General features: G+C 65.3%; 57 protein-coding genes (1 of these 57 running past the window's edge). 30 read left to right on the top strand and 27 right to left on the bottom strand.

Annotation, left to right across the window (positions count from 1 at the left end; all coding sequences use genetic code 11):
* Together AC3WOB_RS28100 and ppsA are read right to left on the bottom strand one after the other, a co-directional pair.
* On the bottom strand, positions 1 to 952 hold the 5' portion of the coding sequence (locus AC3WOB_RS28100; RefSeq protein ID WP_492276860.1) for a hypothetical protein. The gene continues 152 nt to the left of window position 1, outside the view; the window shows 952 of its 1,104 coding nt (coding positions 1-952); its start codon is at positions 950 to 952; its stop codon lies beyond the left edge, outside the window.
* Positions 953 to 1,101: 149 nt separating this feature from the next.
* Entirely contained in the window at positions 1,102 to 3,468 is a 2,367-nt protein-coding gene (gene ppsA / locus AC3WOB_RS28095; RefSeq protein WP_013393456.1) for a phosphoenolpyruvate synthase, read from the bottom strand.
* Positions 3,469 to 3,649: 181 nt separating this feature from the next.
* Between ppsA and ppsR the strand changes: the two genes are divergently transcribed.
* Positions 3,650 to 4,477: a posphoenolpyruvate synthetase regulatory kinase/phosphorylase PpsR gene (gene ppsR, locus AC3WOB_RS28090; protein ID WP_013393455.1), complete on the top strand. Its 828-nt coding sequence runs from the start codon at positions 3,650 to 3,652 to the stop codon at positions 4,475 to 4,477.
* Between the two features lie 51 nt (positions 4,478 to 4,528).
* On the opposite strand, the gene AC3WOB_RS28085 is transcribed toward ppsR, so the two are convergent.
* The 18 genes from AC3WOB_RS28085 to rpsB form a co-directional block, all read right to left on the bottom strand.
* Positions 4,529 to 5,008 carry a DUF2846 domain-containing protein gene (locus AC3WOB_RS28085; protein ID WP_013393454.1) on the bottom strand — a complete coding sequence of 160 codons (480 nt, stop codon included), beginning with the start codon at positions 5,006 to 5,008 and terminating at the stop codon, positions 4,529 to 4,531.
* Between the two features lie 96 nt (positions 5,009 to 5,104).
* Complete coding sequence (locus AC3WOB_RS28080) at positions 5,105 to 5,575, bottom strand: DUF2846 domain-containing protein (protein WP_013393453.1); 471 nt, start codon at positions 5,573 to 5,575, stop codon at positions 5,105 to 5,107.
* Between the two features lie 132 nt (positions 5,576 to 5,707).
* Positions 5,708 to 6,496 carry a TrmH family RNA methyltransferase gene (locus AC3WOB_RS28075; RefSeq protein WP_013393452.1) on the bottom strand — a complete coding sequence of 263 codons (789 nt, stop codon included), beginning with the start codon at positions 6,494 to 6,496 and terminating at the stop codon, positions 5,708 to 5,710.
* Complete coding sequence (rnhB, locus tag AC3WOB_RS28070) at positions 6,493 to 7,101, bottom strand: ribonuclease HII (protein ID WP_013393451.1); 609 nt, start codon at positions 7,099 to 7,101, stop codon at positions 6,493 to 6,495. Before rnhB ends, AC3WOB_RS28075 begins: the two co-directional genes overlap by 4 nt.
* Entirely contained in the window at positions 7,088 to 8,284 is a 1,197-nt protein-coding gene (gene lpxB, locus AC3WOB_RS28065; RefSeq protein WP_013393450.1) for a lipid-A-disaccharide synthase, read from the bottom strand. Before lpxB ends, rnhB begins: the two co-directional genes overlap by 14 nt.
* On the bottom strand, positions 8,281 to 9,075 hold the full coding sequence (gene lpxA / locus AC3WOB_RS28060; protein ID WP_013393449.1) for an acyl-ACP--UDP-N-acetylglucosamine O-acyltransferase: 795 nt from the start codon (positions 9,073 to 9,075) through the stop codon (positions 8,281 to 8,283). The genes lpxB and lpxA overlap by 4 nt, the downstream gene beginning before the upstream one ends.
* On the bottom strand, positions 9,076 to 9,531 hold the full coding sequence (gene fabZ / locus AC3WOB_RS28055) for a 3-hydroxyacyl-ACP dehydratase FabZ (RefSeq protein ID WP_008167730.1): 456 nt from the start codon (positions 9,529 to 9,531) through the stop codon (positions 9,076 to 9,078).
* Positions 9,532 to 9,598: 67 nt separating this feature from the next.
* Positions 9,599 to 10,696: a UDP-3-O-(3-hydroxymyristoyl)glucosamine N-acyltransferase gene (lpxD, locus tag AC3WOB_RS28050; RefSeq protein ID WP_013393448.1), complete on the bottom strand. Its 1,098-nt coding sequence runs from the start codon at positions 10,694 to 10,696 to the stop codon at positions 9,599 to 9,601.
* 17 nt (positions 10,697 to 10,713) lie between these two features.
* A complete protein-coding gene (locus tag AC3WOB_RS28045) occupies positions 10,714 to 11,274 on the bottom strand; it encodes an OmpH/Skp family outer membrane protein (protein ID WP_013393447.1) in 561 nt (186 codons plus the stop codon).
* 109 nt (positions 11,275 to 11,383) lie between these two features.
* A complete protein-coding gene (bamA, locus tag AC3WOB_RS28040; protein ID WP_013393446.1) occupies positions 11,384 to 13,717 on the bottom strand; it encodes an outer membrane protein assembly factor BamA in 2,334 nt (777 codons plus the stop codon).
* Positions 13,718 to 13,770: 53 nt separating this feature from the next.
* The gene (gene rseP, locus AC3WOB_RS28035; protein WP_013393445.1) at positions 13,771 to 15,102 is read right to left on the bottom strand and encodes an RIP metalloprotease RseP; all 1,332 of its coding nucleotides are present in this window, start codon (positions 15,100 to 15,102) and stop codon (positions 13,771 to 13,773) included.
* Between the two features lie 56 nt (positions 15,103 to 15,158).
* The gene (locus tag AC3WOB_RS28030) at positions 15,159 to 16,358 is read right to left on the bottom strand and encodes a 1-deoxy-D-xylulose-5-phosphate reductoisomerase (RefSeq protein ID WP_492276859.1); all 1,200 of its coding nucleotides are present in this window, start codon (positions 16,356 to 16,358) and stop codon (positions 15,159 to 15,161) included.
* Positions 16,355 to 17,212, bottom strand: a complete 858-nt coding sequence (locus tag AC3WOB_RS28025; protein ID WP_013393443.1) for a phosphatidate cytidylyltransferase — start codon at positions 17,210 to 17,212, stop codon at positions 16,355 to 16,357. The genes AC3WOB_RS28030 and AC3WOB_RS28025 overlap by 4 nt, the downstream gene beginning before the upstream one ends.
* Positions 17,213 to 17,261: 49 nt before the next feature.
* A complete protein-coding gene (gene uppS, locus AC3WOB_RS28020) occupies positions 17,262 to 18,026 on the bottom strand; it encodes a polyprenyl diphosphate synthase (protein WP_013393442.1) in 765 nt (254 codons plus the stop codon).
* A gap of 179 nt (positions 18,027 to 18,205) precedes the next feature.
* On the bottom strand, positions 18,206 to 18,766 hold the full coding sequence (frr, locus tag AC3WOB_RS28015; RefSeq protein ID WP_013393441.1) for a ribosome recycling factor: 561 nt from the start codon (positions 18,764 to 18,766) through the stop codon (positions 18,206 to 18,208).
* A 15-nt stretch (positions 18,767 to 18,781) separates the two neighbouring features.
* Positions 18,782 to 19,498, bottom strand: coding sequence for a UMP kinase (gene pyrH, locus AC3WOB_RS28010; protein ID WP_013393440.1), 717 nt, complete (start codon positions 19,496 to 19,498; stop codon positions 18,782 to 18,784).
* 98 nt (positions 19,499 to 19,596) lie between these two features.
* A complete protein-coding gene (gene tsf / locus AC3WOB_RS28005) occupies positions 19,597 to 20,475 on the bottom strand; it encodes a translation elongation factor Ts (RefSeq protein ID WP_013393439.1) in 879 nt (292 codons plus the stop codon).
* 179 nt (positions 20,476 to 20,654) lie between these two features.
* Positions 20,655 to 21,404, bottom strand: a complete 750-nt coding sequence (rpsB, locus tag AC3WOB_RS28000) for a 30S ribosomal protein S2 (protein ID WP_013393438.1) — start codon at positions 21,402 to 21,404, stop codon at positions 20,655 to 20,657.
* A gap of 845 nt (positions 21,405 to 22,249) precedes the next feature.
* Between rpsB and map the strand changes: the two genes are divergently transcribed.
* From map to AC3WOB_RS27975, 5 genes are all read left to right on the top strand, one after another.
* Positions 22,250 to 23,071 (top strand): type I methionyl aminopeptidase, encoded by an 822-nt coding sequence (map, locus tag AC3WOB_RS27995; RefSeq protein WP_013393437.1) that lies wholly within the window; start codon positions 22,250 to 22,252, stop codon positions 23,069 to 23,071.
* 19 nt (positions 23,072 to 23,090) lie between these two features.
* The gene (locus AC3WOB_RS27990; protein ID WP_492276858.1) at positions 23,091 to 25,697 is read left to right on the top strand and encodes a [protein-PII] uridylyltransferase; all 2,607 of its coding nucleotides are present in this window, start codon (positions 23,091 to 23,093) and stop codon (positions 25,695 to 25,697) included.
* A gap of 78 nt (positions 25,698 to 25,775) precedes the next feature.
* Positions 25,776 to 26,489 (top strand): MarC family protein, encoded by a 714-nt coding sequence (locus tag AC3WOB_RS27985; RefSeq protein WP_013393435.1) that lies wholly within the window; start codon positions 25,776 to 25,778, stop codon positions 26,487 to 26,489.
* Positions 26,490 to 26,540: 51 nt separating this feature from the next.
* Positions 26,541 to 27,026, top strand: a complete 486-nt coding sequence (locus tag AC3WOB_RS27980) for a disulfide bond formation protein B (protein WP_013393434.1) — start codon at positions 26,541 to 26,543, stop codon at positions 27,024 to 27,026.
* A 92-nt stretch (positions 27,027 to 27,118) separates the two neighbouring features.
* Positions 27,119 to 27,640 carry a M48 metallopeptidase family protein gene (locus AC3WOB_RS27975; protein ID WP_492276857.1) on the top strand — a complete coding sequence of 174 codons (522 nt, stop codon included), beginning with the start codon at positions 27,119 to 27,121 and terminating at the stop codon, positions 27,638 to 27,640.
* A 76-nt stretch (positions 27,641 to 27,716) separates the two neighbouring features.
* Here the strand turns inward: AC3WOB_RS27975 and purF are convergent, their stop codons facing one another.
* From purF to folC, 4 genes are all read right to left on the bottom strand, one after another.
* On the bottom strand, positions 27,717 to 29,237 hold the full coding sequence (purF, locus tag AC3WOB_RS27970) for an amidophosphoribosyltransferase (RefSeq protein WP_013393432.1): 1,521 nt from the start codon (positions 29,235 to 29,237) through the stop codon (positions 27,717 to 27,719).
* 30 nt (positions 29,238 to 29,267) lie between these two features.
* Positions 29,268 to 29,756 (bottom strand): CvpA family protein, encoded by a 489-nt coding sequence (locus tag AC3WOB_RS27965; RefSeq protein ID WP_013393431.1) that lies wholly within the window; start codon positions 29,754 to 29,756, stop codon positions 29,268 to 29,270.
* Positions 29,756 to 30,574: an SPOR domain-containing protein gene (locus AC3WOB_RS27960; RefSeq protein WP_492276856.1), complete on the bottom strand. Its 819-nt coding sequence runs from the start codon at positions 30,572 to 30,574 to the stop codon at positions 29,756 to 29,758. The genes AC3WOB_RS27965 and AC3WOB_RS27960 overlap by 1 nt, the downstream gene beginning before the upstream one ends.
* 63 nt (positions 30,575 to 30,637) lie before the next feature.
* The gene (gene folC, locus AC3WOB_RS27955; RefSeq protein WP_492276855.1) at positions 30,638 to 31,948 is read right to left on the bottom strand and encodes a bifunctional tetrahydrofolate synthase/dihydrofolate synthase; all 1,311 of its coding nucleotides are present in this window, start codon (positions 31,946 to 31,948) and stop codon (positions 30,638 to 30,640) included.
* A 164-nt stretch (positions 31,949 to 32,112) separates the two neighbouring features.
* On the opposite strand from folC, the gene AC3WOB_RS27950 reads away from it, so the two are divergent.
* The 4 genes from AC3WOB_RS27950 to AC3WOB_RS27935 all read left to right on the top strand — a co-directional run bounded on the left by AC3WOB_RS27950 (position 32,113) and on the right by AC3WOB_RS27935 (position 35,964).
* Positions 32,113 to 32,529 (top strand): cupin domain-containing protein, encoded by a 417-nt coding sequence (locus AC3WOB_RS27950; protein ID WP_013393428.1) that lies wholly within the window; start codon positions 32,113 to 32,115, stop codon positions 32,527 to 32,529.
* Positions 32,530 to 32,597: 68 nt separating this feature from the next.
* Positions 32,598 to 33,569, top strand: a complete 972-nt coding sequence (locus AC3WOB_RS27945) for a Bug family tripartite tricarboxylate transporter substrate binding protein (RefSeq protein ID WP_013393427.1) — start codon at positions 32,598 to 32,600, stop codon at positions 33,567 to 33,569.
* Positions 33,566 to 34,798: a CaiB/BaiF CoA transferase family protein gene (locus tag AC3WOB_RS27940; protein ID WP_492276854.1), complete on the top strand. Its 1,233-nt coding sequence runs from the start codon at positions 33,566 to 33,568 to the stop codon at positions 34,796 to 34,798. Before AC3WOB_RS27945 ends, AC3WOB_RS27940 begins: the two co-directional genes overlap by 4 nt.
* On the top strand, positions 34,798 to 35,964 hold the full coding sequence (locus tag AC3WOB_RS27935; protein WP_492276853.1) for an acyl-CoA dehydrogenase family protein: 1,167 nt from the start codon (positions 34,798 to 34,800) through the stop codon (positions 35,962 to 35,964). Before AC3WOB_RS27940 ends, AC3WOB_RS27935 begins: the two co-directional genes overlap by 1 nt.
* 34 nt (positions 35,965 to 35,998) lie before the next feature.
* On the opposite strand, the gene AC3WOB_RS27930 is transcribed toward AC3WOB_RS27935, so the two are convergent.
* Positions 35,999 to 36,736: an IclR family transcriptional regulator gene (locus AC3WOB_RS27930; RefSeq protein WP_492276852.1), complete on the bottom strand. Its 738-nt coding sequence runs from the start codon at positions 36,734 to 36,736 to the stop codon at positions 35,999 to 36,001.
* Positions 36,737 to 36,878: 142 nt separating this feature from the next.
* Between AC3WOB_RS27930 and AC3WOB_RS27925 the strand changes: the two genes are divergently transcribed.
* The 7 genes from AC3WOB_RS27925 to AC3WOB_RS27895 all read left to right on the top strand — a co-directional run bounded on the left by AC3WOB_RS27925 (position 36,879) and on the right by AC3WOB_RS27895 (position 42,124).
* Positions 36,879 to 37,256 carry a flagellar protein FlaG gene (locus AC3WOB_RS27925; protein ID WP_492276851.1) on the top strand — a complete coding sequence of 126 codons (378 nt, stop codon included), beginning with the start codon at positions 36,879 to 36,881 and terminating at the stop codon, positions 37,254 to 37,256.
* Between the two features lie 144 nt (positions 37,257 to 37,400).
* Positions 37,401 to 38,774 (top strand): flagellar filament capping protein FliD, encoded by a 1,374-nt coding sequence (gene fliD, locus AC3WOB_RS27920; RefSeq protein WP_492276850.1) that lies wholly within the window; start codon positions 37,401 to 37,403, stop codon positions 38,772 to 38,774.
* A gap of 18 nt (positions 38,775 to 38,792) precedes the next feature.
* On the top strand, positions 38,793 to 39,221 hold the full coding sequence (fliS, locus tag AC3WOB_RS27915; protein ID WP_492276849.1) for a flagellar export chaperone FliS: 429 nt from the start codon (positions 38,793 to 38,795) through the stop codon (positions 39,219 to 39,221).
* Positions 39,222 to 39,267: 46 nt separating this feature from the next.
* Positions 39,268 to 39,621 (top strand): flagellar protein FliT, encoded by a 354-nt coding sequence (locus AC3WOB_RS27910; RefSeq protein ID WP_492276848.1) that lies wholly within the window; start codon positions 39,268 to 39,270, stop codon positions 39,619 to 39,621.
* On the top strand, positions 39,618 to 40,979 hold the full coding sequence (fliK, locus tag AC3WOB_RS27905; protein ID WP_492276847.1) for a flagellar hook-length control protein FliK: 1,362 nt from the start codon (positions 39,618 to 39,620) through the stop codon (positions 40,977 to 40,979). Before AC3WOB_RS27910 ends, fliK begins: the two co-directional genes overlap by 4 nt.
* A complete protein-coding gene (locus AC3WOB_RS27900; protein ID WP_492276846.1) occupies positions 40,979 to 41,296 on the top strand; it encodes an EscU/YscU/HrcU family type III secretion system export apparatus switch protein in 318 nt (105 codons plus the stop codon). The genes fliK and AC3WOB_RS27900 overlap by 1 nt, the downstream gene beginning before the upstream one ends.
* A 24-nt stretch (positions 41,297 to 41,320) precedes the next feature.
* A complete protein-coding gene (locus tag AC3WOB_RS27895; protein WP_492276845.1) occupies positions 41,321 to 42,124 on the top strand; it encodes a flagellar brake protein in 804 nt (267 codons plus the stop codon).
* Positions 42,125 to 42,215: 91 nt separating this feature from the next.
* Here the strand turns inward: AC3WOB_RS27895 and fliE are convergent, their stop codons facing one another.
* Complete coding sequence (gene fliE / locus AC3WOB_RS27890; protein ID WP_013393416.1) at positions 42,216 to 42,548, bottom strand: flagellar hook-basal body complex protein FliE; 333 nt, start codon at positions 42,546 to 42,548, stop codon at positions 42,216 to 42,218.
* 330 nt (positions 42,549 to 42,878) lie between these two features.
* Between fliE and fliF the strand changes: the two genes are divergently transcribed.
* The 13 genes from fliF (at position 42,879) to fliR (ending at position 54,205) form a co-directional block, all read left to right on the top strand.
* Positions 42,879 to 44,540, top strand: coding sequence for a flagellar basal-body MS-ring/collar protein FliF (gene fliF / locus AC3WOB_RS27885; protein WP_492276844.1), 1,662 nt, complete (start codon positions 42,879 to 42,881; stop codon positions 44,538 to 44,540).
* Entirely contained in the window at positions 44,530 to 45,540 is a 1,011-nt protein-coding gene (gene fliG / locus AC3WOB_RS27880) for a flagellar motor switch protein FliG (protein WP_013393414.1), read from the top strand. Before fliF ends, fliG begins: the two co-directional genes overlap by 11 nt.
* Positions 45,533 to 46,276, top strand: a complete 744-nt coding sequence (gene fliH / locus AC3WOB_RS27875) for a flagellar assembly protein FliH (RefSeq protein WP_013393413.1) — start codon at positions 45,533 to 45,535, stop codon at positions 46,274 to 46,276. Before fliG ends, fliH begins: the two co-directional genes overlap by 8 nt.
* Positions 46,273 to 47,757: a flagellar protein export ATPase FliI gene (gene fliI, locus AC3WOB_RS27870; protein ID WP_492276843.1), complete on the top strand. Its 1,485-nt coding sequence runs from the start codon at positions 46,273 to 46,275 to the stop codon at positions 47,755 to 47,757. The genes fliH and fliI overlap by 4 nt, the downstream gene beginning before the upstream one ends.
* Entirely contained in the window at positions 47,750 to 48,199 is a 450-nt protein-coding gene (gene fliJ / locus AC3WOB_RS27865) for a flagellar export protein FliJ (protein WP_013393411.1), read from the top strand. Before fliI ends, fliJ begins: the two co-directional genes overlap by 8 nt.
* A gap of 24 nt (positions 48,200 to 48,223) precedes the next feature.
* Entirely contained in the window at positions 48,224 to 49,603 is a 1,380-nt protein-coding gene (locus tag AC3WOB_RS27860; protein ID WP_492276842.1) for a flagellar hook-length control protein FliK, read from the top strand.
* A gap of 173 nt (positions 49,604 to 49,776) precedes the next feature.
* Entirely contained in the window at positions 49,777 to 50,403 is a 627-nt protein-coding gene (gene fliL, locus AC3WOB_RS27855) for a flagellar basal body-associated protein FliL (RefSeq protein ID WP_041653456.1), read from the top strand.
* A gap of 2 nt (positions 50,404 to 50,405) precedes the next feature.
* On the top strand, positions 50,406 to 51,413 hold the full coding sequence (gene fliM, locus AC3WOB_RS27850; protein WP_013393408.1) for a flagellar motor switch protein FliM: 1,008 nt from the start codon (positions 50,406 to 50,408) through the stop codon (positions 51,411 to 51,413).
* Positions 51,406 to 51,942, top strand: coding sequence for a flagellar motor switch protein FliN (gene fliN / locus AC3WOB_RS27845; RefSeq protein WP_492276841.1), 537 nt, complete (start codon positions 51,406 to 51,408; stop codon positions 51,940 to 51,942). The genes fliM and fliN overlap by 8 nt, the downstream gene beginning before the upstream one ends.
* Before the next feature lie 10 nt (positions 51,943 to 51,952).
* Entirely contained in the window at positions 51,953 to 52,276 is a 324-nt protein-coding gene (gene fliO, locus AC3WOB_RS27840; protein WP_013393406.1) for a flagellar biosynthetic protein FliO, read from the top strand.
* A 27-nt stretch (positions 52,277 to 52,303) separates the two neighbouring features.
* Entirely contained in the window at positions 52,304 to 53,095 is a 792-nt protein-coding gene (gene fliP / locus AC3WOB_RS27835; protein ID WP_013393405.1) for a flagellar type III secretion system pore protein FliP, read from the top strand.
* 17 nt (positions 53,096 to 53,112) lie between these two features.
* Positions 53,113 to 53,382: a flagellar biosynthesis protein FliQ gene (fliQ, locus tag AC3WOB_RS27830; RefSeq protein ID WP_008163193.1), complete on the top strand. Its 270-nt coding sequence runs from the start codon at positions 53,113 to 53,115 to the stop codon at positions 53,380 to 53,382.
* A gap of 34 nt (positions 53,383 to 53,416) precedes the next feature.
* Complete coding sequence (gene fliR, locus AC3WOB_RS27825; protein ID WP_492276840.1) at positions 53,417 to 54,205, top strand: flagellar biosynthetic protein FliR; 789 nt, start codon at positions 53,417 to 53,419, stop codon at positions 54,203 to 54,205.
* A 53-nt stretch (positions 54,206 to 54,258) separates the two neighbouring features.
* On the opposite strand, the gene AC3WOB_RS27820 is transcribed toward fliR, so the two are convergent.
* Positions 54,259 to 55,854 carry a methyl-accepting chemotaxis protein gene (locus tag AC3WOB_RS27820; RefSeq protein WP_013393403.1) on the bottom strand — a complete coding sequence of 532 codons (1,596 nt, stop codon included), beginning with the start codon at positions 55,852 to 55,854 and terminating at the stop codon, positions 54,259 to 54,261.
* Positions 55,855 to 56,168: the final 314 nt, after the last annotated feature.

Raw genomic sequence — 56,168 nt, 5'->3', positions numbered from 1 at the left:
CTTTCGAAAAATCGAGCGCGCCTTTGCCTTCGGCATACAGCCGTTCCAATGTGTCTTTGGAAGACGCCAGGGATTTCCAGGGGTCGGTGCTGGCCGTGACCCTGACGATGATGTGATTGTTCTTGACCCGATTTCCTGCGTAGGACAATCCGGCGATCTCGTCGTAAGCCAGGCTCTTGCCGTCGAGTTTTTCCAGCGGCAGCACCCCCGGCTCCTGCGCCTTGCCCGCAATCACGATGGCATGAATACCCGGCTTTTCAGTATAGGCAGCGGATGTGCTTCCCTGCAGAAAGCGCAACCCGAAACTCGCGAACGGCACCGTATCCGCTCCCTCCTGAATTGCGCGCTCGACGACTTGACTGAATGAATCGCCGAAGACAGATGCGTACTCCGCGTACGGATTGACAGGAATGGGGATTCTCTTGCTGACCTCAATAACGGTTTCCAGCGTCTTGGTGAAATCGGTCTTTTCCTTTTTCTTGCTGAGAAAGAGATCCATCACGATACTGGTCACCAGATAATCTTCCCCGCTCAAGTTGAAAGTATCCAACAGAGGGAGACTCTTGATCGGGATTTCGACCCGTCCATCGTCATAGGTCTTAACGTCGAATTTGTAGACGCGGCTAATGGTCAGCGTCGTGGATGAACTATTCCGTTTCCTGGAATTTATGCTCATCTTCGCCGTAATGGCCACCTCTTTGTCCTTGGTGAACCATCCGTTTTCCTTGAACAGGACGGCACGCTCCAGGAAGATTGACGCCGCATCGGTCTTGATATCGAAAGATCCCGTCGGCAGGCCGCCAGCAATGGGCACGATGGTCGCGCCCCCTGAAACATCGGCTGCCAAGGCAGAGTCCCCCAGCAGCGACGCTCCCAGGCAAAGCGCAGCAACTACAGATGCCGTTTTCATGCTTTCCCCTTTTCGTGGCATTGCCACGGCCAAATTCAGCATTTACGGATCCGGCGGACTGCGCAAGCCGGTAATGGCAAAGATTGTCCTACCCGGACTCGGGCTTGCCAAGCCCCATATGAGCCAGCAAAAACCCGAATAAAAAAACCCCGCGTCCTCTCGAACGCGGGGTTTTCACATCAGCAAGCCGATCAGTTCTTGGCGAGGCGCTGCCAGGTATCGACAACGGTATCCGGGTTGAGCGACATCGACAGGATGCCCTCGTCCTTCAGCCATTGCGCGAAGTCCGGGTGGTCGCTGGGGCCTTGGCCGCAGATGCCCACGTACTTGTTGGCGGCCAGGCAAGCCTTGATCGCGCGGCGCAGCATGAATTTCACGGCCTCGTCGCGTTCGTCGAAGTCGGCAGCCAGCAACTCCATGCCGGAATCGCGGTCCAGGCCCAGCGTCAGCTGGGTCATGTCGTTCGAGCCGATCGAGAAGCCGTCGAAGTACTGCAGGAACTCGTCGGCCAGGATGGCGTTGGACGGCACTTCGCACATCATAATGAGCTTCAGGCCGTTCTCGCCGCGCGCCAGGCCGTGCTTGGCGAGCAGGTCCACCACCTTGGACGCCTGGCCCAGGGTGCGCACGAAAGGCACCATGATTTCGACGTTGGTCAGGCCCATTTCATCGCGCACCTTCTTCAGCGCTTCGCATTCCATGCGGAAGCACTCGGCGAAGTCCTCGGCGATGTAGCGCGACGCGCCGCGGAAGCCCAGCATGGGGTTCTCTTCCTCGGGCTCGTAGCGCGAACCGCCGACCAGCTTGCGGTACTCGTTGGACTTGAAGTCCGACATGCGCACGATGACGGGCTTGGGGTAGAAAGCGGCCGCGATGGTCGCCACGCCTTCGGCCATCTTCTCGACGAAGAAGGCGCGCGGGCTGGCATGGCCGCGGGCGGCCGATTCCACGGCCTTCTTCAGTTCGCCGTCGACGTTCGGGTAGTCAAGCACCGCCTTGGGGTGGATGCCGATGTTGTTATTGATGATGAATTCCAGGCGCGCCAGGCCCACGCCGCCGTTCGGGATCTGGGCGAAGTCGAAGGCCAGTTGCGGGTTGCCCACGTTCATCATGATCTTCAGATCGATGGGGGGCATGTCGCCGCGGCGCACTTCTTCCACTTCGGTTTCGATCAGGCCGTCATAGATGCGGCCTTCGTCGCCCTCGGCGCAAGACACGGTCACGGCCTGGCCTTCCTTCAGCAGGTCGGTCGCGTTGCCGCAGCCCACGACCGCCGGAATGCCCAGCTCGCGCGCGATGATCGCCGCGTGGCAGGTGCGGCCGCCGCGGTTGGTGACGATGGCGGAGGCGCGCTTCATCACGGGTTCCCAGTTGGGATCCGTCATGTCGGTGACCAGCACGTCGCCCGGCTGGACCTTGTCCATGTCGGAGATGTCGCCGACCACGCGCACCGGACCCGCGCCGATCTTCTGGCCGATCGCGCGGCCGGTGATCAGGACCTGGCCGGTGGCCTTCAGGCGATAGCGCTGCTGCACGTCGTTGACGCCCTGCTGCGACTTCACCGTTTCCGGGCGCGCCTGCAGGATGTAGATCTTGCCGTCGATGCCGTCACGGCCCCACTCGATGTCCATCGGGCGCTGGTAGTGCTTCTCGATGATGACGGCGTAGCGGGCCAGTTCGTTGACCTCGTCGTCGGTCAGCGAGTAGCGGTTGCGCTCGGACACCGGCACGTCGACCGTGCGCACGGCGCGGCCTTCGGGGCGCTCGGGGTCGAACTCCATCTTGATCAGCTTGGAGCCGATGCGGCGGCCCACGATCGGATAGTGGCCCTGGGCCAGCGTCGGCTTGAAGACGTAGAACTCGTCGGGATTGACCGCGCCCTGCACCACGGTTTCGCCCAAGCCATAGGACGAGGTGATGAACACCACGTCCTGGAAGCCGGATTCCGTGTCGATGGTGAACATGACGCCGGCGCTGCCCTTGTCGGAGCGCACCATGCGTTGGATGCCGGCCGACAGCGCGACGTCGGCGTGAGCGTAGCCCTTGTGCACGCGATAGGAAATGGCACGGTCGTTGTACAGCGACGCGAACACGTGGCGGATCTTGTCCAGCACGTCATCGATGCCGACGACGTTGAGGAAGGTTTCCTGCTGGCCGGCGAACGAGGCGTCGGGCAGGTCTTCGGCGGTGGCGGAGGAGCGCACGGCGAACGAGCCCTTGCCGTCAGCGTCGAGCTTGGCAAAGGCGGTACGGATCTGCGATTCGAATTCGGACGAGAACGGCGCGTCGATGATCCATTGGCGGATCTGCGAGCCGGCGTTGGCCAGTTCGCGCACGTCTTCGGGGTTCAGCGTGGTCAGGCGTTCGGCGATGCGCTTGTCCAGGCCGGAGGCCTTGAGGAAGTCGCGAAAGGCGTCAGCGGTCGTGGCAAAGCCGCCCGGTACGCGGACGCCCGCGCCAGACAGCTGGCTGATCATTTCGCCTAGTGATGCGTTCTTGCCTCCTACCGAGTCCACATCCGTCATGCGGAGCTGCTCGAACAAAACAACATACGACATTGAAGTCACCTTTTACAATGGAATGAAAGCGAGTTTGGTCAATGCATCAGGAAGCTGGATCGCAGCTCCAATTTACGCGCTGACCAAACTGGCCTTGGACCGCCCTTGGGGTGACTTATAGGGGCCTGATTGTACTCGGTGGAGTGCATCCGGCTATCTGCCTGGTTGGAATTTTTTACACATGACATCTACCCCGATCGTACGCACGGTATACATCGTTTCCGACAGTACCGGCATCACCGCAGAAACCTTCAGCCAGTCAGTGCTTTCGCAGTTTGAAGAGGTCAATTTCAAGCCTGTCCGCCTGCCTTTTGTCGACACGCTGGAAAAGGCTGCGGAAGTGGCCATGCGGATCGACCGCAGCGCCCTGGAGGCCGGCGTTCCTCCGATCGTCTTCAGCACCCTGGTCAATCCCGACATCCTGGCGCGCGTTCGCCAGGCGAACGGCGTTTTCCTGGATCTGTTCGGCACCTTCGTCAGCCATATCGAGCAGGCCCTGGGCCTCAAATCCAGCCACTCCATCGGCCGCTCGCACATGCAGGCCAATTCGGAAAAGTACCGCAACCGCATCGACGCCATCAATTTCAGCCTGGCGCACGACGACGGCCAGTTCGTGAACCAGCTGGACCAGGCGGACGTGATCCTGGTCGGCGTGTCCCGCTGCGGCAAGACGCCCACCAGCCTGTACCTGGCCATGCAGTACGCCATCAAGGCGGCCAACTTCCCACTCACGCCGGACGATTTCGAGCGCGGCACCCTGCCCTCGACCATCGCCCCGCACCGTGGCAAGCTGTTCGGCCTGTCGATCCAGCCCGAACGCCTGGCCGAAGTCCGCAACGAGCGCCGCCCCAACAGCCGCTATGCGCAGTTGGAACAGTGCCGCTACGAAGTGGCCGAGGCCGAGCGCATGATGCGCCGGGAGGGCATTTCCTGGCTGTCCAGCACCACCAAATCGATCGAGGAAATCGCCACGACGGTGTTGCAGGAAGTGGGTCTGGACCGGGGCTGAAAATGGCAAGGGCGCGCCGATGGCGCGCCCTCCTTTAAAACATGGCCCAGATCAGGGGCGCAGCTTGACGCGCTCGCGCGACCCGGCGCCCCAATATTGCAGCGGCCCCATTTCCCGCTGGGCGGTTGCCTCCGACTCTTCCAGGCGCATGTCCTGGCGGCCCATGTTGGACGAATTGCCACTTACGCCTTCGATGCTCAAGCGCACGTAGCGGGTCTGGCCCGGGGCCAGCGTGAACGACAGTTTCTCGTCGTCGCGCAAAGTGTCGACCACGTACTGGCCAGCAGGCCGGTTCACATAGAAGAAGCTACCCGGCTTGGAGCGGCCGACCTTCAGGCCGTTCACGCGCAGGTACGGCTGGGCCGACACCACGCCAACCGGCGCCGGCGGCTGGTAAAAGTAGATGCGGCCCGTTTCCGGCACCATCATGGGAATGGAACTGGCAACCTCCTTGTACCGAGGACCGCTGCAACCCGCCAACAGGGCCGCGCCCAGCACGGCGGCAGCCACCAACTTGAACCTGCGCTTCATTCCGTCTTCTCCGGTTTGCCTGCCTCGCAGGCCATCAACGCTACGGCCCGGTGCGAACAGGTATATATATAAATCTAAAACATACATATTGTAATTTTACTCGTAGCGCAGCGGCTCGCGCTCGCGCCGGCCTGCGCCCCAATAACGCAGGTCCTTCATGGCCTGCAGGGCTTCGTCAGCGGAGGCCTCCAGCCGCAGGACCTGCCGCCCGCCCGCGATATCCACCCGCAGGTACTGGGTCTGCCCCGCGGCCAAGGGGACCTTGAGTGCATCCTTGCGCTCCTTGCGGTCGGTGGCGGTAATGACTTCCAACTCGCCTGGCGCGCGGTCCACGAAGAAAAAGCGGCCGGATTTGGAACGCCCGACCTTGCGGCCATCGACCAGGATTGCGGGCTGCGCGACTTTGTCGCCGTTGGGCGTCGCGGGCTGGTAGAAGTAGATCCGGCCTTCGGCAGCTTCCAGCGCCGGAATGCGGTCCGCCACGTCGCCATACCGGGGGCCGGCGCAAGCGGCTAGCAACAGCGCCACGCCCAGCGCGGCAAGACTCGATTTGATCCAGCTTTTCATGTCCCGTCCTTGATCCGGTCGCGCCCGGCCGAGCGGCTCAAGGCCACCTCGTTCAGGCAAACGCGGCAGTATAAAGAGGGGACGGTGCCTTCAATCGGCGGAAAAACGGCGAAACGCCGGGTTGCTCGGCCTTCAGCCCGGAGTGCCGCGCAAGGCTTGGCGCCGCTGCTCGAAGAGGCAGATCGCGGCTGCGGCGCCTACATTGAGCGATTCCACCGCCGCCATGTCGTGCGGTATGCGCACCTTGAGGCGCGCGGCGGCAAGCAGTTCCGCGGCCACGCCCTGGCCCTCATGGCCGAACACCCAGGCGCAGCGTTGCGGCAGCACGCCTTCGTACAGGTCGCGCGCCCCGTCCAGCGCGGTCGCCACCAGCGGTATCTGCAGCCGGGGCAGCAAGGCGGCCAGATCGACATGCTCGTGGATAGCCAGCGCGAAATGGGCGCCCTGGCCGCTGCGCAGCACCTTGGGAGACCAGGCGGCGGCGGTGCCCGTCGCCAGGAAGACGCGCTTCACGCCCGCCGCCGCGCAGGTGCGCAGCAGCGTGCCGACGTTGCCGGGATCCTGGATGCGGTCGAACAGCACGCAGTTCTCATCCACGGCATCGGGCAGGTCCAGGACCGGCGGCGTCACCTGAAAAGCCACGCCCTGCCCGCTTTCGACGGCTGCCAGGGACTGCATCAGGCGCGCGTCCAGGGCCAGGCAGTCGCGGTCCGGCACGGCGGCCGCCAGCGCCGCGATATCGGGCTGGGACAAGCGTTCCACGTCGAAGATCGCCTGATCGGGCGCGCCGTGATGCTGCAGCCAGGCCTGGCACAGGTGCACGCCCTCCAGCAGCACCGGCGCGCCGCGCTTGCCCGCCGTGACGGCGAGCTTGGCCAGCGCCTTGACCGCGGGATTGTCGCGGGAACTGATGTGCTTCATAAGCTCAGGCTAAAGGCCTTGATGGGAGCGAAGCTGCGCCGGTGTTCGGCGCAGGGGCCGTGCTCGCGCAGCATCTCCAGATGCAGCGCGGTGCCATAGCCCTTGTGCTGGTCGAAGGCGTACTGGGGATACAGGGCATGCAGACGCAGCAGGTCCGCGTCGCGCGCCGTCTTGGCGAGGATCGAGGCCGCGGAAATCGCGGGCACTAGGGCATCGCCTTTGATGACGGTCTGCACCGTGCAGCCCAGCTTGGGAGCCTGGTTGCCGTCCACCAGCGCCAGTTGCGGCATCGTGGACAAGCCCTGCACGGCACGCTGCATCGCGAGCATCGTGGCGCGCAGGATGTTCATGCTGTCGATCTCGGCGACGCTGGCGCTGGCGATGCACCAGGCCAGCGAGAATTCCTGGATTTCAAGCGCCAGCGCCTCGCGCGTGGCCGCCTTGAGCACCTTGGAATCCGCCAGGCCGGCGATGGGCCGCGCCGGATTCAAGATGACGGCAGCCGCGTAGACGGCGCCCGCCAGCGGGCCGCGGCCCGCCTCGTCGACGCCCGCCGTGACCATGGCTGGCTGCTCTGGCGCCGCGAACAGCTCAGGCTGCTCCACCTGCCACCTCCAGGATCGCCTGGGCGGCCAGCGCGGGCGTGTCGCGCAGCAGCTCCTGATGCAGAGCCGTAAAGCGCGCCTCGATGCGCGTCCGGCCCGCGTCGTCGGTCAGGGACGTCCAGGTCGCTTCCGCGAGCTTTTCGGGGGTTGCGTCGTCCTGCAGCAGTTCCGGCACGGCGAAATCGCGCAGCAGCACGTTCGGCAAGCCGACCCAGGGCAGGTAGGGCCGCTGCTGGCCGGACTTCCAGGCCATGATGCGGCGCATCCAGGGCGACAGCACGTAGGAAATCACCATGGGACGCTTATACAGAGCCGTTTCCAGCGTGGCGGTGCCGCTGGCCACCAGCACCGCCGTGGCGGCCTCCATGACGGTCCACGCCACCGGCGCCTGGCGCTCTCCGCCCTCGCCGTGCAGATCGTTCGCGGTGACGCAGCGCAGCCCTGGCACGGGGTACTGGGCCAGGATGGCCTGGAACTCCGCGCGCCGCTGGTCATTGACCATGGGCACCACGCATTGCAGCGCCGGATCTTTCTTCAGCAGGATCTGGGCAGCCTGCAGGAAACGCGGCGCCAACAGACGGATCTCGGACGAACGGCTACCCGGCAGGATCGCCAGCACGCGGGCGTTCTGATCGATGCCCAGACGCTCGCGCGCCGCGGCGCGGTCCGGCTGCATGGGCACGGCCCCGGCCAGCGGGTGACCCACGTAAGTGACCGGAATGCCTTCCTTGCGGTAGATCTCTTCCTCGAACGGGAACAGCACCAGCATGTGCGACACCGACTCGCGGATCTTGTGGATGCGCTCGTAGCGCCAGGCCCAGATCGACGGTCCGACGAAATGCACCGTGGGCGTGCCTGCCTGGCGCAATTGGTGCTCCAGGCGCAGGTTGAAGTCCGGCGCGTCGATGCCGACGAATACGGCGGGCGGCTCCGCCAGCCAGCGCTGCTTGACGTTCCGATAGGTGCCAAGCAGGCTGGGCAGGCGCTTGAGCGCGTCGACATAGCCGAACACGGTCAAGGCGTGCATGGGATGCCAGGCATCGAAGCCGCGCGCCTGCATCTGCGGCCCGCCTATGCCCTCGCAGCGGATGCCGGCGTCGCGCGCTTGCAGACCGGCAATGATGCGACCGGCCAGCAAGTCGCCCGAAGGCTCGCCGGCCACCATGCCGATCCGCGTGCTCATGGACGGATGATGCCGCGGCTCGCGACGTCCAGGAAGTCCAGCAGGGTTTGCAGATGCGGGGCGACCTCGGGCTCCGCCTGCTGGCGGGCACGCATTTCGGCGCGCGCCGCGTCCAGCGACAGGCCTCGGCGGTAAATGAGCTTGTAGGCGTCGCGCAGGGCCGAAATGGCGGCGGGCGTGAAGCCGCGGCGCTTGAGGCCTTCGACGTTGACGCCCACCGGGCGGCAAGGATTGCCCGCGGCCAGCACGAAAGGCGGCGTGTCCTGCATGAGGGAGCTGTTGCCGCCCGTCATGCTGTGCGCGCCAATGCGCGCAAACTGGTGCACACCGGTCAGGCCGCCCACGATGGCCCAATCGCCGACGTGGACGTGGCCGCCCAGCTGCACCGAATTGGCCAGAATGGTGTTGCTGCCAATGTGGCAGTCGTGCGCCACGTGCACGTACGCCATGACCCAGTTGTCGTCGGCTATCGTCGTGACCCCGCCGTCCTGCACGGTACCCGTGTTGAGCGTGACGAATTCCCGGAAGGTGTTGCGGTCGCCGATTTCCAGGCGCGTAGGCTCGCCCTGGTACTTCTTGTCCTGCGGCATGCCGCCGACCGAGCAATAGCGGTAGAAGCGGTTGTCGCGGCCGATGGTCGTCACCCCGTCCACCATGCAGTACGGGCCGATCTCGGTGCCCGCGCCGATGGTCACATTGGGACCGATGGTCGCGAACGCACCCACGACGACGGTCGGGTCGAGCTTGGCCGCCGGATCAACGACGGCGGTGGGGTGAATGTTTCCTGCCATTTACTCTTCCAGGCTGCGAATCGCGCACATCAGCTTGGCCGAGGCGACTTCCTGGCCGTCCACCGTCGCGCGCGCTTGGTACTTACAGATGCTGCGGCTCAGGCGTTCGGCTTCCACCTCGATGCGCAACTGGTCGCCCGGCACCACGGGACGGCGGAAACGCGCGCCGTCGATGCCGACCAGGTAATACGCGGTCTTGGAACCTTCGCACTTCAGGCCGCCGTTCTCGTCCGTAAACGAGAACAGGGCGGAGGCCTGAGCCATGGCTTCCACGATGAGCACGCCCGGCATCACCGGGTGGTGCGGGAAATGGCCGTTGAAAAACGGTTCATTGATCGAGACGTTCTTGATGGCCACGATGGACTTGCCGGGCACCATTTCGACGACGCGGTCAATCAGCAGCATCGGATAACGATGCGGCAGTCTCTCCATGATCCCCTTGATGTCGAGTTCCATTTTTCTATGCTTTCCTGCGAAGTAAAGTAATCGTGCGGCGCGGACGCGCCAGGGGCGGCAATGCGCCCTAGTCTTTTTCCAGCGTCCGCACGCGCCGGCGCAACTGCGCCAACTGTTGTATCACGGCGGCGTTGCGCTGCCATTCGCCATGTTCCGCATACGGGAAGACCCCGGTATAGCGGCCAGGCTTCGAAATGCTGGAGGTCACCGCTGTGCCTCCGGAAATATGCACATCGTCGCCCAGCGTCAGGTGTCCCGACAGCATGGCCGCACCGCCGATGGTGCAGCGCTCGCCGATGGTGGTCGACCCGGCCACGCCGACGCAAGCCGCAACGGCGGTATGCGCGCCGATCCGGCAGTTGTGGGCGACCATGATCTGGTTGTCCAGCTTCACGCCATCGGACAGGACGGTGTCCTCCAGCGCCCCGCGGTCGACGGTGGTGTTGGCGCCGATCTCGACGTCGTCACCGACGGTCACGCCGCCGAGCTGGGGAATCTTGCCCCAGGCGCCCTTGCCCAGCGTCGGGTCCGGCGCAAAGCCGAAGCCGTCCGCGCCCAGCACGGCGCCGCTATGGATGATCGCGCGCGCGCCCACTTTCACCCCGTCATACAGGGTGACATGGGCGTACAGGCGGCTGCCGGGTCCAACGGACGAGCCGGCGCCGATGACGCAGCCAGGTCCGAGCACGGTATCGCGGCCGATGCGGGCGCCGGATTCGACAACGCAATTCGGGCCGATACGCACGCCCTCTTCGATGATGGCGTCAGCGGCGACAACCGCGGAGGGATGCGTGGACGCGGGCAGCGCGGGGCGCCTGGCGGCGTCGAACCACTGCGCCAAACGGGCGTAAAGCAGATAGGGATGCTGACAGACGACCAGCGCGAACGGCGGCCGGGCGTGGCCTTCGGCTTCCAGAGCCTGGGCCACGTCGGGCGAGACGATGACCGCCCCTGCTTGCGTGGCGCCTAGCTGACTCTGGTAGCGGGGGTTGGCCAGGAAAGCGATTTCCTGCCGACCCGCCGATGACAGGGTTCCGATGCCGCAGACCCGCATGGGGTCTGCACCTGGAACCGCACTGATACGCCAGTCCATTCCCTGGGTGTTGGCGGCGCTCAACAGTGTTTCCAGCGTTGGCGCGCGGGCAAGATCCAGTAAAACCGGCATAGCTTGACAGGTGCTGCTTACTTGCCCAGGCTCTGGATCACCTTGTCGGTGATGTCGATGCGCGGGTTGACCGTGACGGCGTCCTGAATGATCAGGTCGTAGCTTTCCTGTTCGGCGATGCGCTTGATGGCGTCATTGGCCTTCGTCACGATGCCGGAGAACTCTTCGTTGCGGCGGCGGTTGAAGTCTTCCTGGAACTCGCGGCGCTTGCGCTGCAGGTCGGTATCCAGGTTGGACAGTTCGCGCTGGCGCTTGACGCGGTCGGACTCGGACAGAACGGGAGCGTCCTTGTCGAACTTCTCGGCTTGCGAACGCAGGCTGTTATTCAGGCGCTGGAGCTCGTCGTCGCGCTTCTTGAATTCGGCTTCGATCTTGCTTTGCGCTGCCTTGGCCGGACCCGACTCGCGCAGGATCCGCTCGGTATTGACGAAACCGATCTTCGTGCCTTGGGCCTGCGCGGGAATCGCTGCAGCCGAACCGAGAATGAGCGCACCTACCAGGGCAATCGAGCCGCCCAGCTTGCCGCGGCGCTTGGCGCGCAGCGAATTCGAGGATTTAAGTGCGGAATCAGACATCATGAAAATCTCACCTTCCAGTAAGGCAAAGCCAAAGTGTGTATTGTGCCACTAAACAGCAAGGGAGCCGGCTGAGCGCCCCTCCCCCTTGTTTTCAAGCGTAACGACGCGCTTAGAAACCCGTTCCGATCTGGAACTGGAAGCTCTGCTTGTCGTCGCCCGACTTCGAATTGAGCGGACGGGCGTAGGACAACTGCAACGGCCCCATCGGCGACTGCCACGACAGGCCGATACCGGCCGAGAACCTCCAGCCGCACGGATCCTCGACCTCGCTGCCGGGCTTGCCGCCGGTGCAGCTCTGGCCGCTGCCCGCCGATACCTGGCCGGCGTCCGAGAAAATGAACCAGCGCAGCGTGCGGTCCTTCGACGCGCCCGGGAACGGCAGATAGAGCTGCGCGTTGGCGATGACGCGCCGCGTGCCGCCCAGGTAGTCGCCCGTCTTCGAATCGCGCGGACCCAGCGACGAGCCTTCGTAGCCGCGCACCGTGCCGATACCGCCGGCATAGACGTTCTTGATGATCGGGTAATCCTTGCTGCCGTAGCCCTGCCCCCAATCGACCATGCCATTCAAGGCGAGGGTATAGGAGCCGCCCAGCGGCACGAAGTACTGCTGCTGCGCCGTCAACATCGTGTACTGCAGGTCGATGGTAGACAGGTCAGCCTTCAGGCGGGTGTAGCCGCCCTTGGTCGGGGCCAGGCCGCTGTCGCGCGTGTCCTTGGTCCAACCGGTGGTGAAGATCACCGAGTTGGTCGCGTCGCCGTAGTCCCTGACGAACTTCTCATAGGCCGCCGGCGAGTTGTTGAACAGGTCGATCTGGTTGCGCTCGACGTTCGCGCCCAACATGATGCGGTCGTATTCCGAGATCGGCACGCCGAAGTTCATGCCCAGGCCCATGGCCTTGACGCGGTAGTCGCCGTCGTTGTTGTTCCAGGGCTCGGTCACGCGGTAGTAGGCGGACGTGGTGCGGCTGATGCCGTCCTTGGTCCAGTACGGATCGGTGTGCGACAGCACGATGGCACGGTTGGTCTTGCTGGTGTTCAGCTGCAGGGTCAGGTTGGTGCCGCTGCCGAAGACGTTGTCTTCGCTGATACCGGCCGACAGAATGGCCTTTTCGGACGAGCCGTAACCCACGCCCAGGTTGATCATGCCCGTGGGCTTTTCCTTGACGTCCACGTTGACGTCGACCTGGTCGGGAGAGCCCGGAACCGGATCGGTCTTGACGTTGACGTCGCTGAAATAGCCCAGGCGGTCGACGCGGTCGCGCGAGGTCTTGATGTCCTTGGCGTCGTACCAGGCAGCTTCCTGCTGGCGCATTTCGCGGCGCACCACTTCGTCGCGCGTGCGGGTATTGCCGCCGATCTGGATGCGGCGCACGTACACGCGGCGGCTGGGGTCGACGTAGAACGTCAGGTCGGCCTCATGCTTGGCGCGATCCAGCTGCGGGTTCGGGTTGACGTTGGCGAAGGCATAGCCCAGTTCGCCCAGGTAGTCGGTAATGGCCTTGGCCGAGCCGTTGGCCTTGGCGGCCGAGAACGTCTCTTCCGGCTTGATTTCGACCAGCGCGTTGATTTCCTTGTCCAGGCCCAGCAGATTGCCGGCCAGCTTCACGCTGCGCACCTTGTAGGGCTCGCCTTCGTGGACAGTAATCGTGATGCGGATGTCCTTGCGGTCCGGCGAAATCGTGACCTGGGGCGGCTCGACCGAAAATTCCAGATAGCCCTGATCCAGGTAGAACGAGCGCAGACGCTCCAGGTCGCCCTCGAGCTTTTCACGCGAGTACTTGTCGGTATCGGTGTACCAGGTCAGCCAGCCCGGCGTGGTCAGCTTGAATTCGTCGAGCAGATCGCTTTCGGAGAAGGCCTTGTTGCCGACGAAGCGGATTTCCTGGATGCGCGCGACCGAGCCTTCGAACACGTCGAAGCTCACGCCCACGCGATTGCGGGGCAGCGGGGTCACGGTGGAAGTCACTTCGATGCCGTACTTGCCCTTGGACAGGTACTGCTGCTTCAGTTCGTATTCGGCGCGCTCGAGCATGGAGCGGTCGAAGATGCGGCCTTCGGCGAAGCCCACTTGCGCCAGCGAGGTGGTAATGGCCTTGGAGTCGAACTCGCGCATGCCATTGAAGTTCACCGACGCGATCGTGGGACGTTCCTGCACGACCACCACGACGACGTTGTTGTCCGTCTGGATCTGCACGTCGGTGAAAAAGCCGGTGCCGTACAAGCGGCGGATGGCTTCGGTGGCTTCTTCTTCGGTGAACTTTTCGCCCACCTTGACGGGGAGATAGCCGAAGACGGTGCCGGCGTCAGTCCGTTGAATACCCTCTACGCGGATATCCCGCACGACAAAAGGGTCGAAGGCGTGGGCGATGGCCGGAACCAGCAGTGCGGCGATCAAACCCGGCAGTACACCCTTTTTGTGATGAAACATCCGGCGAAAAGACATCCTTGAGTATCCTCGGTCGTGCAAATGGCGGGGGATTTTATGCTAAATCGCGTTCAAGTGAACAAACGCGTGAAATCATTGAACAGCGCAAGCCCCATCAGGCTTGCCAATAAACCTATGCCGGCGCGCTGTCCGATATCGATCCACCTTGCTGGCGGCGGGCTACCCCGCACAATTTCGACGAGATAGTACAGCAGATGGCCACCGTCCAGCATGGGAATAGGCAGCAAATTTAGTACGCCCAGGCTGATGCTGATCAAGGCGATATAGGCGATATACGCAACAATTCCGATTCTGGCGGTCTGGCCGGCGTAATCCGCGATGGTCACCGGGCCGCTGACATTGCGCCAGGAAACGTCGCCCGTCACCATGCGGCCCATCATGCGCAGGGAGAACCAGGCCGTGTCCCAGGTGCGGACCGCGCCTTTCCACAGGCTCTCTAACACGCCGTAGCGCACAGTCACCATGGGGATGTCGCCGCCCAGCTGGACGCCCAGTCGGCCGATCACCTGGCCGTTGACGGTCTCGGCGCGCGGCGTGACGTTCAGCGAAATATTGGCGCCGTCGCGCGCCAGCGTGAGCGCCAGGGTCTTGCCGGCGCTTTCCTGGATCTGCCGGACCAGGGCCCCGGTATCCGGCGTGAGCACGCCATTCACGGCCAGCACCAGGTCGCCTGCGCGCAAGCCGGCCGCCTGCCCTTCGCCGCCATCGTTGACGACGCGCACGGCGGGCTTGGGCTGGGCCAGCCGCACGCCGGCCGCCGCCAACGGGTCGCCGCCCGCCGGGTCCATGCTGTTGGACGGCAGGATCAGTTCACGCTGCTGCACCGCGCCCGCGGGGGTCTTGACCTCGATCCGGGCGCTGCCGCCAGTGGCCATGACGTCCATCAGACGCCAGCGCGCGTCCGACCAGGAGGCGACTTCTTCGCCGTCGATGGCAAGGATGTGGTCGCCCGAGAGCAGGCCCGCCTGCGCCGCCGGCGTGCCAGCGGCGGGCTGGGCGATGACGGCCACGGGCTCTTCGGTGCCGGCCATGTTGAGGCCGGCGTACAGGAACACCGCGAGTATCAGGTTGAAAATGGGGCCAGCGGCCACGATGGCAATGCGTTGGCCGACGGGCTTGCTGTTGAAAGCGCCCGCGACTTCCGCCGGGCTCGCGCCAGCAGGAGGATCGTCCTGCATCTTGACGTAGCCGCCCAGCGGCAGGGCCGAGACAGCCCATTCCGTGCCGTGGCGGTCGGTGCGACGCAGGATGACCTTGCCGAACCCCACCGAGAAGCGCAACACTTTCACGCCGCACAGGCGGGCCACCCAATAGTGCCCCAGTTCATGGAAGATGATCAGGGAGCCAAGCGCAACCGCAAAGGCCAACAGGGTGAAAAGCATCGAGGTCGGAGAAATCTAGAAAATCAGAGGCTGGCGAGCGACGACGATGACCTGTATCAGGCCAGGCCCAGGCTGCCCGCGAAGACGCGCGCGTCGGAGTCAAGGGCGAGCACGTCGTCAAGACTGTTGAGCGTAACAGATGCTTGCCGTGCCTGCCACTCCAAGGAAGCCTCGATAACCCGCGGAATCCAGGTGTACGGCAGGCGCCCGCCCAGGAAAGCCTCCACGGCGATCTCGTTGGCGGCATTCAGGGTCACGCAGGCCCCCTGCCCGGCCCGCAGCGCCGCGAAGGAATGCGCCAGGCATGGGAAACGCGCCAGATCGGGCTTCTCGAAGTCCAGCCGCCCCAGGCGAGTCAGATCCAGCGGACCGACGCCACTGTCCAGGCGTTCAGGAAATCCCAGGCCGTAGGCGATGGGGGTGCGCATATCCGGCTGGCCGAGCTGTGCCAGCACCGACCCGTCGTCGTACTCCACCATGGAATGCACCACGCTTTGGGGGTGCACCACCACTTCGATACGGTCGGCGGGCATGGCAAACAGCCAATGCGCCTCGATCACCTCGAGGCCCTTGTTGAGCATGGTGGCGGAATCCACCGAAATCTTGCGGCCCATGCTCCAGTTGGGGTGGGCGCAGGCCTGGGCCGGGGTCACTTCGTGCAGATCTTCCAGGTCGCGCCCGCGGAACGGGCCGCCGGAAGCAGTCAGGAGCAGGCGGCGCACGCCCGGCGCCGGGCTTTCCGGCGCCGTAGCACGCCCACCATGGGGCAGGCATTGGAAAATAGCGTTATGTTCACTGTCGATAGGCAGCAGTTCGGCGCCGTTATCGCGTATGGCCTGCATGAAGAGCGAGCCAGCCGCCACCAGCGCTTCCTTGTTGGCCAGCAGCACGCGCTTGCCGCTGCGGGCGGCCGCCAGGGCGGCCGGCAGGCCCGCGGCGCCTACGATGGCCGCCATGACCGAGTCGCATTGGGGATCGGCGGCGGTATCCGCCAAGGCCTGCGCGCCCACCCGGATCTCCGGCATGGGCCGCCCGCCCGCCCAGGCCGCGACGAACTTCTTGCGGGCCGCCGCGTCGGGCACCACCACGACTGCTGCGCGGCTGGCCTGCGCCTGCTCCGCCAGGCGCGCCATCTGGCTGTAGGCCGACAAGGCATACACCGCCAGCCGCTCGGGGTGGCGGGCGATCACATCCAGCGTGCTTTCACCGATCGAACCGGTCGATCCCAGCACGACGACGCGTTGAAAAGCCGTCAAAACAACACTCCAGACAAAAGTAGCGCAAACGGCGCGACCGGGAGAATCGCGTCAATGCGGTCATAGACCCCACCGTGGCCCGGCAGCAGCGTGCTGGAATCCTTGCGGCCGGCGCGCCGCTTGAGCAGCGACTCGAACAGGTCTCCCACGATCGACACCACGCCCAGCAGTGCAGCGATGGGCAGGGCCAGCCAGAAGCTCCAGCGCTCGACCAGCGCGTGCCCGTAAGTGCCCTCCCAGAGGCTGGAAAGACCGATCCAGACCACCGCCCCCAATACGCCGGCGACCGCGCCTGCGATCGTCTTGCCCGGGCTGACCCGCGGCGCCAGTTTACGCTTGCCGAACGCTCTGCCGGCAAAATATGCGGCGATATCGGCGACCCAGACCAGCGCCAGCAGCGACACCACGAAACCGGGGCCATGGGCCACGAACATCTGCGCCAGCACGGCCCAGGCGGCGAATGCGGCAGGCACGGAGAAAGCCGACCAGCCCAAGCTGGCGGGAGGCGCGTCGGAGCGGCCGCGTACTACCGCCGCCAGACCGCCGAACAGCCAGACCGCCGCCACCGCCGGCACCAGATAGCGCAACACCCAGGCGGGATCGGCGATGCCCGTGCCGCCACCCGCCAACCAGGCGGAGGTCAAGGCCAGCATGCCGGCGAACAGCAGGACGGCAACGCCTACGGCGATAAAGGGGGATGGCGGCTGCGGCAGCGTCAGGCGCAGCCACTCCCAGTTGGCGCAGGCGGCAGCCAGCGCCAGCAAGGCAACGAACCACCAGGGGTTCGCGCTGATCATTGCGGCAGCCAGAATGGCCAACAGAACGACTGCGGTAACGATACGCTGGCCCAACATATGACGGTCTCCTCGTGTACTGCCCTGGAAAGACGCGCTGGTCGTCCGCTTATTGCGCGCCGTCTTGGCTGAGTTGCGCGCTGGTGCGGCCGAAACGGCGTTCGCGCGTGCGATACCAGTCAAAAGCGGCCGCGAGTTCTGCGGCGCCGAAATCCGGCCAGTAGCGGTCCGTGAAGTAGAACTCCGCGTACGCCATCTGCCAGATCAGGAAATTGGAAATGCGCTGTTCGCCGCCAGTGCGGATGAACAGGTCGGGCTCGGGGGCCCAAGCCATGGACAGGTGCCGGGACAGGCGTTCCTCGTCCACCAGTTGGGGCTGCGAGGCCAAACCCGGTTCGGCGGCCAGCATGGCGCGGGTCGCCTGCAGAATGTCCCAGCGTCCGCCATAGTTGGCGGCAACCGTCAGGTGCAGGCGGTCGTTGTGCGCCGTGCGTTCCTGAGCGGCGAAGATCAGCTCTTGCAGGCGGGGCTCGAAGGCGGACAGGTCGCCAATGACGTGCAAGCGCACGCCCTGCTCGTCCAGCTTGCCGATCTCGCGCTCCAGCGCTTGCACGAACAGGCGCATCAGCAGCGACACTTCCTCGGCGGGACGCCGCCAGTTCTCGGAACTGAAGGCGAACAACGTCAGATAGCGCACGCCGGCGCGGCCGCAGGCCTCGACGACGCGCCGCACCGCCTGCACGCCTTTGGCGTGGCCCGCGGTGCGCGGCAGCAGCCGCCTCGTCGCCCACCGGCCATTGCCATCCATAATGATGGCCACGTGCTCGGGAATGTCGCGGGTAGCGGGAACCGCCTGGGTCGAACTGGTTGCCATTGGTCTGGAGCTGCGCGCGGTGAAACGGCGAAAACGGAACTACATGAAGAAAAGCCTGCGCCGTCGTTCCATCGTTACGCAGCAACGCTGCGGACCAATGGACAGGACGGCGCTCAGGCAGGAAATCCTGGTCGCCAGGGCGATACGGCCTAGCCTATCACCCTGGCGGCATCCAGGAATTATACGGTCATGATTTCCGCTTCTTTTTGCGTGACCATCTTGTCGATCTCGGCCACGCTGCGGTCGGTCAGCTTCTGGACGTCATCCTGCGAACGACGCTCGTCGTCCTCGGAGATTTCCTTGTCCTTGACCAGCTTCTTCAGCGCTTCATTGGCTTCGCGGCGCAGGTTGCGCACGGCCACCTTGGCGTCCTCGCCTTCGCTACGGACCACCTTGGTCAGGTCGCGGCGGCGCTCTTCGGTCAGGGCGGGCATCGGCACGCGGATGGTGTCGCCCATCGACATGGGGTTCAGGCCCAGGTCCGATTCGCGGATCGCCTTTTCAATGGCGGCGGCCATGCTCTTCTCGTAGGGCTGCACGCTGATGGTGCGCGCGTCCACGAGATTCACGTTGCCGACCTGGCTGATCGGCACGGGCGAACCGTAGTACTCGACCTGCACGTGGTCCAGGATGCCGGTATGGGCGCGGCCCGTGCGGATCTTGGCCAGGTTGGTCTTGAGCGTGTCAAGCGACTTGGCCATCCTGGCTTCGGCGGATTTGCGGATTTCTGCGACGCTCATGGCGTTTCCTTTTCTTTAGACGTGTACCAAGGTGCCTTCGTCTTCGCCGCTGACGACCCGCTTGAGGGCGCCGGACTTATTGATCGAAAACACTTTGATCGGCAGCTTCTGGTCACGGCACAGCGCAAAGGCCGTGGCGTCCATGACTTCCAGCCGGCGGACGATCGCTTCGTCGAAGCTGATGCGCGAGTAACGCGTGGCGGTGGGATCCTTGTTGGGATCCGCGCTGTAGATGCCGTCGACCTTGGTGGCCTTCAGCACGATCTCCGCCCCGATCTCGGCGCCGCGCAACGCAGCGGCCGTGTCCGTGGTGAAGAAGGGGTTGCCGGTGCCTGCCGCGAAGATGACGACCTTGCCCTCTTCGAGGTAGCGCAGCGCCTTCGGGCGGATGTACGGCTCGACGACCTGGTCGATGTTCAAGGCCGATTGCACGCGGGTGTCGACACCCTTGTGCTTGAGCGCGTCTTGCAGCGCAAGCGCGTTCATGATGGTGGCCATCATGCCCATGTAGTCGGCGGTCGCGCGGTCCATGCCCTGCGCGCCCGGGGCGACGCCACGGAAAATGTTGCCCCCGCCGATGACGATAGCCAATTCGACGCCCGTGGCGGCGACTTCGGCGACCTCATCGGTCATGCGGACGATGGTGGAGCGGTTGATGCCGAATGCATCGTCGCCCATCAGCGCCTCGCCGGAAAGTTTGAGAAGAACCCGTTTGTATGCTCTGCTGCTCATAGGTGATATCCCGAAGAACAATCCGACGAAAGTGTAAGACAAGAAATAGGCCGGACTAGAATTTAATCTAGCGCCGGCCCTTAAGCACTACCCTGGGGTCAGGCGCGGCCAGCGGCGGCGGCGGCGACCTCAGCGGCGAAATCGCTGGTCTTCTTCTCGATACCTTCGCCGACAACGAACAGCACGAACTTGCTGATCGAAGCGCCCTTTTCCTTGAGCATCTGCTCAACGCTGTGCTTGTCGCTCTTGACGAACGGCTGCGACAGCAGGGTGACTTCCTTCAGGAACTTCGCGACCGAGCCTTCGACCATCTTGGCGACGATTTCAGCCGGCTTGCCGGATTCGGCGGCCTTCTGTTCGGCGACCGAGCGTTCGGCAGCGATGTCGGCGGGGTTCACGCCGTCGGCGTTCAGCGCCTTGGGCTTGGTGGCGGCGATGTGCATCGCCAGGTCCTTGCCCACTTCTTCCGCGCCGGTGTATTCGACCAGCACGCCGATCTTGCCGCCGTGCACATAGCTGGCCAGGGCGTTCGGGGTCTCGATGCGCTCGAAGCGGCGGATCGAGATGTTTTCGCCGATCTTGCCGATCAGGGCGGTGCGGGTGGTTTCGACCGTGCCGTCGCCGTAGGGCAGCGCCGACAGGGCTTCCACCGTGGCGGGGTTCTGCGTGGCAACCAGCTCGGCCAGCTTGTTCACGAAGCCGACGAAGTCGTCGTTCTTGGCGACGAAGTCGGTTTCGCAGTTGATTTCGATGACGGCGCCCTTCTTGGCGTCGGCGGAGATGAACAGACCGATCAGGCCTTCAGCGGTGACGCGGGCGGCAGCCTTGCTGGCCTTGTTGCCCAGCTTGACGCGCAGGATTTCCTCGGCGCGAGCCAGGTCGCCCTCGGCTTCCGTCAAGGCCTTCTTGCACTCCATCATGGGGGCGTCGGTCTTTTCGCGCAGTTCCTTGACCAGGGCAGCGGTAATTTCAGCCATGTTTGCTCCAATTTGCTAGAACATGCCCCGGCAGGCCGGGACAGTGGTTTGATTCGATGGGACATCCGCGACTAGCGGATCAGGAAGATGGGAGCCCACCTTCGCATTGCCGGCGAGGCGGGAGCGGACCCGCATTCGGAACCGCTCCCAGACGCTAACCGCCGGACATGACAACAGGCTTAGGCCTGGTTGTCCTGCACTTCGACGAACTCTTCCTGACCTTCGCCCAGCTCTTCGACCAGACCGTTCAGGTTCTGTTCGCGGCCTTCCAGCACGGCGTCGGCGATGCCCTTGGCGTACAGCGCGATGGCCTTGGCCGAGTCGTCGTTGCCGGGGATGACGTAGTCGATGCCGTCGGGCGAGTGGTTGGTGTCAACCACGGCGACCACGGGAATGCCCAGCGTCTTGGCTTCGGCGATGGCGATCTTGTGGTAGCCGACGTCGATCACGAAAATGGCGTCAGGCAGACCGTTCATGTCCTTGATACCGCCGATCGACTTGTTCAGCTTGTCCAGTTCGCGTTGGAACAGCAGGCCTTCCTTCTTGATCATGCGCTCGGCGCCGCCTTCGGCGACCACGACTTCCATGTCCTTCAGGCGCTTGACCGAGGTCTTGACCGTCTTGAAGTTGGTCAGCATGCCGCCGAGCCAGCGGGCGTCGACGAAGGGCATGCCGCAACGGGCGGCTTCGGTGGCGACCAGCTCGCGCGCAGCGCGCTTGGTGCCGACGAACAGGATGTTGCCGCCGCGAGCAGCCAGCTGCTTCACGAACTTGGTGGCTTCCTGGTACTTATCAACCGTCTTTTCGAGGTTGATGATGTGAATCTTGTTGCGATGGCCGAAGATGTAAGGGGCCATCTTGGGGTTCCAGTAGCGGGTCTGGTGACCGAAGTGGACACCCGCTTCCAGCATTTCGCGCATCAAAGACATAACTTTCTCCAAGGGTTGATTTCTTGCGCCGCACCTGCATCAGCCTCTGGCTGACACCCTGGGTGGTGTTGCGCGCGATTTCCCGCAAATGCGGGATGACAAAATTTTAACCGGGCCGACCGATCACTGCCGCAATAACTACGACGCCTGGGGCGCCTTCTACTACGCTGCCGCGATAAACCCAGACGGCCGCCACGACCAAGAACCTTGCACCGCATGCTTGCAGGCGCTTGTCCAGACCCACCAGGAATTTCCTGGAAGTTTCCGGCGGTTTCCCGAAAGCGCACCCGGACCTGTTTTGTTGGCGGCGAAATCCAGCTCTGGAAAATCCAGCTCTTCGCGTTCAAGCGTGGGGCTTTACGCCCCGGCTTCAGTTCGATCGCGCATCAGACCATCGGGGCATTTCTTAAGAAAACGCGAACGTTTTCAAGAACTTAAGCCGACATCCATACCGAGTCCAAACCCTGAGCCTGCATCGCCGCTCTAAAACATGACCGGGCTTACAAGCACGCCGCGTCCCAGCTTGCGCCAGCATCCGCATCGCCGCCGACCACGCCCAACCCGACTTGCTTCCAGCAAGCGCCCCCGCTCGTAATATCCACGACCTGCCCGATTTCGCTCCACAACCTTCGCTTGCGGTGAAACTTCAGAGCCTGCCGCCGATCACTATGAATGGACCGCCGCTAGTGCCTGCCGGGTGTGCCTGACCTGCGACCAAGCCGCTGCCAACACCCGCCGGGTTCAGCCTTTGCCGTAACCCGATTGCTCCCCAAAATTTTAGGGAAGCCTATAATTCTACTATTCTTTCAAGCAGACATTCAAGCGAGACATCGCGAAGCGACTCCATGGGCACTATTACCAATCAGGCCGACCTAGCCAAGATGCGCGCCGCCTGCCAGGACGCGGCCAAAGTCCTCGATTTCATCACCCCTCATGTCAAGCCTGGCGTCACCACCGGGGAACTGGACCGTCTCTGCCTGGAATACCTGACCGATGAGCTGGGCGTGAAGTCCGCCACCGTGGGCTATGCGCCCCCGGGTTACCCGCCCTTCCCCGGCGCCATCTGTACTTCGGTCAACCACCAAGTCTGCCATGGCATCCCTGGCGACAAGGTGCTGAAAAACGGGGACGCGCTGAACATCGACGTCACCATCATCAAGGACGGCTGGTTCGGCGACACCAGCCGGATGTACGCGGTGGGCGAGCAGTCCATATTGTCGCGCCGCCTGACCGAAATCACCTTCGAATGCATGTGGAAAGGCATCCAGCAGGTGAAAAACGGGGCCACGTTGGGCGACATCGGCAACGCGATCCAGAAGCATGCCGAGGCCAACGGCTTTTCGGTGGTGCGCGAATTCTGCGGCCATGGCATCGGCCAGCGCTTCCATGAAGACCCGCAGGTGCTGCACTATGGCAAGCCTGGCACCGGCGTGAAGCTGACCACGGGCATGCTGTTCACCATCGAGCCCATGATCAACGCCGGACGCCGCGAGATCCGTCAGTTGTCCGACGGTTGGACGGTGGTCACCCGCGACCACAGCCTGTCGGCGCAATGGGAGCATGCTGTCTGTGTCACCGAAACCGGCTATGAAGTCCTGACCCTGTCGCCGGGCATGCCCCAGCCGCCGGCCTTCATTACCGAACCCATCATCATCCCCGCACTCTGACGCACCTGCTCCAGCCACCATGACCGCCGCATCCCTCAGCGCCCTGCGCGAACGCATCCAGGAAGCCCGGCGGACCGCGGTGGCGCAGTTCCGCACGCACCTGCGGCCGGACACCCTGCTGTCCGAGCAGCGCCGCATCGTCGACGCCGCCCTGCGCGACCTGGTGAAGCACTGCCCGCTGCCTGCCGGTGCCACGCTGGCGGCCGTGGGCGGCTATGGCCGGGGCGAGCTTTACCCGCATTCCGATGTCGATCTGCTGATCCTGCTGCCGCACGCTCCCACGCCCGACGATGAGTCCGCCATCGAGAAGCTGGTGGCTTCGCTCTGGGACCTGGGCCTGGAACCCGGCCACAGCGTGCGCACCATCGAGGACTGCGAACGCGAGGCCGACGCCGACATCACCGTGGAAACGGCCCTGCTGGAGTCCCGCTGGCTGGCCGGCAGCCGCACGCTGATGAAGCAATTCGAAGCCGCGACCAAGTCCCGCCTGGACCCGCGCGCCTTCTTCCGCGCCAAGCGGGTCGAAATGCAGCAGCGCCACGCCCGCTACCACGACACACCTTACGCGCTGGAACCGAACTGCAAGGAATCTCCCGGCGGCCTGCGCGACCTGCAGGTCATTCTGTGGATGGCGCGCGCGGCGGGCTTCGGCAATAGCTGGCGTTCCGTGGCGCAGGCCGGCCTGCTGACCTCATCGGAAGCGCGCGACCTGCGCAAGGCCGAACAGGCTTTCAAGCGTCTGCGCATCGAATTGCACCTGCTGGCGAACCGGCGCGAGGACCGCGTGCTGTTCGACCTGCAGCCGGCCCTGGCCGAGGTCTACGGCATTCACGCCACCGCCACCCGCCGCGGCAGCGAGCTGTTGATGCAGCGCTACTACTGGGCGGCGCGGCTGGTGACGCAGCTGAACGGCATTTTGGTGCAGAACATCGAGGAACGGCTGTTCCCGCGCCCGGACAGCGACGCCCGCGACATCGACGACGATTTCCGCAATCTGCGCGACCGCCTGGACATCATTCGCGACGACGGCTTCGAACGCAATCCCACCCTGCTGCTGCGCGCCTTCCTGGTGATGCAGCAGCATCCGGAACTGACCGGCATGTCGGCACGGACGCTGCGCGCCATCTGGCATTCGCGCCACCGCATCGACGCGCAGTTTCGCCGCAACCCGGTCAACCGCAAGCTGTTCCTGCAGATCCTGCAGCAGCCGCGCGGCATCGTGCATGAGTTGCGGCGCATGACCATGCTGAACATCCTGCCGCGCTACCTGCCGGTGTTCCGCCGCATCGTCGGCCAGATGCAGCATGACCTGTTCCACGCCTACACAGTGGATCAGCACACGCTGGCGGTGGTGCGCAACCTGCGACGCTTCACCATGCCGGAACATGCCCAGGAGTATCCGCTGGCCAGCCAGCTGATCGCCGGCCTGGACCGGCACTGGCTGCTGTATGTGGCGGCGCTGTTCCACGACATCGCCAAGGGCCGCGGCGGCGATCATTCCGAACTGGGCGCGCGCGAAGTGCGCAAGTTCGCGCAAGAACACGGCATGGAGCCCGAGGACACCAAGCTGGTGGAATTCCTGGTCCGCCAGCATCTGCTGATGTCGGCCGTGGCGCAGAAGCGCGACCTGTCCGACCCGGCCGTGGTGCAGGACTTCGCCGCCACCGTGAAGGACGAGCGCCACTTGACCGCTCTGTATCTGCTGACGGTGGCCGATATCCGCGGCACCAGCCCCAAGGTCTGGAACGCCTGGAAGGGCAAGCTGCTTGAAGACCTGTACAAGCTGACGCTGGCCGCACTCGGCGGCGCCCACGCCGACGCCCACACCGTCCTGACCGAACGCAAGGAAGAGGCCGCCCGCCTTACCCGCCTGGCGGGCCTGCGCGACGACGCCCGCGAAGCCTTCTGGAACCAGCTGGACGTGGCGTACTTCCTGCGCCACGACGCCTCGGACATTGCCTGGCACACGCGCCATCTGTACCACCAGGTCGCTCCAGCCCAGGCGGTCGTCAAGGCCCGCCCCATCGAACAAGGGGAAAGCCTGCAGGTCATGGTGTACACCCGCGACGCGCCCGATCTGTTCGTGGCGATTTGCGGCTACTTCGACGCCAAGTCGCTCTCCATTCAGGATGCCCGCATCCACACCACGCGCCACGGCTGGGCGCTGGACAGCTTCATCGTGCTGCTGCCGGAAGGCGCCAGCGACCTGCGAGCGCAGGCCACCCTGGTCGAGCATGAACTCGCCGAACGCCTGAAAGATCCGCATGCCGCCGCCCAGCAGCAGCCCGCCCGTGGCGGCTACTACGGCCGCGGCCGCCAGTCGCGCGTGTCGCGCGTTTTCCCGGTCATGCCTCAGGCCGAATTGCAGCCCGACGAACGCAGCACCTCCTGGCGCCTGTCGGTAACCGCCACCGACCGTCCTGGCCTGCTGCACGCCCTGGCGCGCGTCTTCGCCCGCCACGAGGTGAACCTGCTGATGGCCAAGATCATGACGCTGGGCGACCGCGTCGAGGACGTGTTCATCGTGGATGGATCGACGCTGGCGCGCCCGCGCAGCCAGATGCAGTTCGAGCGCGACATCCTGGACGCCCTGGCGGGCGAGGAAACGCAACAGCGCGCCGCCTGAGCGCGGCAGGCCCCTGGCATCGCCAGCGCCGCCGGGACCGCATACAATCCCGGTTTTCGGCCAGGCGATACCCTCCCCATGGAGCTAAACGATTATCTGCGCGTTTTCGGCACCAGCTTCTTTTTCGCGCTGGCAACCCTGCTGCCGTTCCTGAACCCGCCCGCGATCGCGCCGATTTTCCTGTCGCTGACCGAAGGGGCGTCGTCTTCCACCCGCATGGTGCTGGCCAAGCGCGTGGCCATCAATGTCTGCCTGATGCTGATCGTGGCCATGGTGGCGGGCAACGTGCTGCTCAGTTTCTTCGGCATTTCCCTGTCCATTGTGCGGGTCGGCGGCGGCATGCTCGTGATCGCCAGCGCCTGGCGCCTAGTGAATTCGCCCGACGCCGACACTGAGCGCGTGGCGCGCATGGCCGAGTCCTTCACCCCCGAAATGGCCAAGGCGCGGGCGTTCTATCCCCTGACCTTTCCCATCAGCTGCGGCCCAGGCTCCATCGCCGCCGCCATCACCGTGGGCGTGTCGCTGCGCGACCAGAACCACGTGCTGAGCCTGGTGCGCCTGGGTGGCTCCATCCCGGGCATCATCGTCGTGTCGGTGACGCTCTACATCTGCCTGCGCTTTGCCGCGCAGATGCTGCACCGCCTGGGCGACAATGGCACCGCCGTGTTCATGCGCCTGTCGGCCTTCATCATGCTGTGCCTGGGCGTGCAGATCTTCTGGGAAGGCTCGCGCGAACTGCTGCTGGGCGTGCTGCAGCAAGTGATGCAACCAATTCCGATTCCCAAGGCCTAAGCCTGGCCGGACGCCGCGTCCGGCCCTTTTTCCAACCCTTGCAAAGCAACAATGACTTCTCGCTCAGAACGCCTGCTCCGCCTGATCGCCCTCTTCTGCTTCGGCGCCGTCGGCCTCGCCCTGGTTTCGCAGCACGTCTTCGACATGCCGCCCTGCGCCTGGTGCGTCATGCAGCGCCTGATCTACCTGGTGATCGGCGTCGTCGCGCTGGTCGGTGGATTCGGCGGCGGACGCGCCCTGACGCGCCTGTGCGGCGCGCTCGCCGCACTGCTGTCCCTGAGCGGCATTGCCGCCGCCTGGTACCAGTACAGCGTGGCTGCCAACATGCTCTCCTGCGACCAGACCTTCGCCGACCGCTTCATGACCGGCATCGGCCTGGAAAGCGCCGTGCCGCCGTTGTTCGGCATCTATGCCACCTGCATGGACGCCAAAGTGCCGGTGCTGGGCATCGAGTACGCCTTGTGGAGCCTGGCGCTCTTCGTCATCATTTTCTTCATGGCGCTGCCGGTCGTGTTCCGGCGCGGCGGGTCGCAGTAACTGCCCCATCCCGATGCCGCCCGCGGCCTCGCGGGCGGCGGCCAAACGCCGGGAAGCCTGACCGCGCCCCCGCCGGCGCCCTCGTCTTGATCATGTCCACCCTGAAATACCTGACCGGATATCCGGAATCCCTGCTCACCCAGGCCCAGAAGCTGCTCGACCAAGGCAAGCTGGGCGCGGCGCTGCTGGCGCGCTACCCGTCCGGACCGCACGACGTCCGCACCGACCGGGCGCTCTATCAATACGTGACGGACCTGAAGAACGCCTACCTGCGCAACGGCGACCAGATCAACAAGGTCGCCTTCGACAGCAAGATCCACGTGATCCAGCATGCGCTGGGCCAGCACACCTATATCTCACGGGTGCAGGGCGGAAAGCTCAAGGCCAAGCATGAAATCCGGGTGGCGACGCTATTCAAGACCGTGCCGGCGGAATTCCTGAAGATGATCACGGTGCATGAGCTGGCTCACCTGAAGGAGAAGGACCATAACAAAGCCTTCTACAACCTGTGCCTGCGCATGGAGCCGCAGTACCACCAATACGAATTCGACTTGCGGCTATATCTGACACATCTGGAAGCCACACGCGAAACCTTGTGGAAGGCCGCGGCCTGATTTCCCAGGGCAAGTGCCCGGCAATAAAAAATGCCATCCCGAAGGATGGCATTTTTCTTGCCAGCAGGCAGACGCGTCAGGCGTCGCTGGCCGCGTAGCCCATGTTGAACTGCAAGCCGCTGGCGCCGCCTTCCTCGCCGGGTTCGGCGCGGGACTGACCCAGCCGAGCCAGGTATTCGGCGGTGATGTCGCCCGTGACGTACTCACCATCAAAGCACGAAGCCTCGAAGCGCGACAGCTTGGGATTGATGTCCCGCACCGACTGCTGCATGTCGTGCAGGTCCTGGTAGACCAGCGAGTCGGCGCCGATGGCGCGGGCGATTTCCTCGTCGTTGCGGCCGGTGGCGATCAGTTCGCTCTGCGTGGGCATGTCGATGCCGTAAACGTTCGGGAACCGCACCGGAGGCGCGGCCGAGGCGAAGTACACCTTGTTGGCGCCGGCGGCGCGGGCCATGTCCACGATCTCGCGGCTGGTGGTGCCGCGCACGATGGAGTCGTCCACCAGCAGCACGTTCTTGCCCTTGAATTCCATGCCAATGGCATTGAGCTTCTGGCGCACCGATTTGCGGCGCACGGCCTGGCCCGGCATGATGAAGGTGCGGCCCACGTAGCGGTTCTTGATCAGGCCTTCGCGGTAGTCCAGGTTCAGGCGCGCGGCCAGCTGCATGGCGGCGGGACGCGAGGAATCCGGAATCGGCATGACCACGTCGATGTCGCCCAGGCGCATGTTGCGCGCCACCTTGTCGGCCAGGTATTCGCCCATGCGCAGGCGGGCGTCGTACACCGACACGCCGTCGATCAGCGAATCCGGACGCGCGAAGTACACGTATTCGAAAATGCAGGGCACCAGTTGCGGATTGTCGGCGCACTGGCGGCTGACGAAGCGGCCGTCCAGGTCGACGAACACCGCTTCGCCCGGCTCGACGTCGCGCACGAAGGCGAAGCCGCTGCCTTCCAGCGCCACGGATTCCGAGGCCACCATCCACTCCACGCCCTCTTCGGTTTCCTGGCGGCCGATGCACAGCGGACGGATGCCGTTGGGATCGCGGAAGGCCAGCAAGCCGTAGCCGGAGATCTGCGCCACCACGGCATAGGCGCCGCGCACGCGCTTATGCAGGGCCGACACGGCGCGGAAAATGGCATCGTCATCCAGCGACACGCCGTTGGCCGACGATTGCAGCTCGTGCGCCAGGACGTTCAGCAGGACTTCGGAATCGGAGTTGGTGTTGATGTGGCGGCGGTCCACGCGGTAAAGCGATTCGCGCAGCTCGCGCCAGTTGGTCAGGTTGCCGTTGTGGGCGAACATGATGCCGAACGGCGCGTTGACGTAGAACGGCTGGGCCTCTTCCTCGCTGGCGCTGGAGCCCGCGGTGGGATAGCGGACCTGGCCGACGCCCGACGTACCCGGCAGCGCGCGCATGTTGCGCGTGCGGAAGACGTCGCGCACCAGGCCGTGCGCCTTGTACATATTGAATTGGTTGCCTTGCGACGTCGCGATGCCCGCGGCGTCCTGCCCGCGATGCTGCAACAGCAGCAAGCTGTCATAGAGCAGCTGGTTGACCGGCCCGCGCCCGATGACCCCTACGATTCCACACATGGTGAGCTTTCCTGGTTGATTTAAAGCTAATCAATACGGCAGCCACGTCGCCAGGGACGGCGGCAGCCACGTCTTGATATGTTTGATGGCCTCGATGGCCGAATGCGAAAACATGGCGTCCTTCCACCACGGCTCTTCCGGCAGCGGCGTGTAGCCTGCGGCGGCGACCAGCGCCAGCACGATCAACAGGCCACGGGCCAGCCCGAACATCCCGCCCAGGCCGTGGTCGGCGGGACTCAGTCCTGTACTGCGGATCAAGGCGGCAAGCGTCATATTGACCAACCCCACGCCGAGCAGCACGATGATGAACACTGCCGCGTACGAAACTCCCATGCGCAGCAGCGTCGTTTCAATATAGGGCTCCAGCCAGGCATAGACCGTGGGCCCCCACCATATCGCGGCCACGAAGGCCAGCAGATAGGCGACCAGCGACAGCACCTCTTTGAGCAGGCCGCGCACCAGGCCCAGCACACCCGAAACCACCAGGATGGCCAGCACGACGAAGTCGAAGCCGGTCACTATTGGGCGGCGATAAAACCATTGTCATAGCCCAGGGTGCGCAACCGCGCCTGGGCCGCCTGCGCCGCCTCGCGCGAGGGGAACGGCCCCACCCGCAGACGGTACTGCTGCTTGCCATTGATGGTGGCTTGTTCAACGAATGCGTTGGTCACGCCGGCCTGGTGCAGCTTGCCGCGCCGCAACTGGGCGTCCTCGGACGTGGTGTAGGCGGCGATCTGCAATACGAAATTACCTTTCGCGGCCGGCTTGGGCGCGGGCGCCGACGCGGCGGGCGCCTGGCGTCCTTCCAGCAGGGCCAGGGCGCGCGCGCCGTCATCCGAGCGGGTATCGGGCTTGGGCGCCGGCTTGGGTTCGGGTTTGGGCGGCGTGGCCGGCTTGGCCTCGGGCTTGGGCGGCGTAACGGCTGCGGTCACCGGCGGCGTCGTGGGCTGTGTCGCCGGGGGCGTCGTCGGGGTTGCCGTCGCGGGCGGTTGTACGGACGTGACCGGAGGCGGCGTAGGGATGGCCGAAGGATCCGTCGGCGCAGCGCTGCCCGGCGCGGGCGTCTGCGGCGTGGCGACCTGCGGTTCGCTCACTTGCGGCTGGAACGGCGTGTTGCGTTCCGGCACCCTGATGGGAATGTTGTCGTCGACCGGCGTGGGCTGAGAATCCAGCACCATGGGCAGGATGATGACGGCTGCCAATACCAGCGCGACAGCGCCTGCCAGCCTGCGCCGCGCGCGGCCGCGCAGCTCCGCAGCCTGCACCTCGCTGGGCACTGCCGCCCGCTTGGAGGGCTGCGCCTGGTCGGCAGGATCTTTGCGTTTGAAAAAACCCATGGAGGAGAATTCCTTGCGGCGATATGGCGGCGGGCCGCCTGGACGCGACTGACCCGCTGCTGCCTATGCCTTGCGACCCAGAGCCTGCAAAACCGAGGCTACGGTGAGAAACGAGCCGAACACCACGATTCTATCATTCTCCCCTGCCCGTTCGCGCGCAGCCGCGAAGGCCTGGGCAGGATCGGCATACGCGGAGATGCCCGGTTTTTCGCCGTCTGCAGGCGCGGGCGGCAGCGCCGCGGCGACCTGCTCCGCCAGCGCTGCGCCTGGCGTGCCGCGCGGCCCCGGCAGGCCGGCGCAGTACCAGTTGTCGACGCGCGTCCCGAGCTTGGCGACGACGCCGGCCAGGTCCTTGTCGTTCAGCATGCCGAACACCGCATGGGTGTACGGATGGAAACCCATGTTGTCCAGGTTCTGCGCCAGCACCGCTGCGGCATGCGGGTTATGCGCCACGTCCAGGATGACCGCGGGCTGGCCCGGCAGGATCTGGAAACGGCCTGGCAGGGACGCCTGCAACAGCCCCAGGCGCACGGCCTGCTGCGGCACCGGCAGACGGTCGCGCACCGACTCCAACGCCGCCAGCGCCGCCGATGCATTCAACAACTGGTTGGCGCCGCGCAGCGCCGGATAGGCCAGCGAATTGCGGCGCTGTTCGCGCCCGCCGTAGGCCCATTGCTGGCGGTCGCCGGAATAGTTGTAGTCACGGCCGAACAGCCACAGATCGGCGCCGATCTTCTCAACGTGATCCAGCAGCGATTGCGGGGGCACGGGGTCGCTGCAGATTGCCGGCCGGCCGCCGCGGTAGATGTGGGCCTTCTCGAAACCGATTTTTTCGCGCGTATCGCCCAGCCAGTCGGTGTGGTCCAGATCCACGCTGGTGACGATGGAGCAGTCGGCGTCGACGATGTTGACGGCGTCCAGCCGCCCGCCCAGGCCGACTTCCAGCACCACGGCGTCCAGCTTCGACTGCGAGAACAGACGCAGGATCGCCAGCGTGGTGAATTCGAAATAAGTCAGCGAAACGTCGCCGCGCGCTGCCTCGACCGCCTGGAACTGGGCGATCAGGGCCTCGTCGGTGGCGATCTGGCCATTGATGCGGGCGCGTTCGTTGAAATCAATCAGGTGCGGGGAGGTGTACAGCCCGACCTTGTAGCCGGCCGCCAGCAGGATCGCTTCCAGCATGGCACAGGTGGAGCCCTTGCCATTGGTGCCGCCGACGACGAACTTCACGCCGGACAGCTCCAGCCCCATGCGCCCAGCGACCTCGCGCACCCGGTCCAGGCCCATGTCGATGGCGGTGGCGTGGATCGACTCCAGATACTGCAGCCAATCGGACAGGGTGGCAGAAACGTCGGGCGTGCGGGCAGAAGACATGACAAAGCCGGAAGTGAAGTCAGCGTTCGATTTTAGCAGTCCGCGCACGGTGTTTTCCCTAATCCCCCAGGGAGCGGCAAGGTATCCGGATCGAAAAACTGCTTGCCGATATTTTTCTCATACATAAAAATAATTTCACGTATGGAAATTTTAACGGACCAAAAATGACGCAGAGCAAGACCCCAGCCTGGCTGGTGCGCGAGGCCGACGTGCCCGGCTATCACCCCGCCAACCACACCGGCACCCTGAACCGCCGCCTGATCGGTCCGGACACCGTGGGCTCCCGAGGCGTGGAAGTGCTGCTGGGCGTAATCGACAAAGGCAAGGGCGCCCTGCCGCACGCCCACCCTGGCATCGAGCAAGTCTGCTACCTGCTGTCCGGGACGGCGCGCGCGCAGGTGCAGGACGAATGGGCCGACATGAGTCCGGGAGACTGCTGCTACTTCCCCCCGGACATTCCGCATGTCTTCACCGTCACCAGCGACGAGCCCGCCCGCCTGCTGGTGATCTACACGCCCCCCTATGAAGAATCCCCAGACCGCGTGATACGCGGCTTTCCGGCGCCACCCCCAGCCGCTTGACGCGGCGCAGCCCCGGGCAGCGGACGCAGAAACCGCGCCAGGATCCGAAGCACACAGGAGACAAATCCATGAAACCTCTAAGCCTGCTGGGCGCCGCCCTTATCGGCGGCGCGGCGCTGGCTGCCGGCCCCGCCGCGCACGCCGCTGATTACCCCACCAAACCCATCACCCTGATCGTCCCCTTTCCCGCCGGATCCGGCACCGACGCCGTGGGCCGCATCTTCGGGGCCGAGCTCGGCAACATACTGGGCCAGCAGGTCGTGGTGGAGAACAAGCCCGGGGCCAACGCCACCATCGCGGCCAATTACGTCGCTCGCGCCAAGCCCGATGGCTACACGTTGTTCGTCACCACCAACACCTCGCATTCGGCGGCGCCCTGGCTGATGAAGAACGTGCCCTACGATCCGGTCAAGGACTTCACCGCCATCGCCCGCGGCGGCAACCTGCCCTTCATCCTGGTGGTGAATCCGAAGCGTCCCTGGAAAACGGTGGGCGAACTGGTCGCCGACGCGCGCCAGCATCCGGGCCGCATTACCTACGCCAGCGGCAACAGCACCGGCATCGTCGCCGGCGCCACGCTGGCCAACCGCGCCAAGATCGACATCCTGCACGTTCCCTACAAGGGCACGCCGCAAGGGCTGACCGACGTGGTCGGCGGGCAGGTCGATTTCATGTTCACCGACCTGGCTTCCGGCCTGCCCTTCGTGCAATCGGGCCAGCTGCGGGCGCTGGCCGTGTCGACCGCCGAACGCAGCGCCATTGTCCCGGACCTGCCTTCCATGGCCGAGTCCGGCGTGCAGGATTTCGACCTGAACTCATGGAACGGCTACTTCGGCCCGGCCGGCATGCCGCCGGAAATCGTGGCCAAGCTGAATGCCGCAATCAATCAGGTGGTGGCCAAGCCGGACGTGAAAAAGCGCTTGGCCGGCCTCGGTTTTGACGCCTTTTCCAGCACGCCACAAGCGTTCTCACAGTTCGTCGGCGCCCAGTTGGACCTGTGGGGCAAACTGATCCGCGACGCGGGGATAGAACAGCAATGAGCGCATCACCGCAATCTGGCACGCAAGCCTCCGGCCCGTTGGCGGGCGTGCGCATCCTGGACCTGAGCACGGTGGTGATGGGCCCCTATGCCACCCAGGTCCTGGGCGACCTGGGCGCCGACGTCATCAAGGTGGAACCGCCGGCCGGCGACAACATGCGGGCCGTCGGCCCCATGCGCAACCCCGGCATGGGGCATCTCTATCTACATCTGAACCGCAATAAGCGCTCCGTGGTGCTGGACCTGAAGACGCCGGAGGGGCTGGAGGCCTGCCTGACACTGGCCGAAAGCTGCGACGCCCTGCTCTACAACATCCGTCCGCAGGCGATGGCCCGGCTGGGCCTGTCCTACGAGGCGGTGGCGGCGCGCAATCCGCGCATCGTCTACCTGGGCGCCTACGGTTACGGCGAGGCCGGCCCCTACGCCGGGCGCCCCGCCTACGACGACCTGATCCAGGGCCAGACCGGCATCGCCGCCCTCTCCGCGCAGCAAAGCGGGGACATGCCGCGCTACGCGCCGCTGACCCTGGCCGACCGGGCGGTCGGGCTGCATGTGGGCATCGCGCTGGTGTCCGCGGTGCTGCACGCCCGCGGCGCGGGGCTGGGCCAGCAAGTGGAAATCCCCATGTTCGAAGGCATGGCCCACCTGGTGCTGGGCGACCATCTAGGCGGCGCCACCTTCGATCCCCCGCTCGGCCCCACCGGTTACGCGCGCCTGTTGGCGCCGCACCGCCGCCCCTACGCCACGGCCGACGGCTACATCAGCTTGCTGATCTACAACGACAAGCACTGGCGCAACTTCTTCGACCTGATCGGCCGGCCCGAATTGTCGCGCGACCCGCGCTTCAGCTCCCACGGCGCGCGCGCCGCCCACATCAGCGAGGTCTACGCCTTTGTTGCCGAGGTCGTCGCCACCCGCCGCAGCGAGGAATGGCTGGAAGGCCTGGCGCGGGCGGACATTCCCGCCTCCCCGCTCTATTCCGTGGACGACCTGCTGCAGGACGAGCACCTGGCCGCGACCAACTTCATCCGGACCATGGACCACCCCAGCGAAGGCCCGATCCGCACGACGGCTCCCCTGGGCAGATACGAAAGCACCCCCACCTCCCTACGCCGCCCCGCCCCCAGGCTGGGCCAGCACAGCCGCGAAGTGCTGGCCGAGGCCGGCTATGACCTCGCCCGGATCGACGCCATGGCGGCCCGCGGCATCACCCAGGATGAAAACCACTGATGGACTTTGAATTCACCCCCGACCAGTTGGCGCTGCGGGACGCCGTGGCCCGTATCTGCGAGCGCTATCCGGACGACTACTGGCTGGAGCGCGACCGCGAAGGCGGCTTTCCGGAACCCCTGCATGCCGACCTCGCGCGCGACGGCTGGCTGGGCATCGCCATGCCCCAGGAATATGGCGGCGCCGGCCTGGGCATGACCGAAGCCGCACTGATGATGCAGACCATTGCGGCCTCCGGCGCCGGCTTCACCGGCGCCTCGGCCGTCCATATGAACATCTTCGGCCTGAACCCGGTCGTGGTGTTCGGCAGCGACGAGCAGCGCCGCCGCTGGTTGGAACCCCTGATCGCCGGCCGCGAGAAGGCCTGCTTCGCGGTCACCGAACCCGACGCCGGGCTGGACACCACCAAGCTCAGCACCCGCGCCGTGCGCCAGGGCGACGAGTACGTGGTGCATGGCCGCAAGATCTGGATCTCGACCGCCCAGGTCGCCCACAAGATGCTACTGCTGGCGCGCACCACCCCGCTGTCCGAGGTGGCAAAGCCCACCCAGGGCCTGTCGCTGTTCTATACGGACCTGGACCGCAACAAGATAGAAGTGCGCGAGATCGAGAAGATGGGCCGCAAGGCCGTGGACTCGAACATGCTGTTCATCGACGGCCTGCGCATCCCCGTAGCCGACCGCATCGGCGAGGAAGGCCGGGGATTCGAATACATCCTGCACGGCCTGAACCCCGAACGCATCCTGATCGCGGCCGAGGCGGTGGGCATCGGCCGCGCCGCACTGGACCGGGCGGTGAAGTACGCCGGCGAGCGTACCGTGTTCGGCCGCCCCATCGGCCAAAACCAGGGCATTCAGCACCCCTTGGCACAGGCCTGGATGCAGTTGGAAGCCGCCGACCTGATGGTGTTCAAGGCCGCCAGCCTGTATGACGCGGGCAAGCCCTGCGGCCCCTACGCCAACTCGGCCAAGTACCTGGCGGCCGAAGCCGGGTACAACGCCTGCCAGACCGCGGTCATGACCCTGGGCGGCATGGGCTACGCCAAGGAATACCACGTGGAGCGGCTGCTGCGCGAAAGCTTCATTCCCCGCATTGCGCCGGTCAGCCCGCAGTTGATCATGTGCTTCATCGCGGAAAAGGTGCTGGGCCTGCCCAAGTCCTACTGAACGGCGGCGTTTGACCAGCGGCCAGGCCTGTCTGTCAGGCCTGCTGCTCCAGCGCGGTGCAGGCCGAGCGCAGGATCCGTGCGTAGGCTTCCTGCTGCGGCTCGATCCGGTAGATCGGCCCCCCCACCGAAATCGCATAATGTTCGCCGGACAGGGTGACCGGCCAGGCGATCGCGCCCACGTCCGCAATGGACTCGCCGCTGTTCATGAACCAGCCGCGCTGGCGCGACAATTCCAGGTCCGCGAGCAGCGCCTCGCGCGTGACCAGGGTGCGCTCGTTGTGGCGGGTCATGACCATGCCCGCAAGCATGGCGTCGCGAGCCGGCGCGTCTAGCAGCGACAGCAACGCTTTTCCCAGCGAATTTGCATGAACGTCTTTGAATTCACCTGCAACCGGCGCGTATCTGATGGTATGCGGAGAATCCAGCACGTCCAGGTAGACGACTCGGCCTTCCTGGCTCAATTTGGCGAAAACAATCGTTTCGCGCGTAGCGTCCCTTAATTCCGTGAGGCTCGGATAGACCCGATCCAGAACCGGATCGGCGCGGGCGATGCGCTGCGCCATGGCCAGCAGCCGGCCGGTCGGGTAGTAACCCTGGCGCCGGCCGGTTTCATACAGATAGCCGAGGCCCGTAAGGGTACGGATCAGGGCCAGGCAACTCGATACCGGCACATCCAGCAGCCGGGCCAGTTCCGACAGAGGCAGCGCGCGCTTTTCGCGCGCATAGGTTTCGATGATTTCGATAACTCTCAGCGCCGTCTTGACACTCATTACCCGATCCGAACTGTTTAGCACGTGAAACATCTGGCTCGCCGGTGGCTAAAGTTCCCTGCGGGCCTGCCGTTATCGTAGCTGAGAATTCCCTGAAAACAGCGCGTTCCTCCGAGACGCCCACATCGCCGTTGGAGTGATCATGGCCGTAACCCCCATAGCCCCTGCATCGTTTGCACCAGCGCCGCTGGCCTCCGCGCCCGTCGCGCCGGACCCCGCCGTGAGCGTCGTGCCCACGGCCGCCGCAACGAACAGCGGGGCTTCGGACAGCGCGACGTCGGATCAATCCGATTCGCAGAAGCTACCCCTGGACAAGGCTCTGGATGAAATCAACGACCAGATGAAAGCCTGGTCCACCCAGCTCCAGTTCGAGATCGACCCCAATGTGCACCAAGTCGTGGTCTCGGTGATCGACGCGGAATCGGGTGACGTCATACGCACGATCCCCAGCGAAACGCTCCTGAAAATCGCCAAAATGATCGTGAACATGCAAGGAAACGGCATCAAAACCACGGCCTGATTCGACCCTGTTTTCATGCTCCGTCCGCTGCCATCGAGCGGGCCAATCATGGAAGCGTCGAATTAGGCCCGCCTAATGCCCTTACCCGGCCAATCGCCGCCAACGTATTTTTGACAGAATCGCATCGCTAGGAAGGAATTTCACATGGCCTCTATCACCAACCTCGGCTCGACCACCGGCTTGCCCCTTGAAAAGATCCTGACCGATCTGCAGGCGGCCGAGGACAAAAAACTTAGCCTATATACGAATCGCCAAGCCAGTTACGAGGCCCGTGTAAGCGCCTTTGGCCAGATTCAAAGCGCGGTTGAAGCCCTGCAGAAGGCTGCAGCGGCACTGGGCAAGGCGTCGACGCTGGACGCCGTCAAACCCAATGTCATAGGTGACGGCCTGACCGCGACCATTGGTGAAGACGGCGCCACGATGGGCGAATACGCCATCAAAGTGAAGAACCTGGCGGCGGCGCAGACCTTGCAATCCGCCATGGTCACGGATCGCAAAGCGTCGAACGGCGCGACCGGTTCATTTGAAATTGAACTCACCAACGGTGAAAAGCACACGATCGAGCTGAAGGACGATACGTCGCTGAATGGCATCGCAAAGGCGATCAATAGCGATGACAAGGCTGCGGTGCGCGCGACGATCATCACAAATGACTCCGGTAGTTACCTCATGCTCAGCGCAAAGGATACTGGCGTGCAGGCATCGGTAAAGTCCATCACAGTTACCGGCACTCCCGAACTGGAAAACATTCTGAGCTACAACTCTGGCTCCGGCACCCAGTTGACGCAGCAAACCGCAGCCGACGACGCTGAGGTCGAGGTTAACGGCATCACTATCAAGAGCGGCAGCAACAATATTTCTGGTGCGATTGACGGCGTTACGCTGAACCTGACAGCAAAGACGGAAGCCAACAAAGTCGTCACCTTGAAACTGCAAAGCGATACCACCGTCGCTAGCAAAGCGGTGCAAGATTTCGTCAGTGCCTACAACGCGGTGCAAAGCACGATCTCGAAACTGACTGCATTCGATATCACTGCCCAAACGAATCAAGCCCTGACCGGCGATAGCACAACCCGCGGTATCCAGTCTGCAATGTCTAGCGCTTTGCAGGTTTTCACGCAGGGGGGCTCGGTGAGTTCGCTGGCCGATCTCGGTATCGCCATGGACCCCAAGACGGGTCAACTGAAGCTCGACCAAAAGGAACTGGACAAGGCGTTGACTGCCAACCCCGCAGACGTCAAACGCCTCATGACCTCAGCCGATGGCCTTGCTGCCAAGTTCGACGCCGCCACCAAGGCGGCCCTCGGCAGCAACGGCTCGATCAAGACCAGCCAGGATGGCCTGAACGAGTCGATTAAAGACGTAAAAGACCAATTGGAACGAGCCAAGGCCTCTAGCACAGCGTCCATGGCCGCCATGCGCGCCCAATTCGTAGCTTTGGACAAGTTCGTATCGCAACAGACGGTCACGGCCAACTACCTGACGCAGCAGTTCGCAGCCATGAGCAAATCCAAGTAATTTCTAGAAGATGTATTGATGACCTACGCTGCCCGCCGCCCCTCCGGATCTTATTCCGTGCGTTCCTACGCAGAAATAGGGCTGGAAACACAGATCCTGGGCGCCAGCCCCGAAAGGCTTATCTCCCTGCTGTACATGGGTGCTCGGGCGGCAATCGGGCAGGCTCGCCTGCACCTTCAAGAAGGCAGAATCACCGAACGGGGAGCCGCCATTTCGAAGGCCATCAAAATCGTCGATGAAGGCTTGAAAACCGGACTGAACATGGAGGCCGGCGGCGAAATTGCCGCCAACCTCGCCCGCCTCTACGACTACATTGTCCGCACGCTGCTGATGGCAAACCTGAAAGCAGACCCGGAAGCGCTCGAAACGGCAGACCGCCTATTGGCCGATCTGGCCGAAGCCTGGCAAACATCCATTGATCGCCCTGTCGGAGGCGTGCAGCCTTGACGGCACCGCATACGCACCGTCCAGCCATCGAACGCCCGAGATTTCCATGACGTCCACGACCCAGTACACCTCCCCTATCCTGGAACACTACCAGGAGATCGCTCTCATCACGGGAGAAATGCTAGCAGCGGCGCAAGCCGGCGACTGGGACGGGGCCATGGTCCACGGACAGCAATACTGCGAGCTGGTGGAGCGTCTGCGCCAGACCGAACATTCCGCGCCGCTGGACGAAGCCGGCCGCGCCATGAAATACGACCTGCTCGTGCGCATCCTGGATAACGACGCGCTCACCCGCGACCTGGCGCTGCCACAACTGGCCCGTCTGGGCGACTTGCTCGGGCGCATGAAACGCCAGCAGACCCTGCTGTCCGCCTACGGCTACCAGGCGCCTGAAGAATGAGCGTAGGTCCCGCCGCACTCGGCAACGTCCTGGTGCAGCGGCTGGACGCCGTGCTAGGCACGACGATGTCCGCCGCCAGCGCCAATCAAGTCTCCGGCGCCCGGCCCGACGCGGTCAGCCAGCCTGGCAACCTGGAAAAGCCCGGCGCCTCGGACGGCTCGACGCGCGACCCGCGGCAAGGCATACAGACTGGCGGCGCCCGCGGCGACCGCCAGAATACTGTCGTCGACCCCAAAACCGCGGCAGCGCTGGCGCTGGCTGCCCGCGGCCTGGTCACCAGCAGCGACACCACCGCCTCGGCCCCGACCACGCTGGGCACGACGGCGCGCACCATTCTGGCCTTGCTGGCCCAATTCCCCGAGGCGGCTCCGGCAGTTCAGGGCCGCGCGCCCCTGTGGACCGCCGACGCGCAGGCCGGCCAACCCGCCGCCGGCGCCGGCCCCATGCCGACAGCGCAACCAGGCCAGCAGCCCGCGCAGACCGCTGCGCAGACACCTCAGCCCACGCCTGGCCAGACGCCGACGCAGACCACCGCCCAGCAAGCTTCCGCTCTCGCGACCTCGGTCGCGGCTGCTTTGGACGGCGATAGTCCGGCGACCGCCGCCAAGCAGAACCTCCAGACCGGACACGGCGCAAGCGCCAACGCCGCCAAAGGACCAGACGCCGCAGCGCATGCCGCCCTGGCGGCGGGCGGCCCTTCCGCCCGCGCCCTGGGACAGGCCCTGCGCCAGGCGCTGCAAGGCAGCGGACTGTTCTACGAGTCCCATCTGACCGACATGGTCTTCGGTCGGGCCAGCCCGGAGCAATTGCGCAACGAACCGCAGGCCATGCTTGGCAAGAATCCGCCCGCACAGGAATCCGCACCTTCGCGTTCGCGGGTCGGCACGTCCGCCAGCGGACGCCCGGGCACGGACGCCGCGCCCAGCAGCACTGGTTCCTCCAGTTCATCCGCCCCCGGCACGGCCGTCAGCGGCATACACCAAGACCTTACGCCGCTCGTCCGCCAGCAGCTCGACGTGCTGGCCAACCAGACGCTAACCTGGCAAGGCGAAGCCTGGCCCGGCACGCCCATGGAATGGGAAGTCGAACGCGACCCCTACGGCGGCGACCCGGACTCCGCGGTCCCCACCTGGGCAACGCGGCTGAAGCTGGACCTACCCCGCCTGGGCCTGGTCGACGCCCGCTTGAACCTGGCCGGCGACCAGATCGTCCTGCAGCTGATCGCGCCGCACAGCGCGGCCGAGATCAATGACTCCTCGGACTCGCTGCGCGCGCGCCTGCTGGCCGCCGGCCTGACCTTGAGCAATCTGTCGGTGAACGTGGTCGAACCGCGCCCCGACATTCCCGCCGATATCTGATGAGCCGCCTCACCCCCCATCCGGAATCGGACCCGAACGCCGGCCGCAACGCAGCGGTCGCCATTTCGTACGAAGACAAGGACGGCGCTCCGCGCGTCGTCGCCAAGGGCTACGGCCAGCTCGCGGACACCATCGTCCGCGCCGCCCAGGAAAACGGGCTCTATGTCCACGAGTCGCGCGAACTGGTCGGCCTGCTGATGCAGGTGGACCTGGACGCACATATTCCGCCCCAACTCTACGTAGCGGTGGCAGAATTGCTGGCCTGGCTCTATCGCCTGGAATCGCGCGAGCTCCCCGAACCCGCTCCGCCCGCCTGACCCTATTACCTGAGGAAGACCAAAGTGTTGGATGCCAGCGACCCGGAGTTCCTGCTGACCCGGCCTGAAGAGATGCGCTCGGCCCTGTTCGAGCTGACCCACCCCGACAGCCACATCCTCGTTCGCGACGCCGCGGACCGCGAGATGGCGGTGCTGATCCTCGGTGTGGACAAGCAGGCCGGCGAGTTCTTCTGGAGGCCGCGCGATTACGCTGGCGCGGACTTCGAGCAATCCGACTCCATGGGCTTGCTGAGCGGCGCCACTTTCCACTTCCATGCGACCGCCTACGGCGGCGTGCAGATCCGCTTTCGCGTGCAGCGGCCGCAGATCATTCATTTCGACGACGGCAGCGCCGCGCTGGTCTCGCCATTCCCCGAGCGCCTGGCCCGCATCCAGCGCCGCAAGATGTTCCGCGCTTCCCTGATCGCGGCCGCCAACGTGTGCCGCGCGAGCTGGCAGGCATCCCCCGCCGACAAGCCCTACACGTTCACGATACGCGACATCTCGGTGGACGGCGTGGGCCTGCGCGCAGGACTGGCGGTCCCCGCCCTGCCCGAGCGCGGCACCGTGCTGGAAAACGTGCAACTGGACTTTGGCGACCAGGGCAAGCTCAGCGCCAGCCTGGAAGTGCGCAATGTGTATCCGGTCTCGGGCCAGCCCATGGTGCAGTCGACCGATCCAGACGAACCGGCGCCCAAGCATGTTTCGCTGACAGGCGAGCCGCCGGTCAGCCACCTTGGGGCCATCTTTCTCAATCTGGACGCGCGCCAGGAAAACTGGCTGCAGCAGGTGGTCTGGCGCCTGGAAAAAAGCGCCCAGCGCAATTGATGGCTGGCCGCGGGAACTTGCGCTGCAAGTTCCCGCCGGATGCCTGCCCGCGCTTGCGGCCGGGACCGAAGCGCTGACCCAGAAGCAGAACTCAGACCGCCATCGAGGATATTTCCTTGTAGGCCGCAACCAGCTTGTTGCGTACCTGCACCGCCGTCTGGAAGCCGATGCTGGCCTTCTGCATGTCGATCATGACGTCGTTGAGCGAAATATCGGGCGCGCCCAGCTCAAAGGCCTTGGCCTGCGCCGTGGCGGCGTTCTGGGCCGAGGTGACGCGACGGATGGATCGCTGCAGCTCCGCGGCGAAGCCATCCGGCTGACCGACCATTTCACCTGCGGCGAGGTTACCGGTCTCTGCCTTGCTTACTACCGTGCGCATCTGCTGAAGCATGCTTTCGATGCCGGACAAGCCTGATACAGCCATTACCTGATTCCTTGCTGGTGGGGATTACGTCAATGTTGCGCACAGCGTACCCCCGATCCCGCCGGTTCATAGCCGACAAGAACCGCCAAAAAACCCGACATTTCCGCGTATGCAGCCGCCTCTCGCCCGGGCAGCGACGGCGACTTTCGCCTTGTGGGGGACATAGGGGATAAGTAACGCCAAAAACCGGCTGTTTTCAACGATTGGGATGGACGTCTCAGGGGCAATAATCCACGCTCTCCCCAGACCAGAAGCACGTTGCATGTGTAATCTGCCCTACCCAGACATGAAGTCCCATCTCCAGCTCCGCGTGGCCAGCGGGGGCCGCCAATGAACCAGCAGGCCACCCTGAGTTCGTCGCTGCTGACGAAATTCCCCGCACTGGAGAAGGTGCGCGCGCTACCCAAGCCCATTCTGCTGGGCGCGGCAGCGGCGCTCGTCGCGGTCATCGTCGCCGTGGCGATGTGGAGCAGCGAACCCAAGTACAAGGTGCTGTTCTCGAACCTGGACGACCGCGATGGCGGCGCCATCGTGGCGGCGCTGGGGACGATGAACGTGCCCTACCGCTACAACGAAACCGGCACCGCCGTGCTGGTTCCGGCCGACCGCGTGTACGATGCCCGCCTGCAGCTGGCGTCCCAGGGTCTGCCGCGCGGCGGCTCCGTCGGCTTCGAACTGATGGACAACGCCCGCTTCGGCGCCAGCCAGTTCACGGAACAGATCAATTACCAGCGCGGCCTTGAAGGCGAGCTGGCGCGTTCGATCGAAGCCATGCACACCGTGCAGCATGCCCGGGTGCACCTGGCCATGCCGCGCCAGTCGCTGTTCGTGCGCGAGCGCCAGGCCCCAACCGCCTCAGTGCTGCTGAACATGCATCCCGGCCGCAGCCTGAGCGACGCGCAGGTCTCCGCGATCTCCTGGCTGGTCGCCTCGAGCGTCCCCGAACTCACCGCCGAAAACGTGTCCATCGTCGACCAGAACGGCCGCCTGCTGTCGGCGCCGATGGGCGAAGGCCGCGGCATGGACGCCGACCAGATGCGCTTCGTGCGCGAAATGGAACAGCGCACGGTCGAGCGCATCCTCACCATCCTCAATCCGCTGGTAGGCCCGGGCAACGTCCACGCCCAGGCCAGCGCCGACGTCGACTTCGCCCGCCGCGAAGAAACCTCCGAGGTCTACCGCCCGAACCAGGAACCCGGCCAGGCCGCCGTGCGCAGCCAACAGACCAGCGACTCCTCCCAGCGCGGCGTCAACGCCGCCCAGGGCGTGCCCGGCGCGTTGTCGAACCAGGCACCGGCCAATCCGCAGGCCCCAATCGCCAACCCGCCGCAACCCCAGCCGCCCCGTCCCGGGCAGCCGCAGCAGCCCGCCAACGCTCAGCAGCAGACCGGCACGCAAGCCGCCACCGGCAACCTGAACGAACGCCGCGACGCCACCACCAACTATGAAGTGGACCGCACCATCAGCCACATCAAGCAGCCGGTGGGCAACCTCAAGCGTCTGTCGGTGGCCGTGGTCGTCAACTACATGCGCGACAAGGACGGCGAACTGCAGCCCCTGCCGCCTGAAGAACTGAACAAGCTGACCAATCTGGTGCGTGAAGCCATGGGTTACTCCGAGCCCCGCGGCGACTCGCTCAACCTGGTCAACAGCCAATTCAACGACGGCCCGCCGCCGGTGCCAATGTGGCGCGATCCGGAAATGATCTCGCTGTTCAAGACGATCCTGGCCTGGCTGGTCGGTGGTGTGCTGGCGCTGTGGCTGTACCGCCTGCTGCGCCGCACGGTGGGCGACTACCTGTACCCGCCGGTCGATCCGGAACAGGCTGAAGCCGAGCGCGTCGAAGCGGCGCGCGAGGCCCAGGACGCGGCCCGCGCCAAGGAAGTGGACCGCTACCAGGACAACCTGGAACGGGCCCGCACGATGGCCAACAAGGATCCGCGCGCCGTTGCGATGGTTCTGCGCACCTGGATGAGCAAAGATGAAAAATGATTCCACTCCGCTGGACGGCATGACGCGCAGCGCCGTCCTGATGATGTCGCTGGGCGAGGACGCCGCGGCCGAGGTCTTCAAGTACCTCGGCGCCCGTGAAGTGCAGCAGGTCGGCGCCGCCATGGCCAGCCTGAAACAGGTCACGCGCGCCGACGTGGCCGTGGTGCTGGAAGAATTCCGCCAGGAAGCCGACCAGTTCATGGCCGTCACGCTGGGTTCCGACGACTACATTCGCACCGTCCTGACCAAGGCGCTGGGCAGCGACCGCGCCGCCGGCCTGATCGAAGACATCCTGGAAGCCGGCGAAGGCGGCAGCGGCATCGACGCACTCAACTGGCTGGATCCGAACACCGTGGCCGAACTGATCGGCGACGAACACCCGCAGATCATCGCGACCATCCTGGTGCACCTGGAGCGCGACCGCGCCGCCGGCGTGCTGGCGTTGCTGACGGACCGCCTGCGCAACGACGTGATGTTGCGTATCGCCACTTTCGGCGGTGTGCAGCCCGCGGCGCTGTCCGAGCTCACCGAAGTCCTGAACTCGGTGCTGGCCGGCCAGGGCGCAAAGCGCAGCAAGATGGGCGGCGTGCGCACCGCGGCCGAGATCCTGAACATGATGAACTCGGCCGAGGAAGAAACCGTGGTCGCCAGCCTGCGCGAGCGCGACAGCGATCTGGCGCAGAAGATCATCGACGAGATGTTCGTCTTCGACAACCTGCTCGACGTCGAGGATCGCGCCATCCAGCTCATCCTCAAGGAAATCGACAACGACACGCTCATGGTCGCGCTCAAGGGCGCCCAGGAAGAGCTGCGCGCCAAGTTCCTGCGCAACATGTCCAGCCGCGCCGCCGAAATGCTGCGCGAAGACCTGGACGCGCAAGGCCCGATCCGCATGTCCAAGGTCGAGGCCGAACAGAAGAAGATCCTGCAGATCGCGCGCCGCCTGGCCGAGAGCGGCCAGATCGTCCTGGGCAACCAGGGAGACGACGCGTATGTCTGAAGTGGACAGCGGCGCCACGGCGCTCATCTCGCGCAGCGCCGCCTGGCGGCGCTGGCAGATGCTGTCGTTCGACCAGCCCGCAGTCGTCGAGCCGGAGCCCGAGCCCGAACCCGATCCGGGTCCGGACCCCGAGGTGGTAATGGCCCAACTGCGTGCCCAGGCGCTCGCCGAAGGCCGCGACGAAGGCCATGCCCTGGGCCATGCCACCGGCCTGGAAGCCGGTCAACAGGCGGGATACGAAGCCGGCCTTGCCGCTGGCCGCGAGCAAGGCTACGCCGAAGGCCTCAACCAGGCCCGCGAGCAAGGCGCCGCGGAAGCGCAGCGCCTGCACGCGCTGGTCGAGGCCTGCGCCGCGTCCCTCGGCTCGCTCGAAGAAAAAATGGGCCAGGGCCTGCTGACCCTGGCGCTGGACATCGCCCAGCAGGTCGTGCGCACCACGCTCGCCGAGCAGCCGGACACCGTGGTCAGCGCCGTGCGCGAAGTGCTGCACATCAATCCCACCGCCGGCGGCCAGATGCGCTTGTGGGCCAACCCCGAAGACATCGAACTGATCCGGCTGCACCTGGCGGACGAACTCAAGGAAGGCCATTGGCGCGTCCTCGCCGATGAGTCGATCTCGCGCGGCGGCTGCCGTGCCGAAACGCCCTACGGCGACATCGACGCCACCTTGCAGACGCGCTGGCGCCGGGTCGCGGCCTCGCTGGGCCGCAACGTGTCCTGGGAGGAGCCGGCGTGAGCCCCAATCCGGCCCCCGCCCTGCCCGGCCAGCCGGCCGCGACTGCTGTGCCGGTCATCGACCGCTGGCAGACCCAGCTGCAGATCGGCTCGATCCGCGCCGCCTCGACCGACCCCTGGCTGGTCAGCGGCAAGATCACGCGCGCCACCGGCCTGGTGCTGCACGCGACCGGCCTGCGCCTGCCGGTAGGAGCGGCGGCCCGCATTGAAATCGCCCGCGGCCACGACCATTGGGCGGACGCCGAAGTCGTCGGCTTCGACGGCCACACCCTATATCTGATGCCGCAAGCCGACATTTCCGGCTTGCCGCCCGGCGCGCGCGTCGTGCCTGGCGAACCTCCCGTGCAGCGCCAGATCCCACTCCCGCGCAAGGCCGAACTGAACGGCAACGCCAAGCCGCAGCTGGGCCGCCACCTGCCCGTCGGCAACGCCTTGCTGGGCCGGGTGCTGGATGGCGCAGGCCGGCCGCTGGACGGGCTAGGTCCGCTCACGGGCGCCGAACTGGCGCCCCTGTCCGCCCAGCCGATCAACCCGCTGTCGCGCGCGCCCATCGACACGGTGCTGGACACGGGTGTGCGCGCCATCAACGGCCTGCTCACGGTCGGTCGCGGCCAGCGCATGGGCCTGTTCGCCGGTTCCGGCGTCGGCAAGAGCGTGCTGCTGGGCATGATGGCCCGCTATACCAAGGCCGACGTCATCGTCGTCGGACTGATCGGCGAACGCGGCCGCGAAGTCAAGGAATTCATCGAACACAACCTCGGCCCCGAGGGGCTGGCGCGCTCGGTGGTGGTGGCCGCGCCGGCCGACGTGTCGGCGCTGCTGCGCCTGCAAGGTGCCGCCTATGCCACGCGCCTGGCCGAGCACTTCCGCGATCAGGGCCTGGACGTGCTCCTGATCATGGACTCGCTGACCCGCTATGCCATGGCGCAGCGCGAAATTGCCCTGGCCATCGGCGAGCCGCCCGCCACCAAAGGCTATCCTCCCTCGGTCTTCGCCAAATTGCCGATGCTGGTCGAACGCGCCGGCATGGGCGCGCCTGGGGCCTCCGGCAAGGCAGGCTCGATCACCGCGTTCTACACCGTGCTGGCCGAAGGCGACGATCAGCAGGATCCTATCGCCGATTCGGCCCGCGCCATCCTGGACGGCCACGTCGTGCTGTCGCGCCACCTGGCCGAAGCGGGCCATTACCCCGCCATCGACATCGAAGCGTCGATCTCGCGCGCCATGACCTCGCTGATCACACCCGAGCAGTTCGCCGTGGTGCGCCGCTTCAAGCAAAGCCTGTCGCGCTTCCAGCGCAACCGCGACCTGATTGCGGTGGGCGCCTACGCCGCCGGCAACGATCCGCAGCTGGACGAGGCCATCGCCCGTTATCCGCGCCTGGAAGCCTTTCTGCAGCAAGACATCGGCGAAAACGTCGGCTACGAAGCCGCCGTCAGCCAGTTGCGCGCCAGTTTCGAATTGAGGGACGCTTATGCCTAGCCAATTGCCTTTGGACATGCTGATCAACCTGGCCAAGGAAAGCACGGACGAAGCCGCGCGCCTGCTCGGCAGGCTCGGCGCTGAACGCACCAACGCCGAGCGCCAATTGTCCATGCTGCACGACTACCGCCAGGACTACCTGGAGCGGCTGCAGCAGGCCATGACCAGCGGCATGTCGGCCAGCGATTGCCATAACTATCAGCGCTTCATCAGCACGCTGGACGACGCCATCAGCCAGCAACAAGGCGTGCTGCGCCAAGCGGACGACAACCTCGCGAAGGGCCGGCTGTACTGGCAACAGGAAAAGCGCAAGCTCAACTCCTACGACGCCCTGGCGCAGCGCGAGTTGCGCGCCCAAGCGGTGGTCGAATCGCGCCGCGAACAACGCGCCAATGACGAATACTCCGCCCGCCTGGTCCAACGCCAGACCGGCATGCATTAAGCAATACCTCACAGGAAGCCCCAGATGAACGCTCCCCTGCCCTCGATCGCGCCCACTGCGCCGCCCTCGATCGCCGACGCGCTTGGCGCCAAGGCCGCGCCCGTAAACAAAAAGGGTCCCAGTTTCTCCGACGTGCTGGCTCAGCAGCGCCCCGCACAACAGCGGCCGAACCAGGCCGCCGACGCGCGCCCGGCCAGGAACGGCGCCAAAACGCCTGCCGACAGCCAGAATTCCGGCGACCCCGCCGCCCGCGCTGAAGGCGCCGCCGCCAGCGCCATCGACCAGGCCGTGCAGACCGCCACGCAGGCCGAAGCTGGCGCGCTGGCAGTCGCCGCAACGCAACCGGCCGTCATCCTGCCGCAGCAAGCCCTGGAGATCGCAACCCAGGCCGCCGAACAAGTACAGCTCGCGCGCGGCAATGCCGTCGCCGCCGCCGCCGCGATGAGCAGCGGCGCCGCCGTCCTCACTGCCGCCCTGAATGCCGCCGACGTCGCGCCCGCGACGCAGGCCGCTACGGCTGCGGGCGCTGGCGCCCTCACCGCCCCGCAGGCCGAGGCCGCCGCCGCGCTTGCCGCGCGCGACGCCGAAATCGCCGTGCCGGTCATCACTGCGGCAGTCAAGCCCGGCACCGACGCCCCCGCCGCCACGCAAGCGCCGGTCCGCGCCCCGGCCGCCGCCGCGCCGGTCAAGACCGAAGCGCCGCGACTCACCGCGGAGGTCGCGCTGCCTCGTCCCGCCCGCGATGCGCGCGCCGAACCCGGCCACGCCGCCTTGCCCGAGGACGCCGACGACGCGTCGCCGCAGGCGCTGGTCAGCGCCGAACAACAGTTCCAGGCGCCCCAGCATGGCGGCTCCGCCCAGGACCACCTGGCCCAGGCGCTGGCCGCCACCACCCAACGCCAGCCTGCCGCGCCGATTACCAACCAGACCGCCATCGCCGCCCCCGTCGTGCCGGTCGTGCTGCAGGTCGCCACCCCGGTTGGCGGCACTCATTGGGGCACCGAGCTTGGCCAACAGGTCGTCATGATGAGCCACGGCGCGCGCCAGGGCATGCAGACTGCCGAACTGCGCCTCGATCCGCCCGATCTGGGTCCGCTGCGCGTCAGCCTGAACCTGACGGACGGCGTGGCCAGCGCGTCGTTCGTGTCGGCCCACGCCTCGGTGCGCCAAGCCATCGAAACCGCCCTCCCGCAACTGCAACAGGCGCTGGCCCAGGCCGGCATCTCGCTGGGCCAGACCAGCGTGGGCGAACAAGCCGCCCAACAGGAGTTCGCGCAACAGGGCGGCAACGGCTCGCAACGCCATGCCGGCGGCGGCCAGACAGGCGCCGACAGCGTGGCAGAAGCGCCCGCCGCAGTGACGGTCGCGCGCAACGCCAATGCGCTGGTGGACACCTTCGCCTGACAAACAAGCGCACCACCGCTCGCGGCCATGGCTGCGGGCGGCGCAGCAATAGCTTGAGATACGCGGCTTTCGCCCTGTTTTTCGCCTCCAAGCCGAGGCGGCATTTGGGGCAGAATGCTTTCATCCACTAAGAACCCGTTTTCATCAGCGGCAAAACACGCATCGACACCGAGATGGCGACTTCCAAACCTTCACCCATGCCTGCGCGCGGCGCGCCTTCTTCCCGCTCTGGCGGCATGGGCCGTATTCTTCGCCCCCTGCTGGCGATTCTGGTGCTGCTCATCGTGGCCGCGGCCAGCGCCGGCGCAACCTGGTTCATCACCCAGCGCATGCAGCCGCAAAGCAGCGCAAACGTGCAACTCGGCGTCGGCCAGGTGCCAGCCGGCGAACCTGGCCAACCCGGCCAACCGGGCCAACCCGCTCAAGGCCCGCAGGGCACCCCGACGACCTTCGTCGCGCCGCCGGCCAGCCCGATCGCCGTGCCCGCTCCGATCTTCGTGCCGATCGAGCCTTTCACCGTCACGCTGCAAAACCCGGACACGGAACGCATCATGCACGTGGGCCTGACGCTGCGCGTGAGCGACGAGCAGACCCGCACGCGTCTCGAAAAGTACATGCCTGAAGTGCGCAGCCGCATCCTGATGGTGCTGTCGTCGCAATCGCCCACCGGCGTGCAGACGCAGCAAGGCAAGACCGACATGGCCAACGCCATCAAGCAGGCCGTCAATCGCCCCTTCTCGCCCCTGCCGGACGGCCAGTACGTCACCGACGTGCTGTACACGGCGTTCGTGGTGCAATAAGCATGGCCTACGAGGCATTTCTTTCGCAGGACGAGGTTGATGCGCTATTGGCGGGCGTCACCGGCGAAAGCGACAGCAAAACAACCGCCACGGACCAGAGCGCCGGCGCCCGCGCCTACGACCTGAGTTCGCCCGAGCGCGTCGTGCGGCGCCGCATGCAGACGCTGGAGCTCATCAACGAGCGCTTCGCTCGCCAGATGCGCCACGTGCTGCTGAACTTCATGCGTCGCAGCGCCGATATCACGGTGGGTTCGATCAAGATCCAGAAATACGCGGACTTCGAGCGCAACCTGCCGGTGCCGAGCAATCTGAACATGATTCAGATGAAACCCCTGCGCGGCACGGCGCTCTTCACGTATGACCCGAACCTGGTGTTCCTGGTCATCGACAGCCTGTTCGGCGGCGATGGCCGCTACCACACGCGTGTCGAAGGCCGCGACTTCACCACGACCGAACAGCGCATCATCCGGCGCCTGCTCAACCTGACCCTGGAAAGCTACGGCAAGTCCTGGGACCCCGTCTACCCGATCGAATTCGAGTACGTGCGCTCGGAGATGCACACCAAGTTCGCCAGCATCACCGGCAACAATGAAGTGGTGGTCGTCACCTCCTTCCACATCGAATTCGGCGCGACCGGCGGCGACCTGAACATCTGCCTGCCCTACTCCATGATCGAGCCGGTGCGCGATCTGCTGACGCGCCCGCTGCAGGAAACCACGCTCGAGGAAGTGGACCAGCGCTGGGCGCAGCAATTGTCGCGCCAGGTGCGCAGCGCCGATATCGATGTGGTGGCGGAGTTTGCCCGCATCCCCTCGTCGATCCGCGAACTGATGCGCCTGAAGGTAGGCGACGTCCTGCCCGTGACCGTGCCCGAAACCATAGTCGCCAGCGTCGACGGCGTGCCGCTGATGGAATGCGGCTATGGCGTCTTCAACGGCCAGTACGCCCTGCGCGTACAGAACATGTTTACCCACGATACAGAATCCAACGAGGCCTCTGACCATGACTGACAAGAACGAGCCCGGTACCGGCTCGTCCCCGGCCGACGACTGGGCCGACGCGCTCGCCGAACAATCCCGCGCCAATCCGCCCACCCAAGCCGACGGCCTGAAGCCTCAGGACGACTGGGCCGCCGCGATGGCCGAGCAGACCGCCACGGCTGCGCCCGCTGCCGCGCCGGCTCCCGCTCCCGCAGCGCCAGCGGCACCCGCCGCGCAATCCGCGGCGCAATCCGTGTTCAAGCCTCTGGCCAGCGCGTCTGGCGGAACCGGCGCCGACATCGACCTGATCATGGACGTGCCTGTCCAGCTGACGGTCGAGCTGGGCCGCACCCGCCTGACCATCAAGAACCTGCTCCAACTGGGCCAGGGCTCCGTGGTCGAGCTGGACGGCCTGGCCGGCGAGCCGATGGACATCTTCGTCAATGGCTACCTGATCGCCCAGGGCGAAGTCGTGGTCGTGGAAGACAAGTACGGCATCCGCCTGACCGACATCATCACGCCGTCCGAGCGGATCAACCGCTTGAACAACCGCCGCTGATCCTGGCGTCATGGACGACTCCGCCCTCCTGCGCGTCATCATCGGCCTCATCCTGGTGGTGGCCGCCATCCTGGTTTCGGCCTGGCTGGCGCGCCGCGCGGGGCTGACCCCGCGCGGCGGCGGCAATCTGCTGCGGCAGGTAGCCAGCCTGCCGGTCGGTCCGCGCCAGAGCATCGTGGTGGTGGAAGTCGAGAACACCTGGCTGGTGGTGGGCGTCGGCCCGAACCAGCTCAACACCCTGCACACCCTGCCCGCCGGCCAATTGCCGGAGGCTTCGACCTTGCCCGCCGCCGCCTTCGCAGCCAAGCTGGGCCAGGCGCTCAAGCGCCGCTAGCGCTGCCGCGCCCTCCAAGCGATACCCATGAGTTTGCCCACTAGCACGACACCCGCCCGCGCCCGGCCAGGCGCGCTGCACCTGCTCGGCGCCGCGGCCCTGCTGGGCCTGGCCCTGTTTCCCGCAGGGGTCGTCGCGCAGGCCACCTTGCCTGCGCTGACCGCCACGCCGGGGCCTAACGGGTCCGAAACCTATTCGCTCAGCATGCAGACCCTGCTGCTGATGACGTCGCTGTCGTTCCTGCCCGCCGCGCTGCTGATGATGACGGGATTCACCCGCATCATCATCGTGCTGGGCCTGCTGCGCAGCGCCATGGGCACGGCCATGTCGCCGCCCAACCATGTCCTGATCGGCCTCGCGCTGTTCCTGACCTTCTATACGATGTCGCCGGTGTTCGACAAGATCTACACCGACGCCTATAAGCCGCTATCCGAGGGCTCGATCCAGTTCGAGGCTGCCGTGGAACGTGCGGCCGGTCCGCTGCGCACCTTCATGCTGCACCAGACGCGCGAAAACGATCTATCGCTGTTCGCCAACCTGGCCAAGCAGCCTGCCCTGGAAGACCCCTCGCAGGTGCCCCTGCGCATCCTGGTACCGGCCTTCATCACCAGTGAACTCAAGACCGCGTTCCAGATCGGTTTCACCATCTTCATCCCCTTTCTCATCATCGATCTGGTCGTCGCCAGCGTGCTGATGGCGCTGGGCATGATGATGGTGCCGCCGGTGACGGTGGCGCTGCCCTTCAAGCTGATGCTTTTCGTGCTGGCCGACGGCTGGAACCTGCTCATGGGTTCGCTGGCCCAGAGCTTCTATCAATAACCTGGAGGAGAATCGCCATGACCGCAGAAACCGTCATGACCATGACCTACCAGGCGATGAAGATCGTCCTGGCTATGGCCGGACCGCTGCTGCTCGTGACGCTGGTGGTGGGTCTGGTCATCAGCATCTTCCAGGCCGCCACGCAGATCAACGAAATGACGCTGTCCTTCATTCCGAAGCTGCTGGCCATGTGCGGCGTGCTGGTGCTGCTCGGCCCCTGGCTCATAGGCGTCATGGTCGACTACATCCGGCAGCTGATCGGCCAGATCCCCATGCTGGTGTCCTGAGCGGCCACAGCCGCCGGACCCCGGGCCTCTCCCCATGATTGCCTTCACGCTCGAGCAGCTCAACGGCTGGATCGGCCAGTTCCTCTGGCCGTTCGTGCGCATCCTGGCACTCGTGGGTACCGCCCCTTTGTTCTCCGAATCGCTGATTCCGATGAAGGTCAAGATCGGGCTGTCGTTCGTCCTGGCCGTCGCGATCAGCCCCGCGCTGGATCCCGTTCCTCCTATTGCGCCCGGTTCGTTCACCGGGCTGTGGATGGTCATGCAGCAAGTGTTGATCGGCATTGCGCTGGGCTTCACGATGCGCCTGGTGTTCGCCGCCGTGCAAACGGCCGGCGAATTCGTGGGCCTGCAGATGGGCCTGTCGTTCGCTTCCTTCTTCGATCCGAGCTCCGGCGCCAATACCGCGGTGCTGTCGCGCCTGTTCAACATCATTGCGATGCTGACATTCCTGGCGTTGGATGGCCATCTGCTGGTCTTGGCCGCGCTGGTACGGTCCTTCGATACCTTGCCTGTCGCCATGATTCAGCTACACCAGAACGGCTTTGGCGTCGTAGTGGAATGGGGCAAGACCATCTTCATATCCGGCCTGCTGCTGGCGCTGCCGCTGATCTGCGCGCTGCTGACCATCAACCTGGCCATGGGCATCCTGAATCGCGCGGCGCAGCAGCTGTCCGTTTTCTCGATCGGCTTTCCAGTGACGCTCATCATCGGCGTGACGATTCTGACTGTCGTGCTACCGCACGCGGGGCCTTTCCTGGAATCGCTGTTCGAATCCGGCTTCACCGCGATGAGCCGGGTCGCCGACGCGCTGGCGGGTAAATAGCGGCCCCGGCTGACGCCGAGCGCCGAGGCGATGCATGGCACCGCCCCGTCTCCTTACTGCTGGCCTGTAAGACGGAACACGCGGATCGTCTCGCGCAATGCGCCCGACTGGCTGCCCAGCTGCATGACGGCGCCGCCCAGGTCCTGGACCAGCGCGGTGTTCTGCACCGTCATCACATCCATCTGCGACACCGCCGTATCCACCTGCTCGATGCCGCTGGACTGCTCCTGCGACGCCTGGGAAATCTCGCCGATGATGTCGGTGACGCGGTGCACGGCGGCCACGATGTCCTGCATCGTCGCGCCGGCCTGCTCGGCCTGCTGGGAGCCTTCGGTCACGCGTTCCACCGAGTCCTCGATCAGGCCCTTGACCTCCTTGGCGGCCTGGGCGCTCTTCTGCGCCAGGCTGCGCACCTCGCCCGCCACCACGGCGAAGCCCTTGCCGGACTCCCCGGCGCGGGCCGCCTCGACCGCCGCGTTCAGAGCCAGGATATTGGTCTGGAAGGCAATGCCCTCGATGATGCTGACGATGTCGGCGATCTTGCGCGAGCTGTCCGAAATGCCGTGCATGGTGTTCACCACCTGCCCCACCGCCACACCGCCCTTGCGCGCCACTTCCATGCTGCTGGCCGCAAGCTGGTTGGCCTGGCGCGCATTGTCGGCGTTCTGCCGCACCGTGGAGGTCAGCTGTTCCATGCTGGCGGCAGTCTGCTGCAAGGACGCCGCCTGGCCTTCGGTGCGGCCCGCCAGCTCCTGGTTGCCGCGCGCGATATGCGCCGCGGCATGGGTCGTGCCTTCGATGCCGCGGTACACGTCCTGAGCAATCCCGATCAGGCTTTTGCGCATCACTTCAAGCGAGAACTTCAAGCTCCCGATCTCGTCATCGGAATCCGCCACGATCTGCGTGGTCAGGTTGCCCGCTGCGACTTGGCGCGCCATATTGGCGGCGTCCACCATGGGATCCAGCAGCGACCGGGACAAGCGCCAGCCCATGCCGAAGATGGCGATGACGCCCAGTGCGATGGCCGCGCAGCCGACGCTCGCGCCCCAAGTGCTCAGTTCCGCCCAGTTGGTCCGCAGGCCATAAAAGCCCGCGCCGGCGACGATGGCTGACGACAGCAGCGCATGGCGCAGCATGCGGCTGCGGACATTGCTGCGGAAAGCGAACGTCAGCACGTCCAGGCCACGGCGCCAACCGGCGCGCACCGGACGCCCGCGCAGGATGCGCACACCCCGGGCCGTACCCTCACGGATACGGGCATACAGGTCCTCGGCCATTTCGACCTGCTCTTCGGACGGCCGTACCCGCACCGAGGAGTACGCCACGACCTCGCCGTTCTCGACGATGGGCGTCGCGTTGGCCAGCACCCAGTAGTAGCCGCCGTCCTTGCGCCGGTTCTTCACCAGCCCCAGCCACGATTCACCCGCTTGCAGCGTCTCCCACAAATCTTCGTAGGCTTCGGGCGGCATGTCGGGATGGCGCACGATGTTGTGCGGCTTGCCGATGAGCTCTTCTCGAGAGAAGCCGCTGACTTCGACAAAGGCCGGATTCGCATAGACGATCCGGCCCTTCGTATCCGTGCGCGAGATCAAGTACTGATCCTCGCGCAGCTTGGTTTCTACATTGTGGACGGGTAGGTTGACGCGCACAGCTTGCCTCCGGGTACATCATGTCGGGCAGCGAATGAATATCGGCGAGCAAACCGGATCTGACGCCCCGCATAGACGTGTTCCCCCGCCAGGTTCGTCAAATTCGGGCCGGCACGGCCCCGATTTTCGAACACTGTTCACCGCCCTTTTCAGGCGTTATTGTTGTTAACGGCCAAATTTTCGAAAACTTAACGTGCGCACGAGTTCTGCGCGCGCCAAGGCGTAAAGCACATGGACCGGGGGGGGGGGGGGGGGGGGGGGGGGGGGGGGGGGGGGGGGGGGGGGGGGGGGGGGGGGGGGGGGGGGGGGGGGGG

This window comes from Achromobacter sp. FW305-C-30-7 (assembly GCF_058783105.1).
This window is presented reverse-complemented; position numbering and strand designations above follow the sequence as displayed.

Coding starts and splice junctions, on each gene's coding strand:
- AC3WOB_RS28080 (WP_013393453.1), bottom strand. CDS start 5,575: ATGAAAAGCTGGATCAAATCGAGTCTTGCCGCGCTGGGCGTGGCGCTG.
- AC3WOB_RS27910 (WP_492276848.1), top strand. CDS start 39,268: ATGACGTCCACGACCCAGTACACCTCCCCTATCCTGGAACACTACCAG.
- rseP (WP_013393445.1), bottom strand. CDS start 15,102: ATGCTTTTCACCCTGTTGGCCTTTGCGGTTGCGCTTGGCTCCCTGATC.
- fliF (WP_492276844.1), top strand. CDS start 42,879: ATGAACCAGCAGGCCACCCTGAGTTCGTCGCTGCTGACGAAATTCCCC.
- rpsB (WP_013393438.1), bottom strand. CDS start 21,404: ATGTCTTTGATGCGCGAAATGCTGGAAGCGGGTGTCCACTTCGGTCAC.
- AC3WOB_RS28085 (WP_013393454.1), bottom strand. CDS start 5,008: ATGAAGCGCAGGTTCAAGTTGGTGGCTGCCGCCGTGCTGGGCGCGGCC.
- AC3WOB_RS27860 (WP_492276842.1), top strand. CDS start 48,224: ATGAACGCTCCCCTGCCCTCGATCGCGCCCACTGCGCCGCCCTCGATC.
- fliD (WP_492276850.1), top strand. CDS start 37,401: ATGGCCTCTATCACCAACCTCGGCTCGACCACCGGCTTGCCCCTTGAA.
- ppsA (WP_013393456.1), bottom strand. CDS start 3,468: ATGTCGTATGTTGTTTTGTTCGAGCAGCTCCGCATGACGGATGTGGAC.
- lpxD (WP_013393448.1), bottom strand. CDS start 10,696: ATGCCGGTTTTACTGGATCTTGCCCGCGCGCCAACGCTGGAAACACTG.
- fliO (WP_013393406.1), top strand. CDS start 51,953: ATGGACGACTCCGCCCTCCTGCGCGTCATCATCGGCCTCATCCTGGTG.
- lpxA (WP_013393449.1), bottom strand. CDS start 9,075: ATGGCAGGAAACATTCACCCCACCGCCGTCGTTGATCCGGCGGCCAAG.
- AC3WOB_RS27935 (WP_492276853.1), top strand. CDS start 34,798: ATGGACTTTGAATTCACCCCCGACCAGTTGGCGCTGCGGGACGCCGTG.
- bamA (WP_013393446.1), bottom strand. CDS start 13,717: ATGTCTTTTCGCCGGATGTTTCATCACAAAAAGGGTGTACTGCCGGGT.
- fliG (WP_013393414.1), top strand. CDS start 44,530: ATGAAAAATGATTCCACTCCGCTGGACGGCATGACGCGCAGCGCCGTC.
- AC3WOB_RS27940 (WP_492276854.1), top strand. CDS start 33,566: ATGAGCGCATCACCGCAATCTGGCACGCAAGCCTCCGGCCCGTTGGCG.
- fliJ (WP_013393411.1), top strand. CDS start 47,750: ATGCCTAGCCAATTGCCTTTGGACATGCTGATCAACCTGGCCAAGGAA.
- frr (WP_013393441.1), bottom strand. CDS start 18,766: ATGAGCGTCGCAGAAATCCGCAAATCCGCCGAAGCCAGGATGGCCAAG.
- AC3WOB_RS28075 (WP_013393452.1), bottom strand. CDS start 6,496: ATGAAGCACATCAGTTCCCGCGACAATCCCGCGGTCAAGGCGCTGGCC.
- AC3WOB_RS27900 (WP_492276846.1), top strand. CDS start 40,979: ATGAGCCGCCTCACCCCCCATCCGGAATCGGACCCGAACGCCGGCCGC.
- fliR (WP_492276840.1), top strand. CDS start 53,417: ATGATTGCCTTCACGCTCGAGCAGCTCAACGGCTGGATCGGCCAGTTC.
- AC3WOB_RS27950 (WP_013393428.1), top strand. CDS start 32,113: ATGACGCAGAGCAAGACCCCAGCCTGGCTGGTGCGCGAGGCCGACGTG.
- ppsR (WP_013393455.1), top strand. CDS start 3,650: ATGACATCTACCCCGATCGTACGCACGGTATACATCGTTTCCGACAGT.
- AC3WOB_RS28025 (WP_013393443.1), bottom strand. CDS start 17,212: ATGTTGGGCCAGCGTATCGTTACCGCAGTCGTTCTGTTGGCCATTCTG.
- uppS (WP_013393442.1), bottom strand. CDS start 18,026: ATGGCAACCAGTTCGACCCAGGCGGTTCCCGCTACCCGCGACATTCCC.
- AC3WOB_RS27980 (WP_013393434.1), top strand. CDS start 26,541: ATGACTTCTCGCTCAGAACGCCTGCTCCGCCTGATCGCCCTCTTCTGC.
- fliE (WP_013393416.1), bottom strand. CDS start 42,548: ATGGCTGTATCAGGCTTGTCCGGCATCGAAAGCATGCTTCAGCAGATG.
- AC3WOB_RS27975 (WP_492276857.1), top strand. CDS start 27,119: ATGTCCACCCTGAAATACCTGACCGGATATCCGGAATCCCTGCTCACC.
- AC3WOB_RS27925 (WP_492276851.1), top strand. CDS start 36,879: ATGGCCGTAACCCCCATAGCCCCTGCATCGTTTGCACCAGCGCCGCTG.
- purF (WP_013393432.1), bottom strand. CDS start 29,237: ATGTGTGGAATCGTAGGGGTCATCGGGCGCGGGCCGGTCAACCAGCTG.
- lpxB (WP_013393450.1), bottom strand. CDS start 8,284: ATGAGCACGCGGATCGGCATGGTGGCCGGCGAGCCTTCGGGCGACTTG.
- fabZ (WP_008167730.1), bottom strand. CDS start 9,531: ATGGAACTCGACATCAAGGGGATCATGGAGAGACTGCCGCATCGTTAT.
- fliP (WP_013393405.1), top strand. CDS start 52,304: ATGAGTTTGCCCACTAGCACGACACCCGCCCGCGCCCGGCCAGGCGCG.
- AC3WOB_RS27960 (WP_492276856.1), bottom strand. CDS start 30,574: ATGGGTTTTTTCAAACGCAAAGATCCTGCCGACCAGGCGCAGCCCTCC.
- tsf (WP_013393439.1), bottom strand. CDS start 20,475: ATGGCTGAAATTACCGCTGCCCTGGTCAAGGAACTGCGCGAAAAGACC.
- fliM (WP_013393408.1), top strand. CDS start 50,406: ATGGCCTACGAGGCATTTCTTTCGCAGGACGAGGTTGATGCGCTATTG.
- AC3WOB_RS27930 (WP_492276852.1), bottom strand. CDS start 36,736: ATGAGTGTCAAGACGGCGCTGAGAGTTATCGAAATCATCGAAACCTAT.
- AC3WOB_RS28045 (WP_013393447.1), bottom strand. CDS start 11,274: ATGATGTCTGATTCCGCACTTAAATCCTCGAATTCGCTGCGCGCCAAG.
- pyrH (WP_013393440.1), bottom strand. CDS start 19,498: ATGAGCAGCAGAGCATACAAACGGGTTCTTCTCAAACTTTCCGGCGAG.
- map (WP_013393437.1), top strand. CDS start 22,250: ATGGGCACTATTACCAATCAGGCCGACCTAGCCAAGATGCGCGCCGCC.
- folC (WP_492276855.1), bottom strand. CDS start 31,948: ATGTCTTCTGCCCGCACGCCCGACGTTTCTGCCACCCTGTCCGATTGG.
- fliS (WP_492276849.1), top strand. CDS start 38,793: ATGACCTACGCTGCCCGCCGCCCCTCCGGATCTTATTCCGTGCGTTCC.
- AC3WOB_RS27990 (WP_492276858.1), top strand. CDS start 23,091: ATGACCGCCGCATCCCTCAGCGCCCTGCGCGAACGCATCCAGGAAGCC.
- fliK (WP_492276847.1), top strand. CDS start 39,618: ATGAGCGTAGGTCCCGCCGCACTCGGCAACGTCCTGGTGCAGCGGCTG.
- fliL (WP_041653456.1), top strand. CDS start 49,777: ATGGCGACTTCCAAACCTTCACCCATGCCTGCGCGCGGCGCGCCTTCT.
- AC3WOB_RS27985 (WP_013393435.1), top strand. CDS start 25,776: ATGGAGCTAAACGATTATCTGCGCGTTTTCGGCACCAGCTTCTTTTTC.
- fliH (WP_013393413.1), top strand. CDS start 45,533: ATGTCTGAAGTGGACAGCGGCGCCACGGCGCTCATCTCGCGCAGCGCC.
- fliN (WP_492276841.1), top strand. CDS start 51,406: ATGACTGACAAGAACGAGCCCGGTACCGGCTCGTCCCCGGCCGACGAC.
- fliQ (WP_008163193.1), top strand. CDS start 53,113: ATGACCGCAGAAACCGTCATGACCATGACCTACCAGGCGATGAAGATC.
- AC3WOB_RS27945 (WP_013393427.1), top strand. CDS start 32,598: ATGAAACCTCTAAGCCTGCTGGGCGCCGCCCTTATCGGCGGCGCGGCG.